Source organism: Bacillus sp. V2I10, from assembly GCF_030817055.1.
GTDB lineage: Bacteria > Bacillota > Bacilli > Bacillales > Bacillaceae > Bacillus_P.
This window is the reverse complement of the sequence record NZ_JAUSYV010000001.1, coordinates 284,577-342,247: the sequence shown is the minus strand read 5'-3', so window position 1 is coordinate 342,247 and position 57,671 is coordinate 284,577. Positions and strand designations below refer to the sequence as shown.

The 57,671-nt window shown below is 42.4% G+C and carries 57 protein-coding genes, 4 tRNA genes, 3 rRNA genes and 1 other RNA gene (2 of these 65 cut by a window edge); 62 read left to right on the top strand and 3 right to left on the bottom strand.

The window, feature by feature from the left end; translation table 11 throughout:
- The 4 genes in view from hppD to QFZ72_RS01915 are tightly spaced (at most 30 nt apart) and all read left to right on the top strand, a layout consistent with a single transcriptional unit that may run on beyond the window.
- On the top strand, positions 1 to 509 hold the 3' portion of the coding sequence (hppD, locus tag QFZ72_RS01930) for a 4-hydroxyphenylpyruvate dioxygenase (protein WP_307428733.1). Its footprint begins 607 nt before the window's first position; the window shows 509 of its 1,116 coding nt (coding positions 608-1,116); the start codon falls outside the window, past its left edge; the stop codon is at positions 507 to 509.
- 30 nt (positions 510 to 539) lie between these two features.
- Positions 540 to 1,148, top strand: coding sequence for a flavin reductase family protein (locus QFZ72_RS01925; RefSeq protein ID WP_307428730.1), 609 nt, complete (start codon positions 540 to 542; stop codon positions 1,146 to 1,148).
- Positions 1,149 to 1,155: 7 nt separating this feature from the next.
- On the top strand, positions 1,156 to 2,085 hold the full coding sequence (locus QFZ72_RS01920; RefSeq protein ID WP_307428727.1) for a fumarylacetoacetate hydrolase family protein: 930 nt from the start codon (positions 1,156 to 1,158) through the stop codon (positions 2,083 to 2,085).
- 4 nt (positions 2,086 to 2,089) lie between these two features.
- Positions 2,090 to 3,235: a homogentisate 1,2-dioxygenase gene (locus QFZ72_RS01915; protein WP_307428725.1), complete on the top strand. Its 1,146-nt coding sequence runs from the start codon at positions 2,090 to 2,092 to the stop codon at positions 3,233 to 3,235.
- 32 nt (positions 3,236 to 3,267) lie between these two features.
- On the opposite strand, the gene QFZ72_RS01910 is transcribed toward QFZ72_RS01915, so the two are convergent.
- Together QFZ72_RS01910 and QFZ72_RS01905 are read right to left on the bottom strand one after the other, a co-directional pair.
- Positions 3,268 to 4,560, bottom strand: a complete 1,293-nt coding sequence (locus tag QFZ72_RS01910; RefSeq protein ID WP_307428722.1) for a glycoside hydrolase family 18 protein — start codon at positions 4,558 to 4,560, stop codon at positions 3,268 to 3,270.
- A gap of 77 nt (positions 4,561 to 4,637) precedes the next feature.
- Positions 4,638 to 5,174, bottom strand: a complete 537-nt coding sequence (locus QFZ72_RS01905) for a cysteine hydrolase family protein (RefSeq protein ID WP_307428721.1) — start codon at positions 5,172 to 5,174, stop codon at positions 4,638 to 4,640.
- A 65-nt stretch (positions 5,175 to 5,239) separates the two neighbouring features.
- Here QFZ72_RS01905 and tadA point away from each other — a divergent pair, with 65 nt between their 5' ends.
- The 24 genes from tadA to rsmI all read left to right on the top strand — a co-directional run bounded on the left by tadA (position 5,240) and on the right by rsmI (position 22,800).
- Positions 5,240 to 5,731, top strand: coding sequence for a tRNA adenosine(34) deaminase TadA (gene tadA, locus QFZ72_RS01900; protein WP_307428719.1), 492 nt, complete (start codon positions 5,240 to 5,242; stop codon positions 5,729 to 5,731).
- A gap of 85 nt (positions 5,732 to 5,816) precedes the next feature.
- An RNA gene (gene ffs, locus QFZ72_RS01895) (signal recognition particle sRNA large type) lies at positions 5,817 to 6,082 on the top strand.
- A 237-nt stretch (positions 6,083 to 6,319) separates the two neighbouring features.
- The gene (gene dnaX, locus QFZ72_RS01890) at positions 6,320 to 8,017 is read left to right on the top strand and encodes a DNA polymerase III subunit gamma/tau (RefSeq protein WP_307428716.1); all 1,698 of its coding nucleotides are present in this window, start codon (positions 6,320 to 6,322) and stop codon (positions 8,015 to 8,017) included.
- A gap of 18 nt (positions 8,018 to 8,035) precedes the next feature.
- Complete coding sequence (locus QFZ72_RS01885; protein ID WP_307428713.1) at positions 8,036 to 8,362, top strand: YbaB/EbfC family nucleoid-associated protein; 327 nt, start codon at positions 8,036 to 8,038, stop codon at positions 8,360 to 8,362.
- Between the two features lie 10 nt (positions 8,363 to 8,372).
- Positions 8,373 to 8,969, top strand: coding sequence for a recombination mediator RecR (gene recR, locus QFZ72_RS01880; RefSeq protein ID WP_070875719.1), 597 nt, complete (start codon positions 8,373 to 8,375; stop codon positions 8,967 to 8,969).
- A 29-nt stretch (positions 8,970 to 8,998) separates the two neighbouring features.
- Entirely contained in the window at positions 8,999 to 9,220 is a 222-nt protein-coding gene (locus QFZ72_RS01875; RefSeq protein ID WP_223438862.1) for a YaaL family protein, read from the top strand.
- A gap of 46 nt (positions 9,221 to 9,266) precedes the next feature.
- Positions 9,267 to 9,551 (top strand): pro-sigmaK processing inhibitor BofA family protein, encoded by a 285-nt coding sequence (locus QFZ72_RS01870; protein WP_373464393.1) that lies wholly within the window; start codon positions 9,267 to 9,269, stop codon positions 9,549 to 9,551.
- Positions 9,552 to 9,808: 257 nt separating this feature from the next.
- A 16S ribosomal RNA gene (locus QFZ72_RS01865) occupies positions 9,809 to 11,346 on the top strand.
- Between the two features lie 156 nt (positions 11,347 to 11,502).
- Positions 11,503 to 11,579, top strand: a tRNA-Ile gene (locus tag QFZ72_RS01860).
- A gap of 16 nt (positions 11,580 to 11,595) precedes the next feature.
- Positions 11,596 to 11,671, top strand: a tRNA-Ala gene (locus tag QFZ72_RS01855).
- A gap of 149 nt (positions 11,672 to 11,820) precedes the next feature.
- Positions 11,821 to 14,752 (top strand): 23S ribosomal RNA (locus QFZ72_RS01850).
- Between the two features lie 95 nt (positions 14,753 to 14,847).
- Positions 14,848 to 14,963, top strand: a 5S ribosomal RNA gene (gene rrf / locus QFZ72_RS01845).
- The 16S, 23S and 5S rRNA genes sit together here with 2 tRNA genes alongside, the layout of an rRNA operon.
- A gap of 403 nt (positions 14,964 to 15,366) precedes the next feature.
- Positions 15,367 to 15,570 (top strand): sigma factor G inhibitor Gin, encoded by a 204-nt coding sequence (locus QFZ72_RS01840; protein ID WP_252202992.1) that lies wholly within the window; start codon positions 15,367 to 15,369, stop codon positions 15,568 to 15,570.
- A gap of 83 nt (positions 15,571 to 15,653) precedes the next feature.
- Complete coding sequence (locus QFZ72_RS01835) at positions 15,654 to 16,319, top strand: aminotransferase class I/II-fold pyridoxal phosphate-dependent enzyme (RefSeq protein ID WP_307428706.1); 666 nt, start codon at positions 15,654 to 15,656, stop codon at positions 16,317 to 16,319.
- Positions 16,237 to 17,079 (top strand): Orn/Lys/Arg family decarboxylase, encoded by an 843-nt coding sequence (locus tag QFZ72_RS01830; RefSeq protein ID WP_307428704.1) that lies wholly within the window; start codon positions 16,237 to 16,239, stop codon positions 17,077 to 17,079. Before QFZ72_RS01835 ends, QFZ72_RS01830 begins: the two co-directional genes overlap by 83 nt.
- A 5-nt stretch (positions 17,080 to 17,084) precedes the next feature.
- A complete protein-coding gene (gene tmk, locus QFZ72_RS01825) occupies positions 17,085 to 17,711 on the top strand; it encodes a dTMP kinase (RefSeq protein ID WP_307428701.1) in 627 nt (208 codons plus the stop codon).
- Positions 17,712 to 17,806: 95 nt separating this feature from the next.
- Positions 17,807 to 18,136, top strand: coding sequence for a cyclic-di-AMP receptor (locus QFZ72_RS01820; RefSeq protein ID WP_223438867.1), 330 nt, complete (start codon positions 17,807 to 17,809; stop codon positions 18,134 to 18,136).
- A gap of 13 nt (positions 18,137 to 18,149) precedes the next feature.
- Positions 18,150 to 18,590 (top strand): YaaR family protein, encoded by a 441-nt coding sequence (locus tag QFZ72_RS01815; RefSeq protein ID WP_307428698.1) that lies wholly within the window; start codon positions 18,150 to 18,152, stop codon positions 18,588 to 18,590.
- Positions 18,591 to 18,608: 18 nt separating this feature from the next.
- Positions 18,609 to 19,598 (top strand): DNA polymerase III subunit delta', encoded by a 990-nt coding sequence (gene holB, locus QFZ72_RS01810; protein WP_373464654.1) that lies wholly within the window; start codon positions 18,609 to 18,611, stop codon positions 19,596 to 19,598.
- Positions 19,599 to 19,600: 2 nt separating this feature from the next.
- The gene (gene ricT, locus QFZ72_RS01805) at positions 19,601 to 20,428 is read left to right on the top strand and encodes a competence/sporulation regulator complex protein RicT (protein WP_133313855.1); all 828 of its coding nucleotides are present in this window, start codon (positions 19,601 to 19,603) and stop codon (positions 20,426 to 20,428) included.
- A 13-nt stretch (positions 20,429 to 20,441) separates the two neighbouring features.
- Positions 20,442 to 20,807, top strand: coding sequence for a DNA replication initiation control protein YabA (gene yabA / locus QFZ72_RS01800; protein WP_223438871.1), 366 nt, complete (start codon positions 20,442 to 20,444; stop codon positions 20,805 to 20,807).
- A gap of 83 nt (positions 20,808 to 20,890) precedes the next feature.
- Positions 20,891 to 21,634 (top strand): tRNA1(Val) (adenine(37)-N6)-methyltransferase, encoded by a 744-nt coding sequence (locus QFZ72_RS01795; RefSeq protein ID WP_307439540.1) that lies wholly within the window; start codon positions 20,891 to 20,893, stop codon positions 21,632 to 21,634.
- On the top strand, positions 21,621 to 21,947 hold the full coding sequence (locus QFZ72_RS01790; RefSeq protein ID WP_307428690.1) for a GIY-YIG nuclease family protein: 327 nt from the start codon (positions 21,621 to 21,623) through the stop codon (positions 21,945 to 21,947). The genes QFZ72_RS01795 and QFZ72_RS01790 overlap by 14 nt, the downstream gene beginning before the upstream one ends.
- The gene (rsmI, locus tag QFZ72_RS01785) at positions 21,925 to 22,800 is read left to right on the top strand and encodes a 16S rRNA (cytidine(1402)-2'-O)-methyltransferase (RefSeq protein ID WP_307428687.1); all 876 of its coding nucleotides are present in this window, start codon (positions 21,925 to 21,927) and stop codon (positions 22,798 to 22,800) included. Before QFZ72_RS01790 ends, rsmI begins: the two co-directional genes overlap by 23 nt.
- 40 nt (positions 22,801 to 22,840) lie before the next feature.
- Here rsmI and QFZ72_RS01780 read toward each other — a convergent pair whose 3' ends face one another.
- Complete coding sequence (locus tag QFZ72_RS01780) at positions 22,841 to 23,125, bottom strand: transition state genes transcriptional regulator AbrB (RefSeq protein ID WP_175443492.1); 285 nt, start codon at positions 23,123 to 23,125, stop codon at positions 22,841 to 22,843.
- Between the two features lie 520 nt (positions 23,126 to 23,645).
- Here QFZ72_RS01780 and metG point away from each other — a divergent pair.
- The 34 genes from metG to ftsH form a co-directional block, all read left to right on the top strand.
- A complete protein-coding gene (gene metG / locus QFZ72_RS01775; protein ID WP_307428684.1) occupies positions 23,646 to 25,601 on the top strand; it encodes a methionine--tRNA ligase in 1,956 nt (651 codons plus the stop codon).
- Between the two features lie 91 nt (positions 25,602 to 25,692).
- On the top strand, positions 25,693 to 26,463 hold the full coding sequence (locus QFZ72_RS01770) for a TatD family hydrolase (RefSeq protein WP_307428681.1): 771 nt from the start codon (positions 25,693 to 25,695) through the stop codon (positions 26,461 to 26,463).
- A gap of 232 nt (positions 26,464 to 26,695) precedes the next feature.
- A complete protein-coding gene (locus QFZ72_RS01765) occupies positions 26,696 to 27,925 on the top strand; it encodes a G5 and 3D domain-containing protein (protein ID WP_307428679.1) in 1,230 nt (409 codons plus the stop codon).
- A 117-nt stretch (positions 27,926 to 28,042) separates the two neighbouring features.
- Positions 28,043 to 28,606: a ribonuclease M5 gene (rnmV, locus tag QFZ72_RS01760; protein WP_307428676.1), complete on the top strand. Its 564-nt coding sequence runs from the start codon at positions 28,043 to 28,045 to the stop codon at positions 28,604 to 28,606.
- The gene (rsmA, locus tag QFZ72_RS01755) at positions 28,599 to 29,480 is read left to right on the top strand and encodes a 16S rRNA (adenine(1518)-N(6)/adenine(1519)-N(6))-dimethyltransferase RsmA (RefSeq protein ID WP_307428673.1); all 882 of its coding nucleotides are present in this window, start codon (positions 28,599 to 28,601) and stop codon (positions 29,478 to 29,480) included. The genes rnmV and rsmA overlap by 8 nt, the downstream gene beginning before the upstream one ends.
- Before the next feature lie 394 nt (positions 29,481 to 29,874).
- Complete coding sequence (gene yabG / locus QFZ72_RS01750; protein ID WP_307428670.1) at positions 29,875 to 30,759, top strand: sporulation peptidase YabG; 885 nt, start codon at positions 29,875 to 29,877, stop codon at positions 30,757 to 30,759.
- Between the two features lie 262 nt (positions 30,760 to 31,021).
- Positions 31,022 to 31,291, top strand: coding sequence for a biofilm formation stimulator Veg (veg, locus tag QFZ72_RS01745; RefSeq protein WP_070877642.1), 270 nt, complete (start codon positions 31,022 to 31,024; stop codon positions 31,289 to 31,291).
- A gap of 166 nt (positions 31,292 to 31,457) precedes the next feature.
- Positions 31,458 to 31,640, top strand: coding sequence for a small, acid-soluble spore protein, alpha/beta type (locus QFZ72_RS01740; RefSeq protein WP_307428668.1), 183 nt, complete (start codon positions 31,458 to 31,460; stop codon positions 31,638 to 31,640).
- A gap of 171 nt (positions 31,641 to 31,811) precedes the next feature.
- A complete protein-coding gene (gene ispE, locus QFZ72_RS01735; protein ID WP_307439535.1) occupies positions 31,812 to 32,681 on the top strand; it encodes a 4-(cytidine 5'-diphospho)-2-C-methyl-D-erythritol kinase in 870 nt (289 codons plus the stop codon).
- A 55-nt stretch (positions 32,682 to 32,736) separates the two neighbouring features.
- Positions 32,737 to 33,573: a pur operon repressor gene (gene purR, locus QFZ72_RS01730; protein WP_307428665.1), complete on the top strand. Its 837-nt coding sequence runs from the start codon at positions 32,737 to 32,739 to the stop codon at positions 33,571 to 33,573.
- Positions 33,574 to 33,582: 9 nt separating this feature from the next.
- On the top strand, positions 33,583 to 33,960 hold the full coding sequence (locus tag QFZ72_RS01725; protein WP_307428663.1) for a RidA family protein: 378 nt from the start codon (positions 33,583 to 33,585) through the stop codon (positions 33,958 to 33,960).
- 224 nt (positions 33,961 to 34,184) lie between these two features.
- Positions 34,185 to 34,475, top strand: coding sequence for a septation regulator SpoVG (gene spoVG, locus QFZ72_RS01720; protein ID WP_070877647.1), 291 nt, complete (start codon positions 34,185 to 34,187; stop codon positions 34,473 to 34,475).
- Between the two features lie 206 nt (positions 34,476 to 34,681).
- Positions 34,682 to 36,037, top strand: a complete 1,356-nt coding sequence (gene glmU, locus QFZ72_RS01715; RefSeq protein WP_307428659.1) for a bifunctional UDP-N-acetylglucosamine diphosphorylase/glucosamine-1-phosphate N-acetyltransferase GlmU — start codon at positions 34,682 to 34,684, stop codon at positions 36,035 to 36,037.
- Between the two features lie 61 nt (positions 36,038 to 36,098).
- Positions 36,099 to 37,052 carry a ribose-phosphate diphosphokinase gene (locus QFZ72_RS01710; RefSeq protein ID WP_307428657.1) on the top strand — a complete coding sequence of 318 codons (954 nt, stop codon included), beginning with the start codon at positions 36,099 to 36,101 and terminating at the stop codon, positions 37,050 to 37,052.
- Positions 37,053 to 37,243: 191 nt separating this feature from the next.
- Positions 37,244 to 37,894 carry a 50S ribosomal protein L25/general stress protein Ctc gene (locus QFZ72_RS01705; RefSeq protein ID WP_307428655.1) on the top strand — a complete coding sequence of 217 codons (651 nt, stop codon included), beginning with the start codon at positions 37,244 to 37,246 and terminating at the stop codon, positions 37,892 to 37,894.
- Between the two features lie 215 nt (positions 37,895 to 38,109).
- Positions 38,110 to 38,667 carry an aminoacyl-tRNA hydrolase gene (gene pth, locus QFZ72_RS01700; RefSeq protein ID WP_307428652.1) on the top strand — a complete coding sequence of 186 codons (558 nt, stop codon included), beginning with the start codon at positions 38,110 to 38,112 and terminating at the stop codon, positions 38,665 to 38,667.
- Between the two features lie 64 nt (positions 38,668 to 38,731).
- Complete coding sequence (fin, locus tag QFZ72_RS01695) at positions 38,732 to 38,962, top strand: anti-sigma-F factor Fin (protein WP_252203018.1); 231 nt, start codon at positions 38,732 to 38,734, stop codon at positions 38,960 to 38,962.
- Positions 38,963 to 39,121: 159 nt separating this feature from the next.
- Complete coding sequence (mfd, locus tag QFZ72_RS01690) at positions 39,122 to 42,652, top strand: transcription-repair coupling factor (RefSeq protein WP_307428649.1); 3,531 nt, start codon at positions 39,122 to 39,124, stop codon at positions 42,650 to 42,652.
- A 202-nt stretch (positions 42,653 to 42,854) separates the two neighbouring features.
- Positions 42,855 to 43,391, top strand: coding sequence for a stage V sporulation protein T (gene spoVT, locus QFZ72_RS01685; RefSeq protein WP_070877654.1), 537 nt, complete (start codon positions 42,855 to 42,857; stop codon positions 43,389 to 43,391).
- A gap of 128 nt (positions 43,392 to 43,519) precedes the next feature.
- Complete coding sequence (locus QFZ72_RS01680) at positions 43,520 to 45,112, top strand: putative polysaccharide biosynthesis protein (RefSeq protein ID WP_307428642.1); 1,593 nt, start codon at positions 43,520 to 43,522, stop codon at positions 45,110 to 45,112.
- Positions 45,113 to 45,132: 20 nt separating this feature from the next.
- Complete coding sequence (gene yabN, locus QFZ72_RS01675; RefSeq protein ID WP_307428639.1) at positions 45,133 to 46,602, top strand: bifunctional methyltransferase/pyrophosphohydrolase YabN; 1,470 nt, start codon at positions 45,133 to 45,135, stop codon at positions 46,600 to 46,602.
- A 15-nt stretch (positions 46,603 to 46,617) separates the two neighbouring features.
- On the top strand, positions 46,618 to 46,881 hold the full coding sequence (locus tag QFZ72_RS01670; RefSeq protein ID WP_223438892.1) for an RNA-binding S4 domain-containing protein: 264 nt from the start codon (positions 46,618 to 46,620) through the stop codon (positions 46,879 to 46,881).
- A 92-nt stretch (positions 46,882 to 46,973) separates the two neighbouring features.
- Positions 46,974 to 47,279, top strand: a complete 306-nt coding sequence (yabP, locus tag QFZ72_RS01665) for a sporulation protein YabP (RefSeq protein ID WP_070877658.1) — start codon at positions 46,974 to 46,976, stop codon at positions 47,277 to 47,279.
- Positions 47,276 to 47,905 (top strand): spore cortex biosynthesis protein YabQ, encoded by a 630-nt coding sequence (gene yabQ / locus QFZ72_RS01660; RefSeq protein ID WP_307428632.1) that lies wholly within the window; start codon positions 47,276 to 47,278, stop codon positions 47,903 to 47,905. The genes yabP and yabQ overlap by 4 nt, the downstream gene beginning before the upstream one ends.
- Positions 47,906 to 47,918: 13 nt before the next feature.
- Positions 47,919 to 48,299 (top strand): FtsB family cell division protein, encoded by a 381-nt coding sequence (locus QFZ72_RS01655; RefSeq protein ID WP_252203028.1) that lies wholly within the window; start codon positions 47,919 to 47,921, stop codon positions 48,297 to 48,299.
- Between the two features lie 81 nt (positions 48,300 to 48,380).
- The gene (locus QFZ72_RS01650; RefSeq protein WP_070877661.1) at positions 48,381 to 48,833 is read left to right on the top strand and encodes a S1 domain-containing RNA-binding protein; all 453 of its coding nucleotides are present in this window, start codon (positions 48,381 to 48,383) and stop codon (positions 48,831 to 48,833) included.
- A gap of 406 nt (positions 48,834 to 49,239) precedes the next feature.
- Positions 49,240 to 49,316, top strand: a tRNA-Met gene (locus QFZ72_RS01645).
- Positions 49,317 to 49,324: 8 nt separating this feature from the next.
- Positions 49,325 to 49,396, top strand: a tRNA-Glu gene (locus tag QFZ72_RS01640).
- 205 nt (positions 49,397 to 49,601) lie between these two features.
- A complete protein-coding gene (spoIIE, locus tag QFZ72_RS01635) occupies positions 49,602 to 52,082 on the top strand; it encodes a stage II sporulation protein E (RefSeq protein ID WP_307428628.1) in 2,481 nt (826 codons plus the stop codon).
- A gap of 111 nt (positions 52,083 to 52,193) precedes the next feature.
- Entirely contained in the window at positions 52,194 to 52,931 is a 738-nt protein-coding gene (locus QFZ72_RS01630) for a vWA domain-containing protein (RefSeq protein WP_307428626.1), read from the top strand.
- Positions 52,897 to 53,883 carry a serine/threonine-protein kinase gene (locus QFZ72_RS01625; protein WP_307428623.1) on the top strand — a complete coding sequence of 329 codons (987 nt, stop codon included), beginning with the start codon at positions 52,897 to 52,899 and terminating at the stop codon, positions 53,881 to 53,883. Before QFZ72_RS01630 ends, QFZ72_RS01625 begins: the two co-directional genes overlap by 35 nt.
- A 150-nt stretch (positions 53,884 to 54,033) precedes the next feature.
- Complete coding sequence (tilS, locus tag QFZ72_RS01620) at positions 54,034 to 55,419, top strand: tRNA lysidine(34) synthetase TilS (RefSeq protein WP_307428621.1); 1,386 nt, start codon at positions 54,034 to 54,036, stop codon at positions 55,417 to 55,419.
- Between the two features lie 21 nt (positions 55,420 to 55,440).
- Complete coding sequence (gene hpt / locus QFZ72_RS01615; protein ID WP_307428618.1) at positions 55,441 to 55,983, top strand: hypoxanthine phosphoribosyltransferase; 543 nt, start codon at positions 55,441 to 55,443, stop codon at positions 55,981 to 55,983.
- A gap of 103 nt (positions 55,984 to 56,086) precedes the next feature.
- Positions 56,087 to 57,671, top strand: the 5' portion of a protein-coding gene (ftsH, locus tag QFZ72_RS01610) for an ATP-dependent zinc metalloprotease FtsH (protein WP_307428614.1). 353 nt of this gene lie beyond the right edge of the window; 1,585 of the gene's 1,938 nt are visible here — the first part of the coding sequence; the start codon lies at positions 56,087 to 56,089; its stop codon lies beyond the right edge, outside the window.

The following is a 57,671-nucleotide window of genomic DNA, read 5'->3' as shown; positions in this document are numbered from 1 at the left end:
AAATGCGTCATTTTACAGATTCGGATATCAGTACAGAGTATTCATCTCTTATGTCGAAGGTTATGCATAATGGAGGCCGGATTAAATTTCCTATTAATGAGCCGGCAGAAGGAAAACGGAAATCGCAAATACAGGAATACCTGGAGTTCTTCAAAGGGCCAGGTGTGCAGCATCTTGCTATTTTAACAGAGGATATCGTCTCTACAGTTGCGATTTTAAAGAAAAATGGCGTGGAATTCCTGAAGACCCCTGAGACTTATTATGAAACACTAAGTGAACGTGTCGGAGATATTGATGAAGAGATTGATAAGCTGAAAGAACTTAACATTCTGGTGGACCGTGACGATGAAGGGTATTTGCTGCAGATTTTCACGAAGCCGATTGTCGATCGTCCCACAGTCTTTATAGAAGTGATTCAGAGAAAAGGAGCGAAAGGCTTCGGTGACGGAAACTTTAAAGCGCTTTTTGAATCAATCGAACGGGAGCAGGAGCGACGCGGTAATTTATAAGGACTTAATCCTGAAAGCAAGGTGATAAAGATGGATGTAATGCCAGAGTCGCTTCACTGGAAAGACGCTTATAAATTAATGATTGGCTCGATCCTGCCAAGGCCAATCGCTTTCGTATCGACTATTGATGAAAAAGGAGCGGCAAACTTGGCTCCGTTCAGCTTTTTTACCGCAATCTCAGCTGAACCGATGATGGTTTGTTTCTCTCCTATGAGAAAAGGGACGGATGGATCTAAAAAGGATACTCTCATCAATATTGAAAAAACGAAGGAATTTGTCATCAACATAGTGAGTGAACAAATAGCGGAACAAATGAATCAATGTGCAGGCGATTTTGATCCGGAGGTAGATGAATTTGTTCAAAGCGGGCTGACGAAGGGGAAAAGTAAGGCAGTTGCCCCTCCTCGTGTGAAAGAAAGCCTGGTTCACCTGGAATGCGAGCTGCATGATGTCTTGTATTTTGGAGAAAAAGCGGGATCCGGCAGTCTTGTCATCGGCAAGGTAAAGCACATTCATGTTGATGATGCTCTTTTCTATGAAGGGAAAATTGACTCTGAAGAACTAAAGCCGATCGGACGTCTTGCCGGGCACATGTATACAAAACCGATGACAGATACGTTTGAGATCGTAAGAAGGTGAAATCTTTATGAAGTTTGTGACATTTCAAATCCCGTACAGCAAGCAGGCAGCTGGGTGGCTTCAGGGGCATGATCTGGTGATTGATATGAACACTGTAAGCCGGGGGTTCCTTCCTGGATCCATTCAAGAATTTTTAACAGAGCATGAACGATACCTCCCGTATATTCATGAAATGAACCTGTTTGAAGAGGGGGATCTGGGAGTTTACCGGCTTTCAGAGGTGAAGCTGTCTTCACCTCTTCCAAGACCGATTAGCATTCGCGATTTTTATGCGTTTGAAGAGCATGTGAAAACCGCCCGCCAGAAAAGAGGGCTTGGTGTCATTCCGGAATGGTATCAATTTCCCGTGTTTTATTTTACTAATCACCTGGCCGTGAAAGGTCCGGAGGAAACGATTGAAGTTCCTCCATGCTGTCAGGCTCTTGATTATGAACTTGAGATTGCCTGTGTTATAGGGAAGGAGGGGCGTGACATCCCTGCAAGTGAAGCAGAAGAGTACATTTTTGGGTACTGCATCATGAATGACTGGAGTGCGCGAGATCTTCAAAGAGAAGAAATGAAAGTTGGTCTTGGTCCGGCAAAAGGAAAGGATTTCGCAACATCGCTTGGACCATACCTTGTTTCAAAAGAGGAGCTTCATCCATGTAAGACAGGAAATCGGTATGATTTAACGATGACAGCGGCTGTTAATGGAAAAGAGATATCGAAAGGGAATTTAAAAGATATTTATTATTCTTTTGCAGAGATGATTGAAAGGGCTTCTTCGGGTGTCACCTTATATCCTGGAGAAGTGATTGGCTCAGGAACCGTTGGAACCGGGTGCATTTTAGAGCTGGGGGAAGAGGTGCATCGTTATTTAAGACCGGGAGATGAGGTCGAATTAACGATAGAAGGTCTGGGCTCATTAAAAAATAAAATTGCAGCCAAAAGCAGGTGAGAGAATGTATTATCGCACGTTAGGCAAAATTCCGCATAAGAGACATACGATGTTTAAAAAAGAAGACGGAAGCCTATACCGGGAACAGGTTATGGGAACGAAGGGATTTTCAGGTACACAATCCATTCTGTATCATCACTACATGCCTACAGAGGTAGCAAAGTCAGAGCTTCTTCATTCCTATCTCCCTGAATATGAACAGATGGATTCCTTGAAACACAGACATTTCTTTACAGATGCTTTGCAAACTGAAGGGGATGCTATTGAGGCCAGAGAGTATATCCTGGGAAATGACGATCTCTTAATAGGCGTGGTTCTTGCAAAGAAACCGATGGAGTCCTATTATCGGAACGGTGATGGAGATGAATTGCTCTTTATTCATTTTGGCAATGGGACGATTGAGACGATGTTCGGTGTCATCACATACCGGCCGGGAGATTACATCAACATCCCGATAGGCACAATCTATCGTGTCGTGCCAAAAGCCGAAACAAAAATCCTTTTCATAGAATCGTTCAGCCAGATCACAACACCTAAACGATACCGAAATGAATACGGCCAGCTTTTAGAGCATAGCCCTTTTTGTGAAAGAGATTTCCGGGGTCCTGAACAGCTTCTGACAATAGAATCCCGAGGCGAGTTTGAGGTTTTGACAAAATCCAGGGGCTATATGCATAAGCATACCTTTAACCACCATCCCTTCGATGTAGCGGGATGGGACGGCTACTTGTATCCATGGGCTTTTAATATCGAGGATTTTGAGCCGATTACAGGACGGATTCATCAGCCGCCGCCTGTTCATCAAACATTTGAAGGCCACAATTTCGTTGTCTGCTCATTCGTGCCTAGAATGTACGATTATCATCCTGAGTCGATTCCGGCGCCGTATTATCACAGTAATGTCAACAGTGATGAGCTTCTTTACTATGTAGAAGGAAATTTTATGAGCCGAAAAGGAATCAAAAAGGGATCCATCACACTTCATCCAAGCGGAATTCCGCATGGTCCTCATCCCGGAAAAACGGAAGCAAGCATCGGGAAAAAAGAGACGCTTGAACTCGCGGTAATGATTGATACGTTTCGCCCGCTCAGAATTGTGAAAAAGGCCAAGGAAATTGAAGATGCCGATTACATGTATACTTGGACCTGAAAAATAAGAAAAGCAGCCGGATAGGCTGCTTTTTATGTTGGCGTTTTTACTACATCAAAGTTGTCGGCAATCAATAACCAGTTTTGCGGGAACGAGAGCCCGAGCTTCCAATAGCTCATGCCTCTTAGCTTTAATTCCTTCATTAAATCAAATTTGGCCTGAATGGAACGGGCATCCTCAAACCAGACTTCATGCTCTTTTCCTTCATTATCGCGGTAATTGAAGTGTGGAGCTTGTGCTTTCATATCATATTGAATGGGGACGTTGTATTGACTTGCTAAGCGGATCGCCTGCTGCGGGCTGATGGCTTTTGCAAATTCTCCTCCGGGCTTAAACGGCAGGGTCCAGTCGTACCCGTATAAATTCTGCCCCATCATGACTTTATTTGCCGGTATTTCTGACAGCGTGTACTCGAGGACCTCCCTAACCGGTCCAATTGGGGATACTGCCATTGGCGGTCCGCCGCTATAGCCCCACTCGTAAGTCATTACCACTACAAAATCGACAATTTCACCATGTGCTTTATAATCATGCGCCTCGTACCATTTTCCTTTTTGACCTGCGCTTGTTTTAGGGGCCAGAGCGGTAGAAATGAGCCAGCCTTCTTTTTTAAAGCGGGCTTTTGCTTTTCTTAAGAAACGATTATAGGCCTCTCTGTCAACCGGCCTTAAATACTCCATATCAAAATGGATATCGCGGAATCCGTATTTTTTCGCGGTTTCAACAATGTTATTCAGAAGTTTATTCTGGACATCCTGATTTGTTAAGACGATTCGGCCGATTTCGTCACTGAAGCCTTCATCATCTAAATTCGTCACTATCATCATTAATGTGACTCTATTGTTTTTGGCGATATTGGCAAAGTCATTTAAGAGCGGCTCATTTAGGGTGCCATCCTTTTGAATGCGGAAGCTGAACGGACCGAGGTAAGTTAAATAAGGCGCTGCTTCCCGTGCACTTTCCACCAGATTAGGACTTACCTGATTTCCGGAAGGTTCAATATAAGCATTGAATTCCGCTTTTTGTTTTGGACGGTCGGGAATATAAAGTCTGAAACCAATTTGAAGCGGGCTATTAATCGAGATTTGATTTACTTCAGATAATTCCTTTGGAGTTGAACCGTATCTTCTGCTGATAGACCACAATGTATCTCCAGGCTGCACCCAATAAAATCGCCCTTTTATCGGAATGACTATTGTCTGGCCGATAACAAGCTGGCCTGGATTGGGAATTTCATTTGTCCGGATGATCTCTTCAGCGGTTGTACTGTAAGCTTGGGCTATCCCGTATAAAGTTTGTCCTTCTCGGACAATATGTATCTGCATATTGATTCCCCTTTACTCATTCGTCATAATCTCTCTGTTACATCTTATGAAGGAACGAGCGGGAGCATGTTATATTTTTATTTGGCGGGAATCGCTATATCTGCCTGTAGGACATTTTTCATCATACGGAGAGCGTATTCATTGTCATGTTTCTCATTTGAAACAATGCAGTCAGATGGAACGGAGAGTTTATATCCCCGCATATAGGCATCATTAGCTGAAAAAAGAACACAGATGTTTCCGGCTATTCCTGACAAAATTAGATGCTGCACTTTAAGATTGTCCAGAAGCATGTTTAAGGCAGTTCCATAAAAGGCAGAATGCATGGGATTGATTAGGAAAAAATCCGTATCATCAGGATAGAGCTGTTCAATGATTGGCCTGCTCAGTTCATTTGTGCATTTTTCAGAAATCTTTTGAAAATCAGCCTGCCATAATTTATAATGATCATTTATATAAATGATGGGACGTTTTTTTTCCTGCATTTTCTTTTTTAATGAGAAAATATTCTCAGAAACTTGTTTAGCCTCATCAGCCAAAACTTCACCATGCTTAAATTTAAAATTATTTATCATATCAATAATAAGCAGGGCACAGTTATCTTTTTTAACCAAGGCGTTATCTCTCCTTTATAAAGATTAGCTTGTGTCATAATGAAATAATATATAAGGAGTACATTATGGATAAGGACACAGTATATATGGAACTTGCAATAAAAGAAGCTTTGAAAGCTAAGGCAATCGGCGAGGTTCCAATAGGTGCGGTCATCGTACATAACGATGAAGTAGTTGGATCCGGATACAATCTAAGAGAAAGTGAGCAAAGGTCAATCGCCCATGCGGAAATGATTGCGATTGATCAGGCGTGTGCCTCAATGGGTACGTGGAGGCTTGAGGATGCGACGCTTTACGTAACCCTTGAGCCCTGTCCGATGTGCGCGGGGGCGATTGTGCTTTCAAGAGTGAAAAGAGTGGTTTACGGGGCCGCAGATCCGAAAGGCGGATGTGCAGGTACGCTGATGAATCTTCTGGATGAAAAAAGATTTAACCACCAGGTTGAAGTAGCTAAAGGAATCCTTGAGAAAGAATGCGGGTTAATGCTTAGCGATTTTTTCAGGGATCTTAGAAAGCAAAAGAAAGCAGAAAAAGCTTCTTCAAAAAATTTACAGTAGCTGGATATTGCATTTTTTCCGAAAAGCTTATATACTAGATTATGCGTCGTACTAAACGGCGCACCTTAACTAGGTATCAATTTTGCCGTGCTAAGCGGGGAGGTAGCGGTGCCCTGTACTCGCAATCCGCTCTAGCGAGGCCGAATCCCTTTCCCGAGGTTAGCTGTCTGTAGGGCCTGCCTTAAGTAAGTGGTGTTGACGTCTGGGTCCTGCGCAATGGGAATCCATGAACCATGTCAGGTCCGGAAGGAAGCAGCATTAAGTGGAACCTCTCATGTGCCGCAGGGTTGCCTGGGCCGAGCTAACTGCTTAAGTAACGCTTATGGACACTAATCGACGGAAGGTGCACGGCAGTTTAATTTATAATGAACAAACCCATCCTCTTGCAGGGTGGGTTTTTTATTTGTTTGGGAAATTATTCTTCGCCCAGATCCGTAACTTAGACTCCCGGTCAGTACGGATCTGACCAAGACGCCTGCGCTTTTGATCTTTGCAAAAAAGGCTGTCTGAAATTAGTCCTTGTCCCCTTTGTAAAATACTAATTCCATAAGGTATAATAGAAGGGATGAATTTGAAGGAGGGCGTTATGTGAGTTACCAGGCTTTATACCGTGTTTGGCGGCCGCAGCAATTTCGTGATGTCGTAGGTCAAGAACATATTACAAGAACGCTTCAAAATGCCCTGCTGCAAGAAAAATTCTCGCATGCCTATCTTTTTTCCGGACCAAGAGGAACAGGGAAAACGAGTGCGGCCAAGATCTTTGCGAAAACAGTCAATTGTGAAAAAGCTCCGGTTGCAGAACCGTGCAATGAATGTTCTGCTTGCCTTGGCATCACAGATGGTTCCATTTCCGATGTGATTGAAATAGATGCTGCTTCAAATAATGGAGTAGATGAAATACGGGATATACGTGATAAAGTAAAATATGCACCGTCTTCGGTGAGCTATAAGGTTTATATCGTTGATGAAGTGCACATGCTCTCCATAGGAGCGTTCAATGCCTTGTTAAAAACGCTTGAAGAACCGCCTAAGCATGTCATCTTTATATTAGCCACAACAGAACCTCACAAAATACCGCTGACGATTATCTCCAGGTGCCAGAGATTCGATTTTAAACGAATAACAGCGGCTGCAATTGTCGGGAGAATGCAGGAGATCATTGAAGATCAGGAGATAGAAGCAGATACTGCTGCGCTTCAGGTCATTGCAAGTGCAGCGGATGGCGGTATGCGTGATGCCCTGAGTTTGCTCGATCAGGCTATTTCCTTCAGTGATGAAACCGTGACATTAGATGATGCACTGCTGATAACGGGATCAGTCTCACAGGCGATGATAGGCGAATTAATCCATGCTATGTTCAATAAAGACGTATCTGCAGCTCTGCAGGCTTTAGATGAGCTGATGAATCAGGGAAAAGATGCATCGAAACTTGTAGAAGACTTTATCTACTATTACAGGGATCTGCTGCTGCATCAAACAGCTCCGCAGCTTGAGGAAGTATTAGAGCGGGTTACAGTTGATGAACAGTTTGTGGAATTATCTAAACAGATGCCTCCCGATACAATCTACCATGCTATAGATGTCCTAAACAAAAGCCAACAGGAAATGAAATGGACAAATCACCCCCGTATTTTCCTTGAGGTGGCAATTGTTAAGCTATCCGAGCATGAGGCAAAAGCTGTTCAATCTAGTAAAAGTGAAAACCATACTGAGCTTGAAGCGACAGTGAAGAAACTTGCAAATGAATTAGAGCTTCTGAAAAAACAGGGAGTCGCAATCAGCGGACAGCAAGCGCCGCAAAATGAACAAAAGGCGCCAAAAGCCGTCCGAAGCGGGTACAAAGTGCCTGCAGGCCGGATTCAAGAAATCCTGAAAGATGCAACGAAACAAAACCTGGCAGCCATAAAGAGCCGCTGGGGAGAGCTGCTTGATTATCTGCGCAGGCAAAACAAAGTATCTCATGCAGCCCTTCTGACAGACAGTGAACCGGTAGCTGCATCAGAGACAGCATTTGTGTTAAAGTTTAAATATGAAATCCATTGTAAAATGGTAGCGGACAACAACAATCAAGTTCGCAGCAATATGGAAGCCATTCTTTTAGAATTAACGGGACGAAACATGGAAATGGTTGGCGTTCCAGAACAAGAATGGGGTAAAATAAGAGAAGATTACATACGTGATCAGCGTCAGAATGATGATGGCGATTCCCCTGAAGAAGACGAAGATCCGCTCATAGCTGAAGCAAAAAAACTAGTGGGTACAGATCTCATTGAAATAAAAGATTAATATTGGAGGAGATTTATTATGAACCGTGGCGGAATGGGCAACATGCAGAAAATGATGAAACAAATGCAAAAAATGCAGAAAGATATGGCCAAAGCGCAAGAAGAACTGGCTGAAAAAACAATTGAAGGAACAGCTGGCGGCGGTATGGTCACTGTTACGATTAATGGAAACAAAGAAGTAGTCGATGTAAACATTAAAGAGGAAGTTGTAGATCCGGAAGATATCGATATGCTTCAAGATTTAGTTCTTGCTGCTACAAATGACGCTCTGAAGAAAATGGATGAACTCACAAACGATACAATGGGTAAATTTACAAAAGGCATGAACTTGCCAGGCATGTTCTAGGAGGAATGAAATGCATTATCCTGAACCGATATCAAAGCTGATTGACAGCTTTATGAAACTGCCAGGAATTGGCCCGAAGACGGCCGTTCGTCTGGCTTTTTTTGTACTGAATATGAAAGAAGACGTTGTGCTGGATTTTGCAAAGGCCTTGGTCAATGCCAAAAGAAATCTTACGTACTGTTCTGTATGCGGTCATATTACAGATCAGGATCCCTGCTATATTTGTGAAGACCAAAGAAGAGATAAAACCGTCATTTGTGTCGTTCAGGACCCAAAAGACGTTATCGCAATGGAAAAAATGAAGGAATACTCAGGGCTGTATCATGTGCTTCAAGGTGCAATCTCACCGATGGATGGCATCGGACCTGAGGATATCAAGATTCCTGAACTGCTGAAAAGGCTTCAGGATGATACGGTGCAGGAAATCATACTCGCTACCAATCCTAACATTGAAGGTGAAGCAACCGCGATGTATATCTCCAGACTTTTAAAGCCGACAGGGATTAAAATGACGCGAATAGCACATGGCCTTCCTGTAGGCGGAGATCTGGAATATGCGGATGAAGTAACTTTATCAAAAGCTCTGGAAGGAAGACGGGAGCTTTAATATCGGGATGCCGGAGAGGGGAAGTTTCTTTGTTTTTTCGCAGAAAAGGCTGGCTTAGAAAAGAATACGATCAGCTGCTTGTTGATGACCTCCTTTTTATGAAGGATGAATGGAATCGGCAAAAACAGCTTGTTGATAAAAGTGTGGAGCCATCTCCTGAAATACTATATGAATTAAAAGTGGCTCAATCAAAATATTTCTTCTTATTAAGAGAAGCAAAAAAGAGGAATATTACAATCGGCAGGAAATAGCTTGTTCTATTTTCACCAGGCTTTCATAGATATTTAGAAAGTAATGATGAAAGTGAGTGGTGGAATGGAACCTGTCTACGTTTTTTCCATTCTCGGAGGAATCATAATCCTGCTGCTTGTTGCAGGCGCCCCGCTCAAGTCAATGCGCTGGGCTGGTCAAGTGCTTGTGAAAGTTGTAATAGGTGCATTATTTTTATTCTTCATTAATGCATTTGGTACAAGCATGGGCCTGCACATCCCCATTAATCTGACGACTGCGGGTATTTCTGGATTGCTTGGTTTGCCGGGTGTTGCTGCATTAATTATTATAAAAATGGTTATTTTATCTTAGAACAGGCGGCTGGTTTCGCTTGTTCTAATTTTTTTGTTGACACCATTTACAGCAGGTGGTATATTAATAGACGTCGCTGATGACGTTACATAAAACTTTTTAAAAAAAGTTGTTGACGGAACAGAGCGATAAATGGTATATTAAAGGGGTCGCTTCGAGAGAGTGCGACGCAATAAGTTCTTTGAAAACTAAACAAAACCAAAAGCGTACCAAACGTTTTAAATTTTTAAGTCAGCAACAAATTGAGTCACAAATTTTCTTCGGAGAGTTTGATCCTGGCTCAGGACGAACGCTGGCGGCGTGCCTAATACATGCAAGTCGAGCGGACCTCTTAGGAGGTCAGCGGCGGACGGGTGAGTAACACGTGGGCAACCTGCCTGTAAGACTGGGATAACTCCGGGAAACCGGAGCTAATACCGGATAGTATCTTGAACCGCATGGTTCAAGATGGAAAGACGGTTTCGGCTGTCACTTACAGATGGGCCCGCGGCGCATTAGCTAGTTGGTGAGGTAATGGCTCACCAAGGCAACGATGCGTAGCCGACCTGAGAGGGTGATCGGCCACACTGGGACTGAGACACGGCCCAGACTCCTACGGGAGGCAGCAGTAGGGAATCTTCCGCAATGGACGAAAGTCTGACGGAGCAACGCCGCGTGAGTGATGAAGGTTTTCGGATCGTAAAACTCTGTTGTTAGGGAAGAACAAGTGCGAGAGTAACTGCTCGCACCTTGACGGTACCTAACCAGAAAGCCACGGCTAACTACGTGCCAGCAGCCGCGGTAATACGTAGGTGGCAAGCGTTGTCCGGAATTATTGGGCGTAAAGCGCGCGCAGGCGGTTTCTTAAGTCTGATGTGAAAGCCCCCGGCTCAACCGGGGAGGGTCATTGGAAACTGGGAAACTTGAGTGCAGAAGAGGAGAGTGGAATTCCACGTGTAGCGGTGAAATGCGTAGAGATGTGGAGGAACACCAGTGGCGAAGGCGACTCTCTGGTCTGTAACTGACGCTGAGGCGCGAAAGCGTGGGGAGCGAACAGGATTAGATACCCTGGTAGTCCACGCCGTAAACGATGAGTGCTAAGTGTTAGAGGGTTTCCGCCCTTTAGTGCTGCAGCTAACGCATTAAGCACTCCGCCTGGGGAGTACGGTCGCAAGACTGAAACTCAAAGGAATTGACGGGGGCCCGCACAAGCGGTGGAGCATGTGGTTTAATTCGAAGCAACGCGAAGAACCTTACCAGGTCTTGACATCCTTTGCCACTTCTAGAGATAGAAGGTTCCCCTTCGGGGGACAAAGTGACAGGTGGTGCATGGTTGTCGTCAGCTCGTGTCGTGAGATGTTGGGTTAAGTCCCGCAACGAGCGCAACCCTTGATCTTAGTTGCCAGCATTCAGTTGGGCACTCTAAGGTGACTGCCGGTGACAAACCGGAGGAAGGTGGGGATGACGTCAAATCATCATGCCCCTTATGACCTGGGCTACACACGTGCTACAATGGATGGTACAAAGGGCTGCGAGACCGCGAGGTTTAGCCAATCCCATAAAACCATTCTCAGTTCGGATTGCAGGCTGCAACTCGCCTGCATGAAGCTGGAATCGCTAGTAATCGCGGATCAGCATGCCGCGGTGAATACGTTCCCGGGCCTTGTACACACCGCCCGTCACACCACGAGAGTTTGCAACACCCGAAGTCGGTGGGGTAACCGTAAGGAGCCAGCCGCCTAAGGTGGGGTAGATGATTGGGGTGAAGTCGTAACAAGGTAGCCGTATCGGAAGGTGCGGCTGGATCACCTCCTTTCTAAGGATATATGAGGACGCTTTTGGTTTTTGTTTAGTTTTGAGAGAACTTTGTTCCCTCTAAGTGAATAGCAGTTTACTTTAGAAGTAAGCGAAGAATCATTTGCGCGTACTTTTTTGTACGTCACAAACATTCTTTTATTCATACTTATGAGATGGGCCTATAGCTCAGCTGGTTAGAGCGCACGCCTGATAAGCGTGAGGTCGATGGTTCGAGTCCATTTAGGCCCACCATCTCTTAAATTCATATGGGGCCTTAGCTCAGCTGGGAGAGCGCCTGCCTTGCACGCAGGAGGTCAGCGGTTCGATCCCGCTAGGCTCCACCAAGAAGTTGTTCTTTGAAAACTGGATAACGTAATTGATAACAAGTAATTCACTGAGATTTACGCTTACCATAATTAGTGATTTTCTAGACATTTATGTCTAAACAAACAACGAAATGCGAAACGCATCTGATGGTGCGATTGACCATTTAGGTTAAGTTATGAAGGGCGCACGGTGGATGCCTTGGCACTAGGAGCCGATGAAGGACGGGACTAACACCGATATGCTTTGGGGAGCTGTAAGTAAGCTTTGATCCAGAGATTTCCGAATGGGGAAACCCACTGTTCGTAATGGAACAGTATCTTTATCTGAATACATAGGATAATGAAGGCAGACCCGGGGAACTGAAACATCTAAGTACCCGGAGGAAGAGAAAGCAAACGCGATTTCCCAAGTAGCGGCGAGCGAAACGGAATTAGCCCAAACCAAGAGGCTTGCCTCTTGGGGTTGTAGGACACTCTATACGGAGTTACAAAGGAACGGGGTAGATGAAGTGACCTGGAAAGGTCCGTCAGAGAAGGTAATAACCCTGTAGTCGAAACTTCGTTCCCTCCAGAGTGGATCCTGAGTACGGCGGGACACGAGAAATCCCGTCGGAAGCAGGGAGGACCATCTCCCAAGGCTAAATACTCCCTAGTGACCGATAGTGAACCAGTACCGTGAGGGAAAGGTGAAAAGCACCCCGGAAGGGGAGTGAAAAGATCCTGAAACCGTGTGCTTACAAGTAGTCAGAGCCCGTTAATGGGTGATGGCGTGCCTTTTGTAGAATGAACCGGCGAGTTACGATCCCGTGCAAGGTTAAGTTGATGAGACGGAGCCGCAGCGAAAGCGAGTCTGAATAGGGCGTTTTAGTACGTGGTCGTAGACCCGAAACCAGGTGATCTACCCATGTCCAGGGTGAAGTTCAGGTAACACTGAATGGAGGCCCGAACCCACGCACGTTGAAAAGTGCGGGGATGAGGTGTGGGTAGCGGAGAAATTCCAATCGAACCTGGAGATAGCTGGTTCTCTCCGAAATAGCTTTAGGGCTAGCCTCAAGTATGAGAGTCTTGGAGGTAGAGCACTGATTGGACTAGGGGCCCTCATCGGGTTACCGAATTCAGTCAAACTCCGAATGCCAAAGACTTGCTCCTTGGGAGTCAGACTGCGAGTGATAAGATCCGTAGTCAAGAGGGAAACAGCCCAGACCACCAGCTAAGGTCCCAAAGTATACGTTAAGTGGAAAAGGATGTGGAGTTGCTTAGACAACCAGGATGTTGGCTTAGAAGCAGCCACCATTTAAAGAGTGCGTAATAGCTCACTGGTCGAGTGACTCTGCGCCGAAAATGTACCGGGGCTAAACGTATCACCGAAGCTGTGGACTGTTCTTACGAACAGTGGTAGGAGAGCGTTCTAAGGGCGTTGAAGCTAGACCGTAAGGACTGGTGGAGCGCTTAGAAGTGAGAATGCCGGTATGAGTAGCGAAAGAGGGGTGAGAATCCCCTCCACCGAATGCCTAAGGTTTCCTGAGGAAGGCTCGTCCGCTCAGGGTTAGTCGGGACCTAAGCCGAGGCCGAAAGGCGTAGGCGATGGACAACAGGTTGATATTCCTGTACCACCTCCTCACCATTTGAGCAATGGGGGGACGCAGGAGGATAGGGCAAGCGCGCTGTTGGATATGCGCGTCCAAGCAGTTAGGCTGAGAAGTAGGCAAATCCGCTTCTCATATAAGGCTGAGCTGTGATGGCGAGGGAAATTTAGTACCGAAGTTCCTGATTCCACACTGCCAAGAAAAGCCTCTAGCGAGGTGAGAGGTGCCCGTACCGCAAACCGACACAGGTAGGCGAGGAGAGAATCCTAAGGTGAGCGAGAGAACTCTCGTTAAGGAACTCGGCAAAATGACCCCGTAACTTCGGGAGAAGGGGTGCTTTTTAGGGTTCATAGCCCTGAAAAGCCGCAGTGAATAGGCCCAGGCGACTGTTTAGCAAAAACACAGGTCTCTGCGAAGCCGCAAGGCGAAGTATAGGGGCTGACGCCTGCCCGGTGCTGGAAGGTTAAGAGGAGAGGTTAGCGCAAGCGAAGCTTTGAATTGAAGCCCCCAGTAAACGGCGGCCGTAACTATAACGGTCCTAAGGTAGCGAAATTCCTTGTCGGGTAAGTTCCGACCCGCACGAAAGGCGTAACGATCTGGGCACTGTCTCAACGAGAGACTCGGTGAAATTATAGTACCTGTGAAGATGCAGGTTACCCGCGACAGGACGGAAAGACCCCGTGGAGCTTTACTGTAGCCTGATATTGAATTTTGGTACAGCTTGTACAGGATAGGTAGGAGCCTTGGAAGCCGGAGCGCCAGCTTCGGTGGAGGCATTGGTGGGATACTACCCTTGCTGTATTGAAATTCTAACCCACAGCCCTGATCGGGCTGGGAGACAGTGTCAGGTGGGCAGTTTGACTGGGGCGGTCGCCTCCTAAAATGTAACGGAGGCGCCCAAAGGTTCCCTCAGAATGGTTGGAAATCATTCGCAGAGTGTAAAGGCACAAGGGAGCTTGACTGCGAGACCTACAAGTCGAGCAGGGACGAAAGTCGGGCTTAGTGATCCGGTGGTTCCGCATGGAAGGGCCATCGCTCAACGGATAAAAGCTACCCCGGGGATAACAGGCTTATCTCCCCCAAGAGTCCACATCGACGGGGAGGTTTGGCACCTCGATGTCGGCTCATCGCATCCTGGGGCTGTAGTCGGTCCCAAGGGTTGGGCTGTTCGCCCATTAAAGCGGTACGCGAGCTGGGTTCAGAACGTCGTGAGACAGTTCGGTCCCTATCCGTCGTGGGCGCAGGAAATTTGAGAGGAGCTGTCCTTAGTACGAGAGGACCGGGATGGACGCACCGCTGGTGTACCAGTTGTCTTGCCAAAGGCATCGCTGGGTAGCTATGTGCGGAAGGGATAAGTGCTGAAAGCATCTAAGCATGAAGCCCCCCTCAAGATGAGATTTCCCATCACGCAAGTGAGTAAGAACCCTGAAAGATGATCAGGTTGATAGGTCTGAGGTGGAAGCGCGGTGACGTGTGGAGCTGACAGATACTAATCGTTCGAGGACTTAACCACAGTCTAATATGTGTAAATGTAAGTGAATCTTGTTATCAAACGTTATTTAGTTTTGAAAGAATAACATAACATTCTTTCTAATCAATTGCATATTGTCTGGTGATGATGGCAAAGAGGTCACACCCGTTCCCATGCCGAACACGGAAGTTAAGCTCTTTAGCGCCGATGGTAGTTGGGGGTTTCCCCCTGTGAGAGTAGGACGTTGCCAGGCACGCATAAAAAAGAACAGCAGAGATGCTGTTCTTTTTTTGTATGGAATAAGAGATAAATGGCCTTTTTCTGGCTGCACTTGGCAAATGAATCTTTTAAGAAACAGACAAAGCACTCATTTAAGAGAGCTTTACGAACTTACTCTCCAAAACAGCGTTTAACTCTCCGCTGGAGTATTGCAACAGGTCTGTAACCTCATTTCACTGTCCAAAACCGGGCTCTAACTATTCAACAGCCAAAATATCATCTGCCGCCACCTTTAATGAGCCTTCCGCCTAGATATTTTTTTGTAGACAAACACGATTTATGAACACCATCATACAATTAGAGAGGGTAAGATAATTCATAATTTTGTATACAACTTTTAATCTGTGGCAAAACTGTTTGTATGGAGGTGGAGAGCATTGAATTCGGAAGATTTAAAGAAACCGGCTGGAGAAACGTGTATTATATGTGATACGGAAAAGGCGAAGGGAATTCATCTCTATACAAGCTTTGTTTGTACAGATTGTGAGATTGATATGATTCAGACAGAAACAGAAGATCCTAAATATAAATTTTTTATTGATAAGCTGCGGAGAGTGAAAACGCCGCCGCTCTATTCTTAAGCTGCCGGGTCAGGCAGCTTTTTCTATTGACCTACTACTGATATAATAACGGTAATACATGATAAAGGACGGTTTTTGTTTAGATGGATACTCCACTGTATTCAGCCCTGAAAAGGCATGCGATGAAGCACCCGGTTTCGTTTCATGTACCCGGGCATAAATATGGACAGATTTTTTCTCAAGAGGCAATAGATGATTTTGAAAAGATTTTAAAGTTAGATGCGACGGAGATCACAGGATTGGATGATCTTCATGATCCAAGCGGCCCGATTGCAGAGGCTCAGGAGCTTGCTGCAGCTCTATATAAGGCAGATAAAACGTACTTTTTAGTAAATGGTTCAACCTCAGGAAATATCGCAATGATTATGGCTTGCTGTGAGAGAGATAAGCCGGTTTTAGTCCAGCGGAACAGTCATAAATCCATTATTAATGGAATTAGGCTTGCAGGAGCCTGTCCAGTATTTCTGGCGCCAAAATTTGATGAAGAGTTGATGGTGCCTTCTTATGTGCCGCAGGAAACCATTGCTGAAGCTATAAATGAATATCCAGATGCATCAGCTTTAATTTTAACGAGTCCGAATTATTATGGCTTGGCGTGTGACCTGCATGGTGCAGTAAAGCTTGCCCATGAAAAGAATATCCCTGTTTTGGTGGACGAGGCACACGGTGCCCATTTTTATACTGGGGGATCCTTTCCCGCAATCTGCATTAGAGGCTGGTGCAGATGTTGTTGTTCACTCTGCCCATAAAACATTGCCGGCAATGACAATGGGTTCCTATTTGCATGTGAATGGCAAATTGGCAAATGCAAACCGTATAGGTCACTATCTATCCATTTTACAGAGCAGCAGTCCGTCTTATCCAATCATGGCCTCATTGGACTTAGCAAGAGCTTATTTAGAGGGTTTAATATCTGCAAAAGCAGTTGATTCCATCTCTGACGCAATAAACTCTTTTGAAAATACGATTATGGAAATAGATGAGCTTTGTATTGTTCGTTCCAAAGACAGGAAGGCAAGTACAGATCCTCTTAAACTTACGATTAAATCAAATATCGGAATGACTGGTTTTGAGCTTCAGAGTCACTTAGAGGCTTCTGGCATCTATACGGAGCTTGCAGACCTCCAGAATGTATTGCTCGTTTTGCCGTTAACAAGTAAGATGGCGCCTGAATTTGGGTATACCACTATAAAGGGTACTTTCGGTGGAAAAAACGAGCTGAATCCTCTACTCTTCCAAACTGGCACCCGCCCTATCAGCATGCCCCTATCCTATTATCAGTTAAATGGGTATAGTAGAGAGGTTGTATCTTTTAAGGATGCGGCCGGCTTATTAAGCGGAGACGCTGTAATTCCATATCCGCCGGGAATCCCTCTTTTAATGGAGGGAGAACGAATCACGAAGGAACATATCAGCCAAATACAGGTGCTGATACAAGGCGGTGCAAGGTTTCAGGGAAGCAGTGCACTGTCAGAAGAAAAGCTTGCAGTTTATATAAAGAAAAGGTGATTGTAATGAAAGGGATTTTTATCACATTCGAAGGGCCTGATGGTGCAGGGAAGACAACCATCCTGAATATGCTGTCAGAGGAATTCAGGGAAAAGGGTATAGAGGCAGTATTCACCCGTGAACCAGGAGGAATCCGGATTGCTGAGCAAATCCGTGAAGTGATTTTAAATAAAGAAAATACAGAAATGGATTCAAGAACAGAGGCTTTGCTGTATGCAGCTGCAAGACGCCAGCATATTGTAGAGAAAGTAATTCCTGCCTTAAATGAGGGAAAACTGATTATCTGTGACCGGTTTATTGATAGTTCCTTAGCCTATCAGGGGTATGCGAGAGAAATCGGTGTAGATGATGTTTATTCTATTAATATGTTTGCGATTGACGGTGTCATGCCTGAGGTTACTTTATACTTTGATATAGAGCCTGAGCGCGGTCTGATGAGAATCAGCGGCAATGACGGCAGAGAAGTGAACAGACTGGATCTTGAGAAGATGGACTTTCATTTAAAGGTTCAGCAGGGCTATAAACATTTAATTGATAAATTCCCTGAACGGATAAAAGTTATTAATGCCGATCAGTCTATTGCTGAGGTCTATCATGATGTGAAGGAAGTTTTAATTCCTTATTTAAAGTAAACGCTGATATAATAAGTAACAACAATGTTACAATTACCATAAATGAAACAATGCTTTATCAGGATTAAGCTGTTAAACTATAAGGAGGCATACCTATGAAAATGATTATTGCGGTTGTACAGGATCAGGACAGCAATAAGCTTTCAAGCGCATTGGTTGAACATAATTTCAGAGCAACGAAACTTGCATCGACTGGCGGGTTTTTGAAGTCAGGCAATACAACCTTCATGATTGGTACGGAAGACGCGCGTGTTGAGAAAGCATTAGCCGTTATTAAAGAGAACTGCCAATCAAGAGAACAGCTTGTAGCTCCAGTGTCTCCCATGGGCGGGAATGCGGATTCGTATGTACCTTATCCTGTTGAAGTTGAAGTTGGCGGAGCGACAGTCTTTGTACTTCCGATCGAACAATTCCACCATTTTTAAGGTGCGGGCATAAATGAAGATCAATCAAGAGCTTCGTACTGGATTAGATAAGAGAAACGCCAAACAGAAAACAACAGCAGCCGGATCCAAACCATTTTCAGAAATAGTGCTGAAACAAGAATCCAAGCTGCAGCTGCAGCAATTAAATACATTGATGGCAAACGTTGAAGAGGCTGGCCGGCGTGTTGCGAAATCCCGGAATATGCGGGATCTCTCAAGATATAAATCGCTTGTCAGACGATTCATACAGGAAGCTGTGGACTATGGGCTGAAAGTAAAGCAGTCCGGAAGCTGGGACTATAGCGGAAACACCCGGTCACTGGTCACCGTAGAACAACTGGATCAGCATCTAATTGAACTGACGGAAAATCTGCTCAATGAAGATCAGTCATCCATCGACATACTGGCAAAAATAGGTGAAATTAAAGACCTTTTAATTAACCTCTATACGTAAAGAGTGATAGATATGACGATGAGTACTTGGAATGAGCTGGCCGATTATCAGCCTAAAGTACTGAAACTGCTGGGCAACAGTCTCGAAAAAAAACGGCTTGCTCATGCATACCTTTTTGAAGGAAAAAAAGGTACAGGAAAAAAAGAAATCAGCCTGCTTCTCGCCAGAAGCTTCTTTTGTGAAAATACCGAAGATTTCAGACCTTGTGAGTCATGCAGAAACTGCAAACGCATCCACTCCGGCAATCATCCGGATGTCCATTTAGTTGAACCGGACGGTTTATCGATAAAAAAGTGGCAGATTCAAGATCTTCAGGGAGAATTCACAAAAACCGGCGTTGAATCAAGCAAAAAAATGTACATTATTTCGCATGCTGACAAAATGACGGCCAATGCTGCCAACAGTCTGCTGAAATTTTTAGAAGAACCAAATGCCAATACGATGGCCATTTTGATGACTGAACAAGTGCATCAAATTTTAAATACAATCCTATCAAGGTGCCAAACGCTTACATTTATGCCGCTGCCAACTTCAGCTATTGAGAAAGAGCTGTTAAAGCGGGAGGTATCTCCTAATTTTGCGAGACTTGCAGCAAGAATGACCAATAATGTTGAAAAAGCACTCGAATTAAGTCGAGATGATTGGTTTGCACAGGCAAGACTTGTAGTGATAAAATTATATGAAGTGATATCAAAGCGAAACGGACAGGCATTTGTCCAAGTTCAAACGCAATGGATGCCATTTTTCGCAGAAAAAGAAAAGCAGGACATGGGTTATGACTTGCTATTATATTTATATAAAGACATTCTTTCCATCCAAATTGGCAATACGGATCATGTTATCTATCAAGATCTGCTTCCACAGTTAGAACAGCACGCCATTCAAGTATCCAGACAAAAGATCCTTGAAAAAATCACTTCTATTTTAGAAGCAAAAAAAAGACTCCAGATGAATGTGAGTCCACAATTACTGATGGAGCAATTGGTTTTATCTTTGCAGGAGGGATAAGATTGTACGATGTAGTGGGTGTCCGCTTTAAAAAAGCGGGTAAAATATATTATTTCGACCCTAATGGGCTTCAAATAGAAAACGCCGATTTTGTTATTGTCGAAACGGTAAGAGGTGTAGAGTTCGGCAAAGTTGTAATTCATAAGAAACAAGTTGGCGAGAATGATATTGTCTTGCCGCTTAAAAAGGTTCTTCGTGTGGCTGATGAGAAAGACCGCCTGATCGTAGACGAAAATCATCATGCTGCAAAAGAAGCCTACGAGGTTTGTCAGCAAAAAGTGAACGAGCACAGGCTTGATATGAAACTTGTTGATGTTGAATATACGTTTGACAGAAACAAGGTTATTTTTTACTTCACTGCTGACGGACGAGTTGATTTCAGAGAATTGGTTAAGGATCTCGCTGCCATCTTTAAGACTCGAATTGAGTTAAGACAAATCGGGGTCAGAGATGAGGCGAAAATGCTTGGCGGCATCGGACCTTGCGGAAGAATGCTGTGCTGTTCCACTTTCTTAGGGGATTTCGAACCGGTTTCCATTAAGATGGCCAAGGATCAGAATCTTTCGTTGAATCCAACAAAAATCTCAGGGTTATGCGGCAGATTAATGTGCTGCTTAAAATATGAGAATGATGAGTACGAATCTGCTAAAGAACAGCTTCCGGATATTGGAGAATCGATCGGCACTCCAATCGGCATCGGAAAAGTAGTCGGGTTAAATATATTGGAACGGGTATTGCAGGTTGAACTTTCAGAAAAAGACCGCGTGGTTGAATTTACTTGGGAAGAATTAATGAAAGAAGGCGCAGTTCCAATGAAATCCACAGATTAATGAGGTGGAACAAGTGGATAAAAAAGAGATCTTTGAATCTGTAAGCAGTATGGAGGAACAAATCGGCTCTCTGTATCGACAGCTTGGAGAGCTGAAGCATCATTTAGGCGAGCTGCTTGAGGAAAATCATCATTTGCAGCTTGAAAATGATAACCTTCGCAGGCGGCTAAACTCGACTGCTGCGACAGAAAAAAAGAAGCAAAATAAACAGCATACAGATAAACAAGCACTGGATTCAAAGATTGTGGACATTGGAGAGGGATACGACAATCTGGCCCGTCTTTATCAGGAAGGCTTCCATATTTGCAATGTTCATTATGGAAGTGTCCGCAAAGATGGAGACTGCTTGTTTTGTCTTTCCTTTCTTAATAAGAAATAAACTGGCTTTCCTGCTTATGGGAAAGCTTTTTTTATGGAAGAGGAACACTTTGTCAATACTAACAAAAAAGAAAGGATTTTATGATGGTTGATTTAATTGGAGATGAACGTCTCGATTATTTATTGGCAGAAGATTTAAGGATTATTCAAAGTCCGTCTGTTTTTGCCTTTTCTTTAGATGCTGTCCTTCTTTCGAAATTCGCATATATGCCGATACAAAAGGGACGGGTCATTGATTTATGCTCTGGAAATGCAGTTGTGCCCCTGCTTCTATCTACAAGATCAAAAGCAATGATTACAGGAGTTGAAATTCAGGAGAGATTATTTCAAATGGCAGAAAAAAGTGTGGCCTACAATCAGCTTCAGGATCAAATTACCATGATTCATGGAGACTTAAAGGATATGCCGGCAGCACTCGGTCACGGGAAATTCGATGTGATTACGTGCAATCCTCCTTATTTTAAAACTCCTAAGAAAGACGAAATGAATCAAAATGAACACCTTGCCATTGCCCGTCATGAAATCCTCTGCACACTTGAGGATGTTATTATGGCCAGCAGCAAGCTTTCAAGAATGGGCGGCAAAATAGCGCTTGTTCATCGTCCGGGAAGATTAATTGAAATTGTAGAGCTAATGAAGAAATATAAAATTGAACCTAAGCGGATTCAGCTTGTTTACCCAAAACAGGGAAAGGAAGCGAATACCCTTTTAATAGAAGGAATTAAAGGCGGACAGCCTGATTTAAAGATTCTGCCTCCGCTGTTTGTATATGACGAAAACAATGAATACACAAAAGAAGTAAAAGAGATTTTATATGGAGACAAATAGCACTCATTTCTTTTATGTGCTCGAATGCAGGGATGGAAGCTACTATGCAGGCTACACAAATGACCTTGAAGCACGCATTCAAAAACATAATGCTGGAAAAGGCGCTAAATACACCCGTGCAAGAAAACCAGTATCTTTGCTATATAACAAGGAGTTTGAAACAAAAAGCGAGGCTCTGAAAGCAGAATATTACTTCAAAAAGCTGTCGAGGAAAAAGAAGGACGAATTTTTGAATATGCCTGATGAGGAGAAGGTATGGGGATTTTCGCAGGGAGAGGATGATGATACAAATGCAGGAACAAAAAAGCTTTAACCAAGATACAGAGTGGGGATCCCTTTACCTGGTCCCAACTCCTATAGGGAATTTAGAAGATATGACGTTTCGCGCAATCAATATTTTAAAAGAGGTTGATGTAATTGCAGCTGAGGATACACGGGAGTCGAAAAAGCTGTGCAATTACTTTGAAATCGATACTCATCTGATTAGTTACCATGAGCACAATAAGGAATCAAGCGGCCATAAAATTCTTGAGCTGATGAAGCAGGGAAAAAACATTGCGTTAGTAAGTGATGCCGGGATGCCGATTATTTCAGATCCAGGCAGCCAGCTTGTAAATGAAATTTTGGCTGAGAATGGAAAGGTTATACCTCTCCCGGGTGCAAATGCAGCCCTGACGGCTTTAGTAGCATCAGGAATTACCCCTCAGCCATTCTTCTTTTTCGGATTTTTGGAAAGACAGAAAAAAGAGAAGAAAAAGCAGCTGGAAGAATTATCGAAGCGCACAGAAACGATGATTTTTTATGAATCTCCCCATCGGTTAAAGGAAACTCTGGCGGTGATGAGTGAAATATTGGGCAACCGCAGAATATGCTTATCAAGAGAGCTGACCAAACGCTTCGAGGAATTTATCCGGGGAACAATAAACGACGCTTTAATGTGGTCGGAGGAAAATCAGATTCGCGGTGAGTTTTGTTTAATCGTTGAAGGAAGAGATGAAAAGGACGTGATCGCGGAAGAAGAGTGGTGGAACCCCCTTACTCTTGAAGAACATGTCAGTCATTATGTCCGTGAAGGCCATCCTTCAAAAGAAGCCATTAAGCAGGTAGCAAAAGAACGCGGCATACCGAAGCGGGATGTTTATCAGTCTTATCATGTAAATGAATAAAATAAAAAGACCTGACAGAAAGTGTCAGGTCTTTTTCAAATTATTTTACTAAATTGCTTTGAATTTCTTTAAGAATTTGCTCTGCACCTTCGCGGCTAAGAACTAATTTTCCGTTGCCTAGAGTGAAGTTATCATCAGATACTTCTCCAGTTACAGCACAAGTCATGTTTGGCTTATATTTTTTAAGGATAATTCTTTCGTCATCCACGTAGATTTCTAATGCATCTTTTTCTGCGATTCCTAAAGTGCGTCGTAATTCGATTGGAATAACCACACGGCCGAGCTCATCAACTTTACGTACGATTCCTGTAGATTTCATGTTTATGTTCTCCTCCCAATAATAGGTTCTCTATATGTTTTTTTCTTAAACTTCGTCATTTTTCGACAAAATCTTCATCCTCATAAGCATAACAGTGTTTCCAATAAACGTCAATCCTCAAATATCCAATAGTTTGTAAAAAAAAAGTGGGTTTTCCTTGAACCCTTATGCACTAAGCATAATAGGAATATATTCCCTTGATAAAAGGAAATTAAACTCATAAAAGGAAATTTTTAATTATACACTGAATAGTATTAATTCAAAATATTGTTTATTTTATTATAACTATTGTTCGACAAGAATCAACAAAAATAATTCATTAGGAAACATTTGGCATACCAGAGCCATTCATATTATTCCTGTCATCCTTTGTTTTTTTGTCCATAGAAGGTATATTTTCTTGATATTAAAGGCTAAGATGGTATCATAAAGGTATAAATAACAATGATTAGTCGCTCTCGTCCATTGGGGCGGGGGCTTTTCTTCTCTAACCCAGAGACAGTCTTCATTACCAGGAGGGAAACGGATGGAAGGTCACAAAAAGTCATTTTATATTACAACACCTATTTACTATCCAAGCGGAAAACTACATATTGGACATGCTTATACAACGGTTGCGGGTGATGCTATGGCCCGTTATAAACGCATGCGCGGTTTTGATGTTATGTATTTAACAGGCACAGATGAACATGGGCAGAAAATTCAGCGCAAGGCAGAAGAAATCGGAGTAACGCCTCAAAAATATGTTGATGACATTGTCAGCGGCATTAAAGATCTTTGGAGCAAACTTGATATCTCGTATGATGATTTTATTCGTACAACAGAAGACCGTCATAAAGAAATTGTTGAAAAGGTATTTGCGAAGCTGCTTGAGCAAGGTGATATTTATCTAGATCAATACGAAGGATGGTATTGTACACCTTGTGAATCATTCTTTACAGAAAGACAGCTTGAAAACGGAAACTGTCCTGATTGCGGTCGTCCTGTAGAAAAAGTAAAAGAAGAATCCTACTTCTTCAAGATGAGCAAGTATGCAGATCGTCTTCTGCAGTATTACTCAGAGAATCCGGAATTTATTCAGCCGGAATCACGCAAAAACGAAATGATTAACAACTTCATTAAACCAGGTCTTGAGGACTTGGCAGTATCTCGGACGACTTTTGATTGGGGAGTGAAAGTTCCGGGAGATCCAAAGCATGTCATATATGTATGGATTGACGCGCTGTCCAATTATATTACAGCACTTGGATATGGCTCGGAGAACGATGAAAAGTACAAAAAATTCTGGCCTGCAGATGTTCATCTAGTAGGAAAAGAAATTGTTCGTTTCCATACAATCTATTGGCCGATTATGCTGATGGCGCTTGATTTGCCGCTGCCGAAAAAAGTGTTTGCACATGGCTGGCTATTGATGAAGGACGGAAAAATGTCCAAATCAAAAGGAAATGTTGTAGATCCGGTTACGTTAATTGACCGCTACGGCCTTGATGCTCTTCGATATTATCTATTAAGAGAGGTACCGTTCGGTTCAGACGGCGTCTTTACTCCAGAAGGATTTATCGAAAGACTGAATTTTGATCTTGCAAATGACCTTGGAAACCTGCTGAATCGTACAATTGCCATGATTCAAAAATATTTCGACGGCGAAATCCCTGCGTACAGCGGACCTAAGACAGACTTTGACGGGGAATTAACAGCTTTCAGCAAAGATACCCTTGTAAAATACGAAGAAGCTATGGAGAAAATGGAGTTTTCCATTGCATTGAATGCACTATGGCAATTCATCAGCAGAACGAATAAATACATTGATGAAACACAGCCTTGGAATCTTGCAAAGGATGAGGAAAACCGTGAAAAGCTTGGTTCAGTTATGTATCATCTTGCTGAGTCCCTTCGTATTTCAGGGATCCTGCTGAAGCCGTTCCTTACGAAAACACCTGACAAGATATTTGAACAGCTTGGCATCCAGGAGCCCGCGCTAAAAGAGTGGGCCAGCTTATCAGAATTTGGTCAGCTGCCTCAAGTCAAAGTCTCTAAAGGGGTTCCGATTTTCCCTCGTTTAGAAGTGGAGGAAGAGGTTCAGTATATTAAAGAGCAAATGCAGGGAGCGGCTCCTGCTGCTGAGGAAGAAAAGAAAGAGCAAAAAGAGGATGCATCAGGCGAAATTACGTTTGATGAATTTATGAAAGTTGAAATGCGTGTTGCAGAAGTCATTCGTGCAGAACCGGTGAAAAAAGCGGATCGTTTATTAAAACTGCAGCTTGATCTAGGTTCTGAAAAAAGACAGGTTGTATCAGGAATTGCAAAGAGCTATCAGCCTGAACAGCTTGTCGGAAAGAAAGTCATTTGCATCACGAATCTTAAACCTGTAAAACTGCGCGGTGAACTTTCACAAGGCATGATCCTGGCTGGCGAAGAAGAAGGCAATTTGTCGCTTGCTACTGTCGATTCCAGTCTTCCAAACGGTACGATTATTAAATAAAAAAAGAGAAGAAAGAGGTGTTTCACGTGTAACAATCGGGAATGATGCCTCTTTTTTCTTTTGTTTAAACCTTATGAAAGGATGTCGAAACATGTTATTTGATACACATGCTCATTTAAATGCGATTCAATACAAGGATGACTTAGAAGAAGTGATTGATAGAGCACTTGAAGAAGGGGTAACCCATACGGTTGTAGTCGGCTTTGATACGGAGACCATTACACGTGCCATCGAGCTTGCGGAGAAGTATGATTTTATTTATGCAGCTGTTGGCTGGCATCCAGTAGATGCAATTGATATGAAAGATGAAGACCTCAAGTGGATAAAAGAACTGGCATCACACCCTAAAGTTGTAGCGATTGGTGAGATGGGGCTTGATTATTATTGGGATAAATCTCCGAAGGAAATTCAAAAGGAAGTATTCCGCAAGCAAATCGCCCTTGCAAAAGAAGTGAAGCTTCCGATAATTATTCATAATCGCGATGCAACATCGGATGTTGTTGAAATTCTTCAGGAAGAAAATGCGAGTGAAGTAGGCGGCATTATGCATTGTTTTACAGGAAGCCTTGAAGTGGCGAAACAATGTATGGATATGAATTTTTATATTTCATTTGGCGGGCCGGTTACATTTAAAAATGCTAAAAAACCGAAGGAAGTTGCTGCGCAGATTCCAATGGATCGTCTTTTGATTGAAACAGATTGTCCATACTTAACACCTCATCCGTTTAGAGGAAAACGAAATGAACCGAGCTATGTGAAATATGTAGCAGAGCAAATTGCTGAACTTAGAGAAATGGAATATGCGGAATTTGTTAGACAAACTTCCGACAATGCAAAAAGATTATTCGGCATTTCTCGCTAAAGGAATTTGTAGAATTTTGATAGGGCTTGTCCGAAAGTACAGGTTTTAAAGAGGTTCTACATGTCTCCTTTTCCTCATAGGATATATTTGTCGACAAGAATTGCTTCCCTTTTTGATAGTTTTTTAGCATAATAGTGATTACGATTAGAAAAATTTGATAGAAGTGGGTGAGGGTTGACAGCAAGATCGATACTCTATATAATCCTCGGAGGAGAAGGAGGCGTTTTTCATAGTGATAAATAATATGAAAAAGCTGTTATCCGCAAAACTAAGCTTTAACAAGATTGTCCTCGCAATTGTCAGTTTAGTAGTTTTGGGAACGGGTACTGCATTCGCGACATTTGAAGCGTCGAAGAACACGGTTACTGTTTCACTGAACGGCAAAGACGAGAAGCTCAGGACACACGCACGTACAGTTGATGAATTACTCCAAGATTTAGACATAGATAGAAAACAAGAAGACGAGGTATCCCCATCAGGAGATACTAAGATCAAAAACAATCTAAAAGTTGTTTATGAGGCTTCGAAACCTGTACAGCTTACGGTGGACGATGAGAAAAGGACAATAAGGACAACAGCAAAAACCGTAGAAGAATTTTTGAAAGAACAAAAAATAGCAGTTTCAGAGCACGATAAGATGAATGCTTCGCTACAAACGAAAATTTCTGATAATCTTAAGCTCAACATTGAGAAAGCCATACAGATCACACTAACAGTTGAAAATAAAAAACAACAAGTATGGTCAACTTCGACTACTGTCGCTGACTTTTTGAAAGACCAAAAGGTACAGGTAAATGAACTTGATAAGGTTGAACCCCAAATTCATGAAACATTGAGTGCAAATGACGCCGTAATAGTCACACGTGTAGAAAAAGTCACCGATGTAGTGGAAGAACCAGTTGCATTTTCAGTTGTAACAAAAAATGATAACAGCATTCCAAAAGGAAAACAGGAAGTTATTAAGCCTGGTACAGAAGGTACTGTTGCGAAACATTTTGAGGTTATGCTTGAAAATGGAAAAGAAGTGTCAAGAAAGCTGATCAAAGAAGAAACGAAAAGTGAAAGTCAGGACCGTGTTGTTGTAATAGGCACAAAAGCTGCACCTAAGCCTGTGAGTACGGCAAGTACTTCAAGCAAGCCTGAAACAGTGTCGCGTTCAAACGATTCTGTTGCTAAAGAGTTTTATGTTACATCAACTGCTTATACAGCTCATTGTAATGGGTGTTCCGGCACGACTGCCACAGGTGTCGATTTAAGAGCAAATCCGACTGCCAAAGTAATCGCGGTAGATCCAAGTGTTATTCCTTTAGGGTCTAAAGTATATGTAGAAGGTTACGGATATGCCATTGCCTCGGATACAGGCGGCGCAATCAAAGGGAAAAAGATTGATGTTTTCTTCTCTGATAAGGGAGCAGCCTATCGATGGGGAAGAAAGCAAGTTAAAATTAAAGTGTTAAATTGATTCTCTGACAGAGGGTTTAGATCCCTCTGTTTTTTTGCGTTATAATGGGGTACAATTACGTTTCAATAATATAGACGTTTGACCGCTCAGGAAAGTTTCATCTTTTTGGAGGAAAACATGAAAATTAAAGAAATTATTGTTGTTGAAGGAAGAGATGATACAACTGCCATTAAGCGCGCAGTTGATGCTGATACAATTGAAACGAACGGATCTGCAATTGGAGATTCGGTCATTGAACAGATCCGCCTTGCCCAGAAGACGAGGGGTGTCATTATTTTTACAGATCCTGACTTCCCCGGCGAAAAAATACGCAAAACGGTTGCAGAGCAGGTTCCCGGCTGCAAGCATGCTTTTATTACAAAACCTGAAGCCAGACCTAAAAATGGAAAAGGCATTGGGGTTGAGCATGCTTCCATAGAAGCGATCAGAAACGCTCTTAAAGAGATCAAAGAAGAGATGACGGATACAGATCCGATTATTGATAAAGAAGATTTGATAACGGCGGGTTTAATAGGCGGTCCAAAAGCGAAGGAGCGGCGTGAAAAACTCGGGGTGCTTTTGAAAATAGGCTATACAAACGGCAAGCAGCTTGAAAAAAGACTGCATATGTTTCAAATTACAAAACAAACTTTTGCACAAGCTATAGAGGAGATTGTTCGGGAGGAGCAGCAAAATGATTAAAGATATCGCAACACCGGTTCGCACGAAAGCTATTTTAGATAAGTACGGTTTTTCATTTAAGAAAAGTCTTGGACAAAACTTTTTAATTGACCCGAATGTGCTGAACCGTATTGTAGACCATGCAGATGTAACAGATGAAACAGGTGTTATTGAAATCGGTCCGGGGATCGGAGCTTTGACAGAACAGCTTGCCAAACGGGCAAAAAAGGTTGTTGCATTTGAAATTGATCAGCGCCTCATCCCGATCTTAAAAGACACCTTATCACCTTATGACAATGTAACAGTCATTCATCAGGATATCCTTTTGGCGAATGTAAAAGAGGTTATGGAAGAACAATTCAGGGACTGCCGCGAAGTGATGGTCGTCGCTAACCTCCCTTATTATGTAACAACTCCAATTATTATGAAACTGCTTGAAGATCATTTGCCTTTGAAAGGGATCGTCGTCATGCTTCAAAAAGAAGTAGCAGATCGAATCGCGGCTTCTCCTTCTTCAAAAGACTATGGTTCGCTTTCCATTGCTGTTCAATACTATACAGACGCCAAGACGGTCATGACGGTGCCTAGAACCGTTTTTATGCCCCAGCCTAATGTTGACTCAGCTATTATCCGGCTGCTTCTGCGTGAGGAAGCCAGAGTGGTTATAAAAGATGAAGACTTTTTCTTTAAAATCGTTCGTGCGAGCTTTGCTCAGCGAAGAAAAACACTCCTTAACAATCTGACTCATTCTCTTCCAGACGGAAAAGAAAAGAAACCTGCTATTGAACAAGCTTTAGAAAAAGCCGGCATCGACGGAAAGAGAAGAGGAGAAACTCTTTCGATTGAAGAATTTGCAGTGCTGAGTGATTTGTTAGTTGAGGATTTTAATGGATAAAGTTCATTTATGAAAAATTGCCCGCAGCGGAGACAGCTGCGGGCTTTTTATGATGGGCATTTTTGATGTGAAGGGCTGTCGGGGCTGCCCAAGGCGGTTCCGCTTTTCTGTATTGTCCAGCTCCATCACCCAGCCCCTCGGCCAGAACAGATTCCCCGAAAAAGTCAAACCCGGACTTTTCCGGTGAATCCTTATCTGTCTGTCGGGGCTAAACGGGTGGTTCCGCTTTTCCAGCGGGTCACACTTTTCAATTAGCATCATAGGCTAGAAAAGGATTGTTATTAGCTTAGGGGTCTATACGAATTAGACATAGAATGGGCATCACCTTAGGGGCCTAACCAGTCCGCGGTGCTCTAGATCAGTTCCGGCGAATCGGTCATTTGGAGTGAAGAACATGCAAGTGAAAATTGGAGATATCGTAGCCCGAAAATCATATCAGTATGATGTCATTTTTCGGGTGATAGACCTGAAACAAGAAGAAGATGGAAAGTGGGCTGCCATTTTATACGGAGAAGAAGTACGTCTGATCGCTGATGCCTTATGTGATGACTTGGCAATTATTGGAGACCGGGAACGCAATGAAAGGAAAGTGCATGAAAAAGAAAAGCTTGAGCAGTCTCTGTACTTATTAAAGCAGGATTACCGCTTGCTGCAGGAAAAACGTGAGTATGGGGCAACGGCAAGCTACAGCCACAATGAGGAGTTTTTTCATTTGCCTGGAAAAGTGCTCCACTTAGATGGCGATCCGCTATATCTGCAAAAGTGTCTGAATCTCTATGAGCGTGTCGGTGTCCCGGTATTTGGCGTACATGTGAAAGAAACAGAGATGCAGGATGTCGTAATGGATCTTATTGAAGAGTACCGGCCTAATATCCTTGTCATAACGGGTCATGATTCATACTCAAAGCATAAAGGTTCGATTAATGATCTCAATGCCTACCGTCACTCGAAGCATTTCGTTCAGACTGTGCGCAATGCAAGAAAAGCCGTCCCTAATCTAGATCAGCTGGTTATCTTTGCGGGGGCCTGTCAGTCTCACTTTGAATCTTTAATCAGGGCAGGAGCCAATTTTGCGAGCTCGCCCTCGCGAGTTAATATTCATGCACTGGATCCTGTGTATATAGTCGCTAAAATAAGCTTTACTCCATTTATGGAGAGAATTAATGTCTGGGATGTCCTGCGCAATACGCTTACAAGAGAGAAAGGCCTTGGCGGGATTGAAACAAAAGGTGTCCTCCGTACAGGCATGCCTTATCACAGACATGAGGACAATTCTTAGGGCCGCTTTCCACTTTGAGAGAGCGGTCTTTTCTTCCAATAGTGAATGTACGCCCGAAAACAAGCAGTTCTTATTGGACAAATGAAAACATTTCCTTTCTTTACATAAAAATTAAGAATTAGGTAAAACCTAATTTGTAGATAGAACGTGAATTTTGTTGAAAATATTTTGTTGACAACGAACTTTTATCACTGTTATAATTTAAATTTTATTTGACTTAAAATAGGCTATCGTGTATACTGAAATTAGTGAGGTGGATGCAATGGCAAAAACTTTAGTTGATATCAAAAATTCCCTGGATTCAAATCTTGGAAAGCGGCTTACGCTTAAAGCAAACGGCGGCCGCAGAAAAACGATTGAGCGTTCAGGTGTTCTTACAGAAACATACCCAGCTGTTTTCGTTGTACAACTAGATCAAGATGAAAATGCATTTGAACGTGTCTCATACAGTTATGCAGATGTATTAACTGAAACAGTGCAATTAACATTTTTTGAAGATACTTCAGGTTCAGTGGCAGTTGCTGGGCAGTAGACACATGTTTGCTGCTTTTTTTTTGGTTAAAAATCATTTAACGATTCTGTATTTATTTTGGATAACACTAACGCAAAGCCGCACATACTAATAGTGCCGCTTTTTTTTTATGCGGTTAAATCCAGCAGGATTTAGAATCAGACGTAAATTAAAGGGGTGTTCTGTGATGGGAAGACGTCAGGGAATCATGTCCGATGAATTTAAATACGAACTGGCTAAAGACTTGGGGTTTTATGATACGGTAAAAAATGAAGGCTGGGGTGCAATCAGATCGCGCGATGCCGGCAACATGGTGAAGAGGGCGATTGAGCTTGCAGAACAGCACCTTTCAAGTCAGAATAAAGCATAAAAACAGACGGCAGAAGCCGGGGCGATAAGCTCCGGCTTTTTCTCACAATAAAAACAGGCTCATTATTTCAAATGTTCCACCAATAAGCGGAAATGTCGAAAACTGCGTTATATTCATTCTATTTGTGGTACAATGTGGATAATTTCAGTTCGTTAAAAGTAGGTGAAAATGTTGCGTATTTTGGAGAAAGCACCAGCTAAAATCAATCTATCGCTCGATGTCCTTCATAAGAGAACAGATGGTTTTCATGAAGTGAAAATGATCATGACGACCATCGACCTGGCTGATCGCGTCGAGCTTGTGGAGCTTGCGTCTGATGAGATCAAAATCATTTCTCATAATCGATTTGTGCCGGATGACCAGCGGAATTTAGCTTATCAGGCTGCTTTAATATTAAAAAAGCAGTACGGTGTAAAAAAAGGGGTCTCAATAGCCATCACAAAGGTGATTCCCGTAGCTGCCGGCCTGGCAGGGGGCAGCAGTGATGCAGCTGCTACTCTTAGAGGTTTGAACAGGTTATGGAAGCTTGGACTTAGCTTAGATGAGCTTGCAGAGCTTGGAGCCGAGATAGGCTCAGATGTTTCATTCTGTGTCTACGGCGGAACTGCACTGGCTACGGGCCGGGGAGAAAAAATTCAGCATATCGATACGCCGCCTCATTGCTGGGTCGTACTGGCAAAGCCGACGATTGGCGTATCTACTGCTGATGTGTACCGCAATTTGAATTTGAGTGCTGTTGCTCATCCTGATGTAGAAGGGATGATTGAAGGAATTAAGAATCAGGATTTTGATCAGATTTGCAGCCTTTTGGGAAATGTCCTGGAAGATGTTACTATGAAAATGTATCCAGAGGTAGCTAATATTAAAGATCAAATAAAGCGGTTTGGTGCTGATGCTGTCCTGATGAGCGGCAGCGGGCCTACTGTGTTTGGCCTTGTCCGCTATGAATCGAGGCTTCATCGTGTGTATAACGGATTAAGAGGTTTTTGCGATCAGGTATTTGCTGTAAGATTGCTTGGGGAACGGAATAGCCTTGATTAAATCCGTATATTAAGTTATATTATCTTTAAAATATTCGGATTTTGGAGGTTATTCCATGAAATTTCGTCGCAGTGGAAGGCTTGTTGATATGACTTATTACTTGCTACAACATCCACATGCACTTGTTCCTTTAACTTTTTTCTCTGATCAATATCAATCGGCCAAGTCTTCAATCAGTGAAGATTTGACGATCATAAAGCAAACCTTTGAACAGCGGGGCATTGGTTCACTCTTAACCGTGCCGGGCGCTGCCGGCGGAGTTAAATTTATTCCTAAAATCGGAGTAAGTGAAGCAAAAGAAATTATTTCTGAGCTTTGCAGTCTGATGGCTAAACCGGAACGCCTTCTGCCCGGGGGATATTTATATTTAACAGATATACTCGGAAACCCGACTATGGTGAATCAGATTGGACGTTTATTTGCATCTGTTTTCGCTGACCGCAAAATTGATATTGTCATGACGGTAGCTACAAAAGGGATTCCTGTCGCTTACGCAGTAGCAAATCAGCTTGACGTACCAGTTGTCATTGTAAGAAGAGACAGCAAGGTAACAGAAGGACCGACTGTCAGCATCAATTATGTTTCAGGGTCATCAAAGAGAATTCAGACAATGGTTTTATCAAAAAGAAGTCTTAAAGTGGGCTCGAATGTCCTGATTATTGACGACTTTATGAAAGCCGGCGGAACAATAAATGGAATGGTCAGCATGCTTGAAGAGTTTAATGCAAATCTCGCCGGAATTGGCGTGCTGGTCGAATCAGAAGGTGTAGAAGAACGCCTTGTGGATGAATACATATCTGTTGTGAAATTAACGGATGTTGATGTAAAAGAGAAACAAATCGATGTCATGGACGGAAACTTCTTCCGCTTCTTAAACCAAGTAACTTTATAGGGAGAGATTATGATGAGAAAAATTGATACAAAAAAAGCTCCGGCGGCCATTGGTCCTTATTGTCAGGGAATTGTCATTGACCGATTATTCTTCAGTTCTGGTCAAATTCCGCTTACTCCTGAAGGTGAAATGGTGAATGGCTCAATTGAAGAGCAGACACATCAGGTTTTTTCGAATTTAAAAGCTGTGCTTGAAGAAGCGGGAGCCTCTTTACAGACTGTTGTAAAAGCAACTGTATTTTTAAAAGATATGAATACCTTCGCTGCATTCAACGAAGTGTATGCCGAATACTTCAGCGAACATAAACCTGCCCGTTCATGTGTTGAAGTAGCAAGATTGCCTAAAGATGCGCTGGTAGAAATTGAAGTTATTGCTTCTGTTAACTGATCATTTATAAGATGGAGCTTTTGCAAGATGAATCGTTTATGATTAGCTGTATATTAAAAAAAGCAGCTTGATTCCATTAATAAATGGCAAAAACACAAGCGTCCAGATAAAATGAGCACAATCACCTGATTTTTCAAAATATTTTTTCATTCTTGCAGGAAAAAGAAAAATTCCGTTGAATAACTTAACTAAAGTTTTTCATACAGGAAAAGGTGGTGAACAGAATGGAAGTAACTGACGTAAGATTACGCCGCGTAAACACCGAAGGCCGCATGAGAGCGATTGCATCAATTACGTTGGATCATGAGTTTGTTGTTCATGATATTCGTGTGATTGATGGAAACAATGGACTTTTTGTGGCAATGCCAAGCAAACGCACTCCAGACGGAGAGTTCCGTGATATCGCACATCCAATTAATTCTGGAACTCGCGGGAAAATTCAAGAGGCAGTATTAGCCGAGTATCATCGTTTAGGTGAACTTGAAGTTGAATTTGAGGAAGCAGGCGCTTCTTGATTATATGAAGCACTTCAAAAGTCGGGTAGGACTTAGTCCTACCCGACTTTTTTGTTTTTCTCATCAAAACTACAGTTGAGATAAAAGATCCTTACATATCATGACAATTTTATGAAAAATTATGTACTTTCATATGTTTCCTTGAAATAAGGTGCTATTTGAGATATATTTTTCTATGGATAAAAAGGTATATTGGAGGCCTGAAAATGGATAACCGATACGCAGTAATTTTAGCTGCAGGACAAGGCACTAGAATGAAATCAAAGCTTTATAAAGTGCTGCATCCAGTTGGCGGAAAGCCGATGGTTCAGCATGTTGTTGATGAAGTTTCTAAATTAGATTTAAGCAAAATCGTTGCCATTGTAGGTCACGGAGCGGAAAAAGTACAAGATCAGCTTGGCGAAAGCGTCCAATATGCTGTCCAGGGTGAACAGCTTGGAACGGCTCATGCTGTTATGCAGGCAGCAGCTTATTTAGAAGATCAAGAGGGAACGACTATTGTTATCTGCGGAGATACTCCTTTAATAACAGCAGAAACAATGGCATCATTACTTTCTCATCATACAGAGATTAAAGCAAAAGCTACAATTCTTACAGCGAAAGCAGAAGATCCTGCCGGTTACGGCCGCGTCGTCAGAAATGCGGAAGGCCACGTTGAAAAAATTGTAGAGCATAAAGATTCAAATGCAGAAGAGCTCTTGATCAAGGAGATCAATACAGGCACTTATTGCTTTGACAACCGCGCTCTTTTTGATGCGCTGAAGAAAGTGTCAAATGACAATTCCCAAGGTGAATATTATCTTCCAGATGTGATTGAAATTCTTAAAACAAACAATGAAATCGTTTCTGCATTCCAGACGGCATCATTCGAAGAGACGCTTGGAGTAAATGATAGAGTAGCTCTTGCGCAAGCTGAGCAGTATATGAAAAAGCGGGTAAACGCCTTTCATATGAAAAACGGGGTTTCCATTATTGATCCTGAGAACACATACATCTCAAGTGATGCTAAAATTGGACGGGACACTGTGATTTACCCTGGCACTGTTATTTCAGGCAATACTGTTATTGGAGAAGATTCTATTATTGGACCCCATACAGAAGTGAAAGACTGCACGGTTGGAGATCGCACAACAATCCGCCAGTCTGTTGCACATGACAGTGAAATCGGTCATGATGTAAATATCGGGCCTTTTGCGCACATCAGACCTGCATCGTCTATTGCGGATGAGGTGAAGATCGGCAACTTTGTTGAAATCAAGAAATCATCAATGGGCAAAGCAAGCAAAGCTTCTCATTTAAGCTATATCGGCGATGCTGAAGTCGGCGCAGATGTGAACCTAGGCTGCGGATCCATTACTGTTAATTACGATGGCAAGAATAAATTCCTTACAAAAATTGAGGACGGTGCTTTCATAGGCTGCAATTCAAACTTAATTGCTCCGGTAACAGTCGGTCAAGGTGCGTATGTTGCAGCAGGCTCGACAATTACAGATGATGTACCTGGCAAGGCGCTTTCTATTGCGCGTGCAAGACAAGTGAATAAAGATGGGTACATGAATTAAAGAATGCGCAAGAAATCATACTTCTCAATATTATAAAACCTAGTGGAGGTCTCCTTTAAATATGTCTAATCGTTATGCAGATTCTAATTTAAAGATTTTTACATTAAACTCGAACACAGCTTTAGCTGAAGAGATTGCAGATGAAGTTGGTGTTGATTTAGGTAAATGTTCGGTAACTCGTTTCAGTGATGGGGAAGTTCAAATTAACATTGAAGAAAGTATCCGCGGCTGTGACGTTTTCGTTATTCAATCAACGAGCGCGCCAGTTAATGAACACTTAATGGAAGTATTGATCATGGTTGATGCGCTTAAGCGTGCCTCTGCTAAAACAATCAATATTGTTATGCCTTATTATGGCTATGCGCGTCAAGACCGCAAAGCGCGTGCACGTGAGCCGATTACCGCTAAGCTTGTTGCAAACTTGCTTGAAACGGCAGGCGCAGACCGCGTCATCACTCTTGATCTGCATGCTCCGCAAATTCAGGGATTCTTTGACATCTTAATTGACCATCTAATGGGTGTGCCGATTCTTTCAGAGTACTTCCTTGAAAAAGACTTAAAGGACATCGTGATTGTTTCGCCTGACCACGGCGGCGTAACGCGTGCCCGCAAGCTTGCAGACCGTTTGAAAGCGCCGATTGCAATCATCGACAAACGCCGTCCGAGACCAAATGTAGCTGAAGTAATGAACATTGTAGGTAACATTGAAGGCAAAACAGCTATCCTAATTGATGATATAATTGATACAGCCGGAACGATTACACTTGCTGCTAACGCATTAGTGGAAAACGGGGCAACAGAAGTATATGCTTGCTGTACTCATCCTGTTTTATCAGGACCTGCGATCGAGCGTATCCAAAACTCAAATATTAAAGAATTGGTTGTTACGAATTCAATTGTTTTGAGTGAAGAGAAGAAAATTAGCAAGCTGAAACAGCTATCAGTTGCTCCGCTAATTGGTGAAGCTATTATCCGCGTTCATGAAGAGCAATCTGTCAGCACTCTTTTTGATTAATGCTTTTGAAAAACACCCTCGCTGTTTTTTTTGCCCTGAGGGTGTTTTTGTATTATAAAAATCGTTTAAGAAGCTATATAGGGAAGAAGATAACGAGACGAAACCATCCTTTTCTAAGAAAAATGTTTAGACGCTGGCAATAATGGGAATTAAATAAGACATAACTTATCGTTAGGAAGGTGTTTTGGACTATGACAACATTAAAAGTACAAGAACGAACAGTATTTACAAACTCAGCAAGAAAAAAGGTTCGTGAACAGGGACAAGTTCCTGCTGTCATTTATGGAAAGTCAACGGATACAAAATCAATCTCCTTAGATAGCATTGAATTAATTAAAACGCTGCGTGATGAAGGACGCAACGCCATTATAAAGCTTGATTTAGATGGAAAATCACATTCGGTTATGCTGTATGACATGCAGACAGATCCGCTCAAAAACGAAATCATTCATGCTGACTTCCATGTCGTCAACCTTAAAGAAGACGTTGTCGTTGAGGTTCCGATTACGCTGACAGGCGATGCAGCAGGGGTAAAAGACGGCGGAGTGCTTCAGCAGCCAATGTATCAGGCATCAATTACAGCTAAACCTGGTGATATCCCTCAGTCCATTGAGGTCGATATTACAGAGCTTGGCGTCAACGATACACTGACGATTAAAGATGTTAAGGTTTCTGGCAAGTACACATTCAATCATGAAGAAGATGAAGTTGTTGCTTCTATTTTGCCTCCGAAGCAAGAAGAAGAAATTGACAGCGGCGAGCAGCAAGAAGGCGGCGAACCAGAACGTGTTGAAGGCAGAGAGAACAAAGAAGATTCCTCTGAAGAAAATAAACAATCATAATTTACAGAACGTAGCCATTTAATGGCTGCGTTTTTTATGGTATTGTTTAAATAGAGAAAAAGATACTAAAACTAGGGTGATGATAGGTGATTGGGATAACTCTGCTCCAATCCGCATCATCCTTTTTGAACATAATTGAGCGAGTATAGCTAAGGTAGGTACACACTGTTGGTTAGCTTAGTTATACCACTTCTAGAATAAAGGCAGGTACGAGAATGAAACTATTCATTGGACTTGGGAATCCAGGGAAGCAATATGAGGATACACGGCACAATGTCGGCTTTATGGCGATTGACGAACTATCAAAGCGATTGAACATCCCTCTTGATCGTTCAAAGTTTAACGGAATCTTCGGAATCGGTCATGTTTCAGGCGAGAAAATCATATTATTAAAACCACTTACATATATGAACCTCTCAGGTGAATGCATCAGACCCTTGATGGACTATTATGAAATCGAGGAAAAAGACATTGCTGTCATTTACGATGATCTTGATTTACCCGCTGGAAAAGTGCGCCTGAGAATGAAGGGCAGTGCGGGCGGCCACAACGGAATCAAATCAATGATTACGCATTTAAACACCCAGGAATTTAATCGTGTGCGAATTGGAATCGACCGTCCGACAGGAGGAATGAGTGTTTCAAATTATGTATTGGGATCATTTGGGAAAGAAGAACAGCCAAGTATAAAAGACGCGATTGCAATTTCTGCAGATGCATGTGAAAGCTTTATTAAAGAGCCATTTTTACAGGTGATGAACAAATATAACTGAAGAGTATAAGCGAGCTCCTAAAGGTTCATACTAGAGTTAAAAACCTTTTCAGGAGGGCTTTTCATTGGCGCTACATTATAACTGCCGTCATTGCGGTGTAAAGGTTGGAACAATTGACAGCGTTTCAGTATACAGTGAACAATTGGGATTCCATCACCTGTCGCAGGAAGAGAGACAAGAAATGATATCATATGAGTCGAATGGCGATATACTTGTAAAAACCATTTGCGAGGATTGTCAGGAAGCATTAGAGAGAAATCCTGATTATCATCAGCTGCAGCGTTTTATTCAATAGGAAAAGCTTTGGTGACGAAAGGAACCAAGGCATTTTTCCGTTAAATCCAGTAACTGAGCTTATTGTGCAGGCGCCGGATTCTTGGGCCCTGTACTCTGCTTCTAATAGAGAGATCGACATCCGCCTTTCTATCACTAACAAAAGGGGAGGTTTTAGCCTTTGCAAAGTTTGCAGCATTACTTTTATGATAATGACGATTTTCAGACGATTATTGAAGGAGTTCACGGAGGCCTGAAAGAGCAGCTCGTAGCAGGCTTATCCGGCTCTGCAAGGTCTGTCTTCACGTCTTCACTTTATCAGCATTCAAAAAAACCGATTTTAATGATTACCCATAACCTGTTTCAGGCACAGAAGATCTATGAAGACCTGGCCAACCTTCTCGGAGATCAGGTTCTTCTTTATCCTGTAAACGAATTAATTGCTTCTGAGCTTGCTGTAGCAAGCCCTGAGTTAAAAGCACAGAGAATGGAAGTACTGAATCAATTATCTCAAGATAAAAGAAAAATTATAGTTGCTCCGGTCGCAGCGCTCAGAAGGTTCTTGCCGCCGAAAGAAGCTTGGCTTGAAAATCAGTTTCATTTAAAGCTTGGACAAGAATTAAATCTTGAAAAAACGATGGCATCCTTAATTACGATGGGGTATGAAAGAGCCGGAATGGTTTCTGCCCCCGGAGAGTTCAGTTTAAGAGGCGGTATTATGGATATCTATCCTCTTACTGAAGAATACCCGATTCGGATTGAACTGTTTGATACAGAGATTGATTCGATCCGCTCTTTTAACAGCGAAGATCAGCGTTCAATTGCTAAGCTTATAGAAGTTCATATCGGTCCTGCAGAGGAACTCGTTGTTGATCAAAGCAGAATCACTGCATGCATACAGAAGCTGGAAAGTGGTTTAGCCTACAGCTTGAAGCGGCTGAAAGATGAAAAACAAAAAGAGATTCTGGCAGAGAATATCGGCTATGAGCTTGAACAATTAAGGAACGGCCAATTTAATCAGGAAATGTTTAAATATCTTTCATACTTTTATGAGAAGCCTGCTAGTTTACTAGATTATTTTCATGAGCAGACCATTGTAGTCATGGATGAAGTCAGCAGAATTCAGGAAATGTACGAAAATCTTGAAAAAGAAGAGGCTGACTGGTATACGAGCCTGCTTGAGCACGGGAAAATTGTGAATGATGTTAAAATGTCCCATAAATATACGGATGTTTTAACAAAAACAAAGCATCCGCTAGTCTATCTATCCTTATTTTTGCGTCATGTCCCGCATACAAGTCCTCAGAATATCTTAAATGTGTCATGTAAGCAGATGCAGAATTTTCATGGGCAAATGAATGTGCTGAAAAGTGAAATTGATAGATGGAAAAAAGCAAAATTCTCTGTTGTATTTCTTGGTGCTACGGAAGAAAGAGTCAAAAAGCTTGAGGGTGTGCTGGCTGATTATGACATTACTGCTGCTTTTTTGAAAAAAAATGAAGCGCCAAAGCTTGGCAATCTCTACATTATGGAAGGCGATCTGCAAACGGGGTTTGAACTCCCGCTGCAAAAGCTTGCCGTTATTACAGAGGAAGAGCTTTTTAAAAAGAGAGTGAAAAAACAGCCAAGAAGCCAGAAAATATCAAATGCAGAAAGAATTAAGAGCTATTCGGAACTTCAAGTCGGAGATCATGTTGTTCATGTGAATCACGGGATCGGTAAATACTTGGGCATTGAAACCCTCGTAATAAATGGCGTGCACAAAGACTATCTGCATATCCGCTATCATGGCAGCGACAAGCTGTATGTTCCTGTTGAACAAATTGATCTGATTCAGAAGTATGTAGGCTCAGAGGGAAAAGAGCCAAAGATTTACAAGCTTGGCGGCAGTGACTGGAAGCGGGTTAAGAAGAAAGTTGAATCCTCTGTCCAGGATATAGCCGATGACTTAATCAAGCTTTATGCCGAGAGGGAAGCAAGTGTAGGCTATGGGTTTTCGCCTGATAGCGAGATGCAGCGCGAGTTTGAATCGATTTTTCCATATCAGGAAACAGAGGATCAGCTCCGCTCCATTCATGAAATCAAGCTTGATATGGAAAGAGAACGGCCGATGGACCGGCTTCTTTGCGGTGATGTGGGCTATGGTAAAACAGAGGTTGCAATCCGTGCTGCATTTAAAGCCGTTGCTGATGGTAAGCAGGTCGCCCTTCTGGTTCCGACGACCATCCTTGCACAGCAGCATTTTGAAACAGTCCGGGAGAGGTTTCAGGATTACCCGATTAATATAGGCTTGCTCAGCCGCTTTAGATCAAGAAAAGAAATGAACGAAACAGTAAAAGGTCTGAAAAACGGCACTGTTGACATGGTTATTGGGACACACCGCCTTTTATCTAAAGATGTTACGTACAAAGAGCTGGGCCTTTTGATTATCGATGAAGAGCAGCGCTTTGGTGTTACACATAAAGAGAAAATTAAACAAATGAAGGCAAACATCGATGTCCTGACTTTAACAGCTACCCCAATCCCGCGTACGCTCCATATGTCAATGCTTGGAGTCCGCGATTTGTCTGTTATCGAAACACCGCCTGAGAACCGGTTCCCTGTACAGACATATGTCGTTGAATATAATGGCGGGTTCGTCCGTGAAGCGATTGAAAGAGAACTTGCAAGGGGCGGCCAAGTCTACTTTTTATACAACCGCGTAGACGATATTGACCGCAAAGCAGATGAAATATCTATGCTTGTACCTGATGCACGTGTGACATACGCTCATGGAAAAATGTCCGAGAATGAACTTGAATCAACGATGCTTAATTTCCTTGATGGACAATTTGATGTGCTTGTCAGTACGACAATCATTGAAACAGGGGTTGATATTCCAAATGTGAATACGCTGATCGTCCATGATGCCGATAAGATGGGTCTCTCTCAGCTCTATCAGCTAAGGGGCCGTGTCGGACGTTCCAGCCGAATTGCGTATGCTTACTTTACGTACCGAAAAGACAAAGTGCTGACTGAAGTAGCGGAAAAACGCCTGCAGGCAATTAAAGAGTTTACAGAGCTGGGTTCGGGCTTCAAAATTGCGATGCGCGACCTTTCTATCCGCGGAGCAGGAAATCTGCTTGGTGCACAGCAGCATGGATTCATCGATTCTGTTGGTTTTGATCTTTATTCTCAAATGCTGAAGGAAGCAATTGAGGAACGAAGAGAAGACGGTCCGAAAGAGAAACCGTTCCAGGTTGAAATCGATCTTGAGGTAGATGCTTACTTGCCGGAAGAGTACATTTCAGATGGCAGACAGAAGATCGACATCTATAAACGATTCAGAGCTGTTGCTTCTTTAGCTGATTTAGAAGAGCTGCAGGAAGAAATTGTCGACAGATTCGGGGATTATCCGGCAGAGGTAGGCTATCTTCTGCAGATTGCAAAGCTTAAAGTTTTTGCTGTCCAGGAAAAGGTAGATATGATCAAGCAGGTAAAAGACTCAGTAGCCCTTTACGTCAGTGAAGATGCGAGCAGGCTGGTCGACGGGCAGAAGCTGTTTGAGCTGAGCAACAAATACGGCAGAGCCGTCGGTCTCGGAATGGACGGTAAAAGGCTTAAAATCACCATCCAGACAAAAGGAGTTATAGCTGATAAATGGCTGAAGATTGTATCAGAGCTTTTAAATGGTTTAGGCTCGGTAAAAAAAGAAGAGATTTCTGCTAATTGAGTTTAATACCCGTTCTTTTTGTCTAAGCTGAAAAGAAAATACTGCCTATTTAAGAAAATTTCGCTGTGTTTGTGTATATTGCGTGTTTTAGTGAAGGATACTATCCCTAAGCAATGGTGATTGTTGAAAAAAGAAGCTCACTTTAGCTGGAGTCAACAATCATCAAGTACACAATCATCAAGTGAAAGTGAGGCAGCATTAGATGAAAGCAACTGGTATAGTACGTCGTATTGATGATTTAGGCCGTGTGGTAATCCCGAAGGAAATTCGCAGAACCCTGCGCATTAGAGAAGGAGATCCACTTGAAATCTTCGTCGATCGAGACGGAGAAGTGATATTGAAAAAGTATTCACCAATAAGCGAGCTTGGCGATTTTGCAAAAGAATATGCTGATGCTCTATATGACAGCCTTGGACATCCCGTGCTGATATGTGACCGTGACACATACATAGCAGTTTCAGGAGGCTCTAAAAAGGAATACATGAATAAAAATATAAGCGAACAGGTAGAAAAAGCAATGGAAGAACGCAGCTCTGTGCTGAACACAGAAGGCGGGAATATCCAATTGATAGATGGAACAAGCGAAGAGCTTAAATCCTTCACAGTTGGACCGATTGTTGCCAATGGAGATCCTATCGGTGCTGTTGTTATCTTTTCAAAGGATCAGGCTGTAGGAGAAGTAGAGCATAAAGCAGTAGAAACGGCAGCTGGGTTTTTGGCGCGCCAAATGGAACAGTAGTCATTATTCATATGGTTTTATCCAGGCAGCGATTTTTGCTGCCTTTTCCTATTGAATGCAGATGGAGCGGGTTACATATTGTGGTATAATAGGCACGTTCAGCTTAAAATTGGAAGGAGAATTGGGCGATGAACGTCCGTTCTGATACATCAGCAAATCTCTTTCTGCAAGGTGCCTTTGTACTGACACTTGCGGGACTGATTATAAAGATAATGAGCGCTGCTTACAGGGTGCCCTATCAAAATATTGTCGGAGACATAGGGTTTTACATATACCAGCAGGTTTATCCTTTTTACGGAATTGCCATAATGCTTGCTACAACCGGATTTCCGGTCATTATTTCAAAATTAATCATCGAATTTGGAGACAGAGAAAACGATTCCTCGATTTTTTCTATTATAAAGATTTCCTTTTTGTTCTTAATTGCAGTTTGTTCTTTATTCTTTTTATGCCTCTATTTTGGTGCAGTGTACATTTCAGAAATCATGGGGGACTCAGAGCTTGCCCCGCTGCTTAAGATTATTTCATTTTCTTTTCTGCTGCTTCCCTTTATATCTATTGCGAGAGGTTATTTTCAAGGCTCTGATAATATGCTTCCTACTGCTCTCTCCCAAGTGACAGAACAAGGGATCAGAGTTGTGACGATCCTTTTCTTTTCATATATTCTGATTCACAATGGATACTCCCTTTACGAAGCGGGAGAAGGAGCTTTATTCGGCTCATTGACAGGCGGGCTGGCTGCTGCTGCAGTGTTATCTGTATTTTTGGCAAGAGACAAAAAAAGAGGTTTTCCTTTTCAAACAGGGAAATCATCGGTTAACACAAAAACAATCGTTAAATATTTATTAATAAATACAATGACCATTTGCATCACAAGCTTAATGCTGATTTTCATCCAATTGATTGATGCGATGCAGCTATATTCGGCGCTTCGCTCAAACGGAATCGAAATGTCTGCTGCTAAAGCTCTAAAAGGCATATATGACAGGGGTCAGCCTCTGATTCAGATTGGGACTGTCGCAGCAACATCCTTTTCCTTATCTTTAGTTCCGCTTATCTCATATACGAAAAAGAATCATGAAGCTTACGTGATTGCAGATAAAATAACAAGCTCCATGAAAATCTGCACGGTAATCGGAACAGGTGCAGCAGCAGGCCTGATTATGATTATGGAGCCGACAAACATCATGCTGTACCGGGATGCATCGGGAACGAAAGTGCTTGCTGTTTTAGGCGTTTCAGTCATTTTTACATCCTATGCCCTGACACTTTCTGCGATCTTGCAAGGGCTAAGTTTCACTTTTTTTCCTGCAGCTGCAGTTCTGATTGGAACAGCAGTTAAACTTGGTTTAAACATTCTGTTGGTTCCCTCGATGAATACGGAGGGAGCAGCCGTTGCAACAATTGCTGCATATGCAGTGATCAGTCTTCTGAATGCCTATTATTTGAAAACGAAAGGCTACATGCTGATCAGCTGGATGGATATTCTCAAAACTGCCGCCGCTGCAGGTCTGATGGTTGCGGTACTTTCCCTTTATATGTCGGTCTTTAATCAATATTGGGCGGACCATGACCGTGTGGCGGCTGCAATTGGATCATTAACGGGTGCTTTAACAGGAGCGGTGATCTATCTAATGGCCATTTTAAAACTATCTATTTTTACAAATAATGAACTAGCTGCATTTCCGGGCGGAAAAAAGCTTGAGAAATTTTTAAAATAAATGAAACGGGGTATGGAATGATGGCGAAAAAGATTACAGTTGTAGGACTTGGGGGCTCAGATGCCAGTCATTTGCCGCTTGGAGTTTATCGTAAACTTACATCAGCCTCCCACTTGTTTTTAAGAACAAAAGAACATCCTGTGGTTGATGAACTGTGGGCAGAACTGCAAGATTTCAGGACATTTGATCACCTTTACGAAGAGAATGACAAGTTCGGTGATGTTTACGCTAAAATTGAACTGGAGCTATACAAGGAAGCGGAAGATAAAGAGATTATTTATGCTGTTCCTGGACATCCGCTTGTTGCAGAGCAGACGGTGCAATTGCTTCTTCAAAATGGCGGACAGAAAGGCTATGAGATCCATATAGCTGGAGGCCAAAGCTTTTTAGATGCCACATTTACTGCGCTTCAAATCGATCCGATTGATGGGTTTCAAATGGTTGACGGTCTGACTATGAAGAGAGAACAGTTAAATTTCAGACAGCATTTGATTATTTGCCAGGTATATGATCAAATGGTTGCTTCTGAAGTGAAATTAACTCTGATGGAAGATTTGCCTGATGACTATGAGGTTAAGATTATTACGGCGGCCGGCAGCAGTGAGCAAATGATCGTAAAGGTACCCCTTTTTGAGCTTGACCGGGTTACGTCGGTTAACAACTTAACAAGTGTGTATGTACCTCCAGCAGAAGATGAGAGCATTCTGAATCATCAATTTTCAGCACTGCGCGCGGTAATTGCGGAGCTTCGAGGGCCAAATGGGTGCCCGTGGGATTTAAAGCAGACCCATCAGTCCCTGAAAAAATATTTAATTGAAGAATGCTATGAGTTAATAGAGGCCATTGACGAAGAGGATGATGAACATGTGGTTGAAGAACTTGGTGATGTTCTGCTTCAGGTCATGCTGCATTCTCAAATTGGCTCAGACGATGGCATGTTTTCCATTGATGATGTCATCAGAACATTAACAGAAAAAATGATCCGAAGACATCCTCATGTTTTTTCAACTGCTGTTGTAAGCGGAACAGACGAAGTACTGTCGAACTGGCAGGAGATAAAACGTGCAGAGAAGGGATCTGATGAAAAAGAATCCCTATTGAAATCCATTGCCGGATCACTCCCTGCATTATCTAAGGCCTACCATATTCAAAAGAAGGCTGCAAAAGTCGGTTTTGACTGGGATCATGCTGAGTCAGCGTGGGAAAAGGTTCATGAAGAGATGCAGGAATTCAAGGCTGAAACAGCAGAAAATCATGCTGATCAAACCAAGATCCTGGCGGAGTTTGGGGACATCCTCTTTGCACTGGTCAACATCGGCAGATTTTATGGAGTTGAACCTGAGGAAGCCTTATCGGCAACCAATCATAAATTTAAACGACGATTCGAATATATTGAGAAAAAGGCAGTTGAACTGAATCTAAACCTGGAACAAATGTCTCTTGAACAAATGGATTCTTACTGGGATGAAGCAAAAAGCAAAGGGCTATAAAGGGGTGCTAAAAAGATGAGACTAGATAAATTTTTGAAGGTTTCAAGACTGATTAAAAGAAGAACACTTGCAAAAGAAGTGTCTGACCAAGGCAGAATAACGGTAAATGGCACAGTTGCAAAAGCAAGTTCTATTGTAAAATTAGGTGATGAGCTTGCCATTCGATTTGGGCAAAAACGCATCATCGTGAAAATTGAAAACCTGCAGGATTCTTCTAAAAAAGAGGATGCAGCGGGCATGTATTCACTTGTAAAAGAAGAAAAAATCAGCGAAGAATAGAATTTGATATCATGTGAGGGCTTGTTCTATTTCGCATTCTTGGCTCATAGAAATAGGTAAGAATATTTCTTAGAAGAATGCGGGGGTTGGCAATGAATCAATATTATGATAATCAATCACAGCCTAAGGGAACGATCCAGGAGCATGATGTTATTATGAGAGGCCGTAAACTGCTTGATATTACAGGCGTTACACATGTTGAAAGCTTTGATAATGAAGAATTTCTGCTTGAGACGGTGATGGGTGCTCTTGCTATCCGCGGTGAGAATCTCCAAATGAAAAATTTGGACGTAGATAAAGGGATCGTCTCAATAAAAGGAAGAATTTTTGATCTCGTTTATCTGGATGAGCATCAGACGGAGAAAGCTAAAGGACTCTTTAGCAAGTTATTTAAATGACGCTCTCCACTCAATTCCTGACGATGCTTTCCATGGTTTGTTCAGGCTGTTTTATTGGCGCTTCACTAGATACTTACGGCCGCTTTCTTATGCGGCCGAGAAGAGCCAAATGGGTTGTATTCATAAATGACATCCTATTCTGGCTCGTACAGGGCCTCCTTTTATTTTATATTCTCCTGAATGTGAATGAAGGAGAATTCCGCATATACATTCTGCTTGCCCTGGTGTGCGGATATGCGGCATATCAAAGCTTGATCAAAGGCATTTACTTAGCGCTTCTCGAATTCATTATTAAGTGTGCAGTAGGCATTTATAAGACGATGCTGAAGATGGGAAACTTCTTTTTAATTAAGCCTATTGTTGGCCTTTTTAATTTATTGACAGCAATAATAAGCGGACTTGTCATTTTTTTATGGAACTTGTTAAAATGGATGGCAAGAGTGGTTTATGCCATTGCAAAGGTGCTGTTATCTCCCGTTTTTTGGATCTTAAAAGGATTGTGGAGACTGGTTCCATTGTCCATCAGAAACTTTTTTTACAGGTTTTTCAAAAAAACGGCAGGACTTTATGAGAAAATCAAGAATAAGAGTGGTAACTTATGGATTTCGTGGAAAAAGAAGAAATAAAGGAGGCTAATGAATGAGTCTCGCTAAAGACCGGAAAATTACGCAGCTTCAATCACAGTATATGCAGCAGCAGGAGCGGAAAGATCAGATATTAAAAAGGCGAAAACGCGGATTGATCAGACGGCTGACATTATTTGGATTGATTGCGGCGGTAACTTCTGTTATCGTATTAACGACTCTTATATCTCAATCCAGTGCCATTAATGAGAAGGTTCATCAAAAGAAAGAACTTCAAACTCAATTAACGGAGCTTCAAAAAGAGGAAAAGGTATTAGAGGAAGAAATCGTAAAGTTGAATGATGATGAGTATATTGCTAAAATTGCTCGTCGGGACTATTTTTTATCTGAAGATAATGAGATTATCTTCACGTTGCCAAAAAAAGATAAAGAGTAGTGTTGTTGACACTTGATTTTTGGATTATGTATAATTAAATAAATGAGTTTTTTATGTTTATTAAGGAGGAGCATTTTTTTTATGTCGATAGAAGTTGGCAGCAAGTTACAGGGTAAGGTAACGGGCATTACAAATTTCGGAGCGTTCGTAGAGCTTTCGGGTGGCACTACAGGACTCGTCCACATCAGTGAAGTTGCTGATAATTATGTGAAAGATATTAACGATCACTTAAAAGTCGGTGACGAGGTAACCGTTAAAGTCATCAATGTAGAGAAAGACGGAAAAATTGGCTTGTCAATTAAAAAGGCAATTGATCGTCCTGAGCGCCCAGAACGTTCAGAACGCCCGAATCGCTCAGACCGTCCAAACCGCTCAGATCGTCCAAGAGGCAGAACGAACACAAATGAATTCCGCCCTAAAGAGAATTTTGAGCAAAAAATGAGCAGATTTTTAAAAGACAGTGAGGATCGCTTATCATCACTTAAACGCAATACAGAATCAAAGCGCGGCGGTCGCGGAGCAAGAAGAGGTTAACTTGCTGCTATCTGATATAAATGCTGAAACGGCAGAGGAAGTACATGAGAATGTGCTTTCTTTTTTTATGGATAAGGAAGTATGTTGATATCCGCATTCGTGTCTATAGCTCCAGATTTTGTGCTGGGCCCCACTAGTATCAGGCAAAAGGATAGGGGTTCGCAAATAAATGGGTTGTTTTCGCTAATAGGATAAGTGGTCAGGTCTGTTTTTTTTCACTGCCGAAGCGTCCAGGCGGTTCTGCATATCTTTATCTGCTCAAAACGAGTGAACGATTTTTCATGAATAGATCCCATTTATTCCGACAGCGTTTACTGAATATTTCAACTTTCTTTTTTTTTGTTGACGAAAGTCGAAATCCTTTGTATTATATATCTTGTGCCTTATAACATTTGGCAGTTAAAATGGCGGTGTAGCTCAGCTGGCTAGAGCGTACGGTTCATACCCGTGAGGTCGTGGGTTCGACTCCCTCCGCCGCTACCATTTTTTCCGGCCCGTTGGTCAAGCGGTTAAGACACCGCCCTTTCACGGCGGTAACACGGGTTCGAATCCCGTACGGGTCATCATGATGAAAACCCTGATTTTCCTTAATGGAAAATCAGGGTTTTTTGTTGTTTTATTATGAAAATAAAAAGCTTTTTCGGACATTTTGTCGCTATTCAAAAAAACAGTCGAACGTTTCTTGGGATAAGCTTCCTTCTTTTGACAAAATCTTTTTTTTGCCTTCGATATAATAACCACATCATTAAAAAGTGGGGGAATGAAAATATGGAAAAGGTAGAAAGAAGGGTTATCGAGCCGATTACGGAAGTGAATCTTGAGAGAACGCATCAATGGTTTAATCGTTCAGTTCATCGTTTTGGGACAAGACTGCAGCTGCTCTTTTTGCATAAAGGTCTTCTTTATGTGCTGATCGGCTTTCTGCTGGGAAGAGCACTTATTTTAACTGAAGTACTTCCTTTTGCGCTGCCGTTCTTTGGCGCTGTCCTCTTAATGAAAAAAGATAAAGCGCTATTATCCTCGCTTGCTCTGATCGCAGGAGCTGTCACGATATCGTGGCAGACCTCTCTATTTGTTACTGCCTCTATCCTTATCTTTCTGATCATGAAAAAAATAACCTCTCTTTTCTATAAAGATAAAATGAAAGCATTGCCGTTTGTTGTTTTCCTTTCGATGATGCTGACTAGAATCGGCTACTTCTATCTGCAGGGTTCCCTTACATTGTACGATTATATGATGGCAGGGGTTGAGTCAGGACTTGCTTTTATTCTGACACTTATTTTTCTGCAGAGCTTGCCTCTTATATCAGCCAGGAAGTACAAGCAGTCTCTTAAAATAGAAGAAATCATATGCATTATGATTCTGCTTGCTTCCGTGCTGACCGGTTTTGTTGGGGTCTCCTATCAGGAGCTTCAGGCAGAGCATATTTTATCGAGATATATTGTCCTGCTGTTTGCTTTTATCGGCGGATCGAGCATTGGCTGCACAGTAGGTGTTGTAACCGGCTTAATCTTGAGTCTTGCCAATGTCGGAAATCTCTATCAAATGAGTCTCCTTGCCTTCTCAGGGTTACTTGGAGGGCTCTTAAAAGAAGGTCAGAAGTTCGGGGCGGCCATCGGTTTGTTAATCGGATCTCTGCTGATTTCTCTTTACGGAGAAGGGTCAACCGACCTGATGAAAAACTTATCGGAATCACTCATTGCCATTGGGTTATTTCTATTAACACCAAAGGCAATTACAAATAAATTAGCTAAGCATATTCCAGGAACAAACGAACATACACAGGAACAGCAGCAGTATGTAAGAAAAATCAGGGATGTAACGGCCCATCGGGTAGATCAATTCTCTCAAGTATTTCATGCCCTTTCAGAAAGCTTTGTCACGTTCTATGAAAAAAGTGAAGAGTCAGAAGATCAAAGGGGGACCGACTTGTTTTTAAGCACCATAACTGAAAAAACGTGCCAGACCTGTTTCAAAAAAGAACGGTGCTGGGTGCAGAACTTTGATACAACCTATGACTTTATGAAGACAATTATGCATGAAAGCAAAGAAAATACGTATCACGGTAACCGGAAATTAAAAAAGGAATTTGAGAGATATTGTTCAAAACCGAAAAAAGTAGAGGAGGCTATTGAACAGGAAATTAACTATTACGACGCTAATGAAAAGTTAAAAGAGCAGGTGCAGGAGAGCAGAAGGCTTGTAGCGGAACAGTTGATGGGGGTTTCGCAGGTCATGGAGGATTTTGCAAAGGAAATCAAGCGTGAACGAGAAAATCATTTTGTTCAGGAAGAACAAATTCTTGAGGCGCTTCAAAGCTTCGGGATTGAAATCGGCCACGTAGATATTTACAGCCTGGAGCAGGGAAATGTTGATATCGAGATGAGTATTCCATTTTGCAATGGACACGGGGAGTGCGAGAAGATCATCGCACCAATGCTCTCTGATATTCTGGAAGAGTCAGTGATTGTCAAACATGAAGAATGCTCGAGCTATCCGAACGGATATTGTCATGTATCCTTCGGTTCTTCGAGAACATATAGAGTTGATTCTGGTGTGGCTCACGCGGCAAAAGGAGGAGGTCTTGTTTCCGGAGACAGTTATTCAACGATTGAACTCGGTTTTGGAAAATACGCCATTGCGATCAGTGACGGCATGGGAAATGGAGTGAGAGCTCATTTCGAGAGCAATGAGACAATAAAGCTGCTACAAAAGATTCTGCAGTCCGGAATTGAAGAAAAAGTTGCAATTAAGACAATAAATTCCATTTTATCTCTAAGAACGACGGACGAAATTTTTTCAACGCTCGATTTGGCTATTGTTGATCTGCAGGATGCAACCTGCAAATTTTTAAAGATTGGATCCACACCAAGCTTTATTAAACGCGGCGATCAAATCATGAAAATTCAAGCCAGCAATTTGCCGATGGGAATCATTGAGGAATTTGATGTTGATGTCGTTGGAGAACAGCTGAAGGCGGGAGATCTTCTGATCATGATGAGTGATGGAATCTTTGAAGGGCCAAAGCATGTGGAGAATCATGATTTGTGGATGAAGAGAAAAATAAAAGAATTGGAGACAATGGATCCGCAAGAGGTGGCAGATTTAATTATGGAGGAGGTTATTCGTACGAGAGCAGGCAAGATTGAGGATGATATGACGGTGGTTGTAGCCAAAATCGATCATAATACTCCTAAATGGGCTTCTATTTCAACGTCCAAACATTACAAAAAGCAAAATGTGATGTAGAAGAATCACCCTTTAAATAAGCCCCTTCTAAAGTATAAAACTCTTATTTCGTGGCGAGGATGGTAGTACATTATTTCCTTGGTGATAAGAGGATATTAGGAGGGGACTTAAATGAATAAGGGAAAATTAAAACAAATTCTGCTTATAACAGACGGCTGCTCCAATCACGGTGAAGATCCGATTGCGATGGCGGCTCTGGCAAAAGAACAAGGAATTTCAGTGAACGTAATCGGAATCGTAGAAGAAAATGTGATTGATCAGGAGGCGATCGATGAGATTGAAGGGATAGCTGTGTCGGGCGGAGGCGTTAGCCAGATTGTTTATGCTCATCAGCTCTCTCAAACGGTGCAAATGGTAACAAGGCAAGCAATGACTCAAACTCTGCAAGGGGTGGTCAATTCTGAACTTCAGCAAATCCTTGGGAAGAAAGTGACGATGGAGGAGCTTTCGCCTGAAAAACGGGGAGAGGTGATGGAAGTAGTCGATGAGCTTGGAGAAACGATCAGCATGGAGATTTTAATATTAGTAGATATGAGCGGAAGTATGAAGCCGAAGCTGCCGACTGTAAAAGAATCACTTTTGGATTTATCTATCAGCTTAAATTCGAGAATTGGGGAAAATCAATTTTCAGTGTCTGTATTTCCTGGGAAAAAGGATGAAGTTGAAACCATTTTGGAATGGACGCCGAAACTTGAATCTCTCTCCTCTATTTTTCCTAAACTTACAACTGGCGGCATTACACCGACTGGACCGGCTATTCGTGATGGCATCCACTCGTTTAAGAAAAAGCGTTCTTTAAGGAGTTTGCTCTCAGATGATGAACAATACTTCAGCGAATCAAACATGTAAAGTGGCACCAGGCACCATTATTAAGGGAAAGTGGCATCATCAGCAGTACCGGATATTGAAACCTCTTGGTCAGGGTGCTACAGGGATTGTCTATTTAGCGGAAGGAAAACATGGACTTTCAGCTCTTAAAGTAAGTGAGAACAGCATGTCCATTACTTCTGAAGTGAATGTCCTTAAACACTTTTCAAAGGTCCAGGGGAATTCCCTTGGGCCTGCTTTAATTGATGTAGATGATTGGATGAATCCCAGAACCCAAACGCAAGTTCCCTTTTATGTAATGGAATATATTAAAGGAAAGCAATATCTTGATTTTATCCACAACAATGGCCATGAATGGATTGGTGTTTTAACAATTCAGCTTCTCTCGAATCTGCAGGAGCTCCATCAGGCAGGCTGGGTTTTCGGCGATTTGAAACCGGAGAATCTGATTGTGGCTGACAGGCCGGTTCAGCTCAGGTTTATAGATGTTGGAGGAACAACGCTTAAGGGCAGGTCGATAAAAGAGTTTACCGATTTTTTTGATAGAGGGTACTGGGGACTCGGGACCCGCAAGGCGGAGGCGGAGTATGATCTTTTTGCAGCTGCTATGATCGTGATCAATTCTGTTTATCCTAAACGGTTTAAAAAGCAGGGCGACGGAGGCGGTCAGCTGAATGCTGTTATTCAGTCAAATCCTTACTTGCGGCAGCATTCTGCCGTTTTAAATAATGCCATCTTGGGAAAATACAAGTATGCTTCTGAAATGAAACAGGATTTCCTGCAGTCTCTTTATCCAAAGAGGAGCAGAAAGCCCCCTGCCTCAGTAAGACAACCTGCTCCAAATCAACAGCAGAAAAAAACGCGAGTGCAGGTTAAAAAGAAGAGCAAAGTAAGCGGATGGCTCGAAACTGTGATGATTATTGCTGCTTTATGCATTATCTATTCGTTCTATGTTTATCACTATCTCATGTAAATTTGATAAATGTGTGAACGGGGGACTTCTTTTTTGCAGAGGCCAAAGCATGCGTGATAGTATTAAAGTGCACTCATTATAGAATGTGCTTCTCGGACAGGATGCGTTTTAGGAAAAACTTATTAAATAATGCTATAAAAGAGGAATGCCATGCTAGAACGTTTTCGGACTTTTCTTAATGTTAACGATATAAACGATGCAACCGTTGTGATTGGGGTTTCAGGCGGACCTGATTCGCTCGCCCTTCTTCATTTATTTATGAGGTTTCAGCAAGCTTATCAGCTTAAAATCATTGCTGCTCATGTGGATCATATGTTTAGAGGTTCACAATCCGAAGAAGAAATGGAATTTGTTAAGCACTATTGCCGTTCGAATGGTGTTCCATGTGAAGCTGTTCAGCTGAACGTTCCCGATTTCGCCAGGGAGCACCCTGAAATGAGCTCTCAGAATGCAGCCAGAGAATGCCGCTACGCTTTCTACAGCAAAGTAATGGAAAAGTATGATGGAAATTTTTTGGCTTTAGGGCATCATGGCGATGATCAGGTTGAGACCATTTTAATGAGAATGACTAGAGGCGGAATGGGTGCTTCTATTGCAGGAATTCCTGAAATACGTGATTTTGACAGCGGGAAAATCATTCGTCCTTTCTTATCTTTTACAAAAGAACAAATTCTTACTTACTGCCTTGACCAGAAGCTTGCTCCGCGGTTTGATCCAAGCAACGAGAAACTTGACTATACGAGAAATCGCTTTCGCAAACATATTTTGCCGTTTCTTAAGGAAGAAAACCCAAAGGTTCATGAAAGATTTCAGTTTTTCAGCAGAACATTTAGAGAAGATGAGCAGTTCTTACAGGAATTAACGAAAGAAAAATTGAATACAGTATTGAAAAGGAAAGAAAAGAACGAAATCGAACTGAATATTGAAATGTTTAAAACCCTGCCTATGCCTTTACAAAGAAGAGGTATTCAACTAATATTAAACTATCTTTACGAAGATATTCCATCTTCCCTTTCTTCTATACATATAGAGAGTCTTCAGTCTTTACTCTCGCAAAAACATCCTTCCGGTTCACTTGATTACCCAGACGGTCTAAAAGTAATCAAATCCTATCAAACGTGTTTGTTTACTTTTGAACAAAACACAGACCAGTCATATGAGATGCAGGTGCAGATACCTTCTAGCACAGCCCTCCCAAACGGGTATATCTTAACTTGTGAAATTGCGGACAGGAGTCCTGATGATCTGTCAGGGAACCATGTGTTCGTCATGCCTTATTCTTCTTTGAACAAGCCCTTGCTGATCCGCACAAGAAGGCAGGGCGATAAAATCAAACTGAAAGGCATGAACGGTACGAAAAAAGTAAAAGATATATTTATTGATGCTAAAGTACCGATCAATAAGAGAAACAGCTGGCCTGTTTTAGAAGATGGCAGCGGTAATATCCTCTGGCTTCCCGGCCTTAAGAAATCTTCATTTGAAGAATACGGGTTATCCGAGGGCGATTGTGTTGTACTGGAATATAAAGAGCAATGACTTTGTAGGGGGCAACTTGTAATGAAGCAGGATATCGAAAAAGTATTAATCACAGAAGAAGAGATCAGTGTCAAAGTAAAAGAATTGGGCAAAGTGCTTACAGAAGAATATAAAGACCGCTTTCCGCTCGCAATTGGTGTTTTAAAAGGTGCAATGCCTTTTATGGCGGATCTGCTGAAGAACATCGATACATACTTGGAAATGGACTTTATGGATGTTTCGAGTTATGGTACATCTACAGTCTCTTCTGGAGAAGTTAAGATCCTTAAGGATTTGGATACTTCAGTTGAAGGCAGAGACATTCTTATCATTGAAGATATCATCGACAGCGGTTTAACGCTAAGCTACTTAGTAGAGCTTTTCCGTTACCGTAAAGCAAAAACAATCAGCATTGTGACTTTGCTTGATAAACCGACTGGACGCAAAGCTGATATTCAGGCAGATTATGTATGCTTTGAAGTTCCGGATGCATTTGTAGTCGGCTATGGTTTAGATTACATTGAACGCTACCGCAATCTTCCGTATATCGGCGTACTGAAGCCTGAAATTTATCAAAATAACTAACACTGGATTTTGTCAAGTATACAAATAGCTAATTAGTTGTATTGGTATGATTTTCTATGATACTATTTAAAATAGTTGTGTTTACTGTGGGAGGAGGTAAGGAATGAATCGGATCTTCCGTAATACCATATTTTATTTATTAATCTTTTTAGTGGTTATTGGAGTCGTCAGTTTTTTCCAAGGGAACAATACAAAAACTGAACCATTAACTTACAGCACGTTCATTTCCGAACTTGAGGCTGGAGATGTTGAAGAAATTACCATTCAGCCGCTGCGCGGGGTTTATGAAGTTAAAGGTAAGTTAACTAATTATAAAGAAGATGAGTTATTTGTAACTCATGTATTAAGCGACAAAGCTTTGGACCGTGTGGATGCTGCTGCCCAGGGTGAAAAAACGAGCGTTAAGTTCGTTCCTGCAGAAGAAACCAGCGGATGGGTAACGTTCTTTACATCCATCATTCCTTTTGTCATTATCTTCATTCTCTTCTTCTTCTTGCTTAATCAGGCTCAGGGCGGCGGCAGCCGTGTCATGAACTTTGGTAAAAGCAAAGCTAAGCTTTACAGCGAAGAAAAGAAAAAAGTCAGATTTAAAGATGTTGCAGGTGCAGATGAAGAGAAGCAAGAGCTTGTTGAAGTCGTGGAATTCCTGAAGGATCCACGTAAATTTGCAGAGCTTGGCGCCCGCATTCCTAAAGGTGTTCTTCTTGTAGGACCTCCTGGAACAGGTAAAACGCTTCTTGCACGTGCTGCTGCCGGAGAAGCTGGCGTGCCGTTCTTCTCAATCAGCGGATCTGATTTCGTTGAAATGTTTGTCGGTGTAGGGGCTTCCCGTGTTCGTGACTTGTTTGAGAATGCGAAAAAGAACGCACCGTGTATTATCTTTATTGATGAAATTGATGCAGTTGGCCGTCAGCGCGGCGCTGGTCTTGGCGGAGGCCATGATGAGCGTGAGCAGACCCTTAACCAATTGCTTGTTGAAATGGACGGATTCGGCGGAAATGAAGGAATCATTATGATTGCTGCTACAAACCGCCCTGACATTCTTGATCCTGCTTTATTGCGTCCAGGCCGTTTTGACCGTCAAATTACGGTTGACCGTCCTGATCTTAAAGGTCGTGAGGCAGTGCTTCAAGTACATGCCCGCAACAAGCCTTTAGATGATGGTGTCAATTTAAAATCGATCGCTGCCCGTACACCTGGATTCTCAGGGGCAGATCTTGAAAACCTTCTGAATGAGGCTGCACTTGTTGCTGCCCGCCGCAATAAGAAAAAGGTCGATATGACAGATATTGATGAAGCTACAGACCGTGTAATTGCAGGTCCTGCGAAGAAGAGCCGTGTTATTTCTCAAAAAGAACGCAAAATTGTTGCCTATCACGAGGCAGGGCATACAATTATCGGAGTAATTCTTGATGAGGCTGATATGGTGCACAAAGTAACAATCGTACCACGCGGTCAAGCTGGCGGATACGCTGTTATGCTTCCGAAAGAGGATCGTTACTTTATGACGAAGCCTGAGCTTCTTGATAAAATTACCGGACTACTCGGTGGACGTGTAGCTGAGGACATCGTGTTTGGCGAAGTCAGCACAGGAGCATCCAATGACTTCCAGCGTGCGACAGGCATTGCCCGCCGTATGGTAACAGAGTTTGGTATGAGTGATAAGCTTGGGCCATTGCAATTTGGCC

What these genes read in the sequence shown, in the direction of transcription:
- QFZ72_RS01925 (WP_307428730.1), top strand. Translation starts at nt 540, where the DNA reads ATGGATGTAATGCCAGAGTCGCTTCACTGGAAAGACGCTTATAAATTA.
- QFZ72_RS01920 (WP_307428727.1), top strand. Translation starts at nt 1,156, where the DNA reads ATGAAGTTTGTGACATTTCAAATCCCGTACAGCAAGCAGGCAGCTGGG.
- QFZ72_RS01915 (WP_307428725.1), top strand. Translation starts at nt 2,090, where the DNA reads ATGTATTATCGCACGTTAGGCAAAATTCCGCATAAGAGACATACGATG.
- QFZ72_RS01910 (WP_307428722.1), bottom strand. Translation starts at nt 4,560, where the DNA reads ATGCAGATACATATTGTCCGAGAAGGACAAACTTTATACGGGATAGCC.
- tadA (WP_307428719.1), top strand. Translation starts at nt 5,240, where the DNA reads ATGGATAAGGACACAGTATATATGGAACTTGCAATAAAAGAAGCTTTG.
- QFZ72_RS01885 (WP_307428713.1), top strand. Translation starts at nt 8,036, where the DNA reads ATGAACCGTGGCGGAATGGGCAACATGCAGAAAATGATGAAACAAATG.
- recR (WP_070875719.1), top strand. Translation starts at nt 8,373, where the DNA reads ATGCATTATCCTGAACCGATATCAAAGCTGATTGACAGCTTTATGAAA.
- QFZ72_RS01870 (WP_373464393.1), top strand. Translation starts at nt 9,267, where the DNA reads ATGAAAGTGAGTGGTGGAATGGAACCTGTCTACGTTTTTTCCATTCTC.
- QFZ72_RS01835 (WP_307428706.1), top strand. Translation starts at nt 15,654, where the DNA reads ATGGATACTCCACTGTATTCAGCCCTGAAAAGGCATGCGATGAAGCAC.
- tmk (WP_307428701.1), top strand. Translation starts at nt 17,085, where the DNA reads ATGAAAGGGATTTTTATCACATTCGAAGGGCCTGATGGTGCAGGGAAG.
- QFZ72_RS01820 (WP_223438867.1), top strand. Translation starts at nt 17,807, where the DNA reads ATGAAAATGATTATTGCGGTTGTACAGGATCAGGACAGCAATAAGCTT.
- QFZ72_RS01815 (WP_307428698.1), top strand. Translation starts at nt 18,150, where the DNA reads ATGAAGATCAATCAAGAGCTTCGTACTGGATTAGATAAGAGAAACGCC.
- holB (WP_373464654.1), top strand. Translation starts at nt 18,609, where the DNA reads ATGAGTACTTGGAATGAGCTGGCCGATTATCAGCCTAAAGTACTGAAA.
- QFZ72_RS01795 (WP_307439540.1), top strand. Translation starts at nt 20,891, where the DNA reads ATGGTTGATTTAATTGGAGATGAACGTCTCGATTATTTATTGGCAGAA.
- QFZ72_RS01790 (WP_307428690.1), top strand. Translation starts at nt 21,621, where the DNA reads ATGGAGACAAATAGCACTCATTTCTTTTATGTGCTCGAATGCAGGGAT.
- rsmI (WP_307428687.1), top strand. Translation starts at nt 21,925, where the DNA reads ATGCAGGAACAAAAAAGCTTTAACCAAGATACAGAGTGGGGATCCCTT.
- metG (WP_307428684.1), top strand. Translation starts at nt 23,646, where the DNA reads ATGGAAGGTCACAAAAAGTCATTTTATATTACAACACCTATTTACTAT.
- QFZ72_RS01770 (WP_307428681.1), top strand. Translation starts at nt 25,693, where the DNA reads ATGTTATTTGATACACATGCTCATTTAAATGCGATTCAATACAAGGAT.
- rnmV (WP_307428676.1), top strand. Translation starts at nt 28,043, where the DNA reads ATGAAAATTAAAGAAATTATTGTTGTTGAAGGAAGAGATGATACAACT.
- rsmA (WP_307428673.1), top strand. Translation starts at nt 28,599, where the DNA reads ATGATTAAAGATATCGCAACACCGGTTCGCACGAAAGCTATTTTAGAT.
- yabG (WP_307428670.1), top strand. Translation starts at nt 29,875, where the DNA reads ATGCAAGTGAAAATTGGAGATATCGTAGCCCGAAAATCATATCAGTAT.
- veg (WP_070877642.1), top strand. Translation starts at nt 31,022, where the DNA reads ATGGCAAAAACTTTAGTTGATATCAAAAATTCCCTGGATTCAAATCTT.
- QFZ72_RS01740 (WP_307428668.1), top strand. Translation starts at nt 31,458, where the DNA reads ATGGGAAGACGTCAGGGAATCATGTCCGATGAATTTAAATACGAACTG.
- purR (WP_307428665.1), top strand. Translation starts at nt 32,737, where the DNA reads ATGAAATTTCGTCGCAGTGGAAGGCTTGTTGATATGACTTATTACTTG.
- QFZ72_RS01725 (WP_307428663.1), top strand. Translation starts at nt 33,583, where the DNA reads ATGATGAGAAAAATTGATACAAAAAAAGCTCCGGCGGCCATTGGTCCT.
- spoVG (WP_070877647.1), top strand. Translation starts at nt 34,185, where the DNA reads ATGGAAGTAACTGACGTAAGATTACGCCGCGTAAACACCGAAGGCCGC.
- glmU (WP_307428659.1), top strand. Translation starts at nt 34,682, where the DNA reads ATGGATAACCGATACGCAGTAATTTTAGCTGCAGGACAAGGCACTAGA.
- QFZ72_RS01710 (WP_307428657.1), top strand. Translation starts at nt 36,099, where the DNA reads ATGTCTAATCGTTATGCAGATTCTAATTTAAAGATTTTTACATTAAAC.
- QFZ72_RS01705 (WP_307428655.1), top strand. Translation starts at nt 37,244, where the DNA reads ATGACAACATTAAAAGTACAAGAACGAACAGTATTTACAAACTCAGCA.
- pth (WP_307428652.1), top strand. Translation starts at nt 38,110, where the DNA reads ATGAAACTATTCATTGGACTTGGGAATCCAGGGAAGCAATATGAGGAT.
- spoVT (WP_070877654.1), top strand. Translation starts at nt 42,855, where the DNA reads ATGAAAGCAACTGGTATAGTACGTCGTATTGATGATTTAGGCCGTGTG.
- QFZ72_RS01680 (WP_307428642.1), top strand. Translation starts at nt 43,520, where the DNA reads ATGAACGTCCGTTCTGATACATCAGCAAATCTCTTTCTGCAAGGTGCC.
- yabN (WP_307428639.1), top strand. Translation starts at nt 45,133, where the DNA reads ATGGCGAAAAAGATTACAGTTGTAGGACTTGGGGGCTCAGATGCCAGT.
- QFZ72_RS01670 (WP_223438892.1), top strand. Translation starts at nt 46,618, where the DNA reads ATGAGACTAGATAAATTTTTGAAGGTTTCAAGACTGATTAAAAGAAGA.
- yabP (WP_070877658.1), top strand. Translation starts at nt 46,974, where the DNA reads ATGAATCAATATTATGATAATCAATCACAGCCTAAGGGAACGATCCAG.
- yabQ (WP_307428632.1), top strand. Translation starts at nt 47,276, where the DNA reads ATGACGCTCTCCACTCAATTCCTGACGATGCTTTCCATGGTTTGTTCA.
- QFZ72_RS01655 (WP_252203028.1), top strand. Translation starts at nt 47,919, where the DNA reads ATGAGTCTCGCTAAAGACCGGAAAATTACGCAGCTTCAATCACAGTAT.
- QFZ72_RS01650 (WP_070877661.1), top strand. Translation starts at nt 48,381, where the DNA reads ATGTCGATAGAAGTTGGCAGCAAGTTACAGGGTAAGGTAACGGGCATT.
- spoIIE (WP_307428628.1), top strand. Translation starts at nt 49,602, where the DNA reads ATGGAAAAGGTAGAAAGAAGGGTTATCGAGCCGATTACGGAAGTGAAT.
- QFZ72_RS01630 (WP_307428626.1), top strand. Translation starts at nt 52,194, where the DNA reads ATGAATAAGGGAAAATTAAAACAAATTCTGCTTATAACAGACGGCTGC.
- QFZ72_RS01625 (WP_307428623.1), top strand. Translation starts at nt 52,897, where the DNA reads ATGATGAACAATACTTCAGCGAATCAAACATGTAAAGTGGCACCAGGC.
- tilS (WP_307428621.1), top strand. Translation starts at nt 54,034, where the DNA reads ATGCTAGAACGTTTTCGGACTTTTCTTAATGTTAACGATATAAACGAT.
- hpt (WP_307428618.1), top strand. Translation starts at nt 55,441, where the DNA reads ATGAAGCAGGATATCGAAAAAGTATTAATCACAGAAGAAGAGATCAGT.